56 protein-coding genes and 1 riboswitch (1 of these 57 only partly in view) are annotated in these 56,205 nt (G+C 73.2%); of the genes, 34 read left to right on the top strand and 22 right to left on the bottom strand.

Annotated elements, in window-relative coordinates:
• Positions 1–288: the end of a pentapeptide repeat-containing protein gene (locus tag IE321_RS19110; protein WP_190223819.1), read on the top strand. Its footprint begins 369 nt before the window's first position; the window shows 288 of its 657 coding nt (coding positions 370–657); the start codon falls outside the window, past its left edge; it ends in the stop codon at positions 286–288.
• A gap of 13 nt (positions 289–301) precedes the next feature.
• On the opposite strand, the gene IE321_RS19105 is transcribed toward IE321_RS19110, so the two are convergent.
• From IE321_RS19105 to IE321_RS19090, 4 genes are read right to left on the bottom strand one after another with little or no spacing between them, the layout of a single operon-like run.
• The gene (locus tag IE321_RS19105) at positions 302–802 is read right to left on the bottom strand and encodes a hypothetical protein (protein WP_190223818.1); all 501 of its coding nucleotides are present in this window, start codon (positions 800–802) and stop codon (positions 302–304) included.
• A 28-nt stretch (positions 803–830) separates the two neighbouring features.
• Positions 831–2,045, bottom strand: a complete 1,215-nt coding sequence (locus IE321_RS19100) for an FAD-dependent monooxygenase (protein WP_190223829.1) — start codon at positions 2,043–2,045, stop codon at positions 831–833.
• 58 nt (positions 2,046–2,103) lie between these two features.
• Entirely contained in the window at positions 2,104–2,724 is a 621-nt protein-coding gene (locus IE321_RS19095) for a response regulator (protein WP_190223817.1), read from the bottom strand.
• A complete protein-coding gene (locus tag IE321_RS19090; RefSeq protein ID WP_190223828.1) occupies positions 2,721–3,860 on the bottom strand; it encodes a sensor histidine kinase in 1,140 nt (379 codons plus the stop codon). Before IE321_RS19090 ends, IE321_RS19095 begins: the two co-directional genes overlap by 4 nt.
• Positions 3,861–4,296: 436 nt before the next feature.
• On the opposite strand from IE321_RS19090, the gene IE321_RS19085 reads away from it, so the two are divergent.
• Both IE321_RS19085 and IE321_RS19080 read left to right on the top strand, forming a co-directional pair.
• Positions 4,297–4,839: a GlcG/HbpS family heme-binding protein gene (locus tag IE321_RS19085; protein WP_043226153.1), complete on the top strand. Its 543-nt coding sequence runs from the start codon at positions 4,297–4,299 to the stop codon at positions 4,837–4,839.
• Positions 4,840–5,087: 248 nt separating this feature from the next.
• Complete coding sequence (locus IE321_RS19080; RefSeq protein WP_190223816.1) at positions 5,088–6,506, top strand: M1 family metallopeptidase; 1,419 nt, start codon at positions 5,088–5,090, stop codon at positions 6,504–6,506.
• On the opposite strand, the gene IE321_RS19075 is transcribed toward IE321_RS19080, so the two are convergent.
• On the bottom strand, positions 6,503–7,066 hold the full coding sequence (locus IE321_RS19075) for a GNAT family N-acetyltransferase (RefSeq protein ID WP_190223815.1): 564 nt from the start codon (positions 7,064–7,066) through the stop codon (positions 6,503–6,505). The two genes, IE321_RS19080 and IE321_RS19075, sit on opposite strands and share 4 nt — an antisense overlap.
• Positions 7,067–7,142: 76 nt before the next feature.
• On the bottom strand, positions 7,143–7,718 hold the full coding sequence (locus IE321_RS19070) for a TerD family protein (protein WP_043226150.1): 576 nt from the start codon (positions 7,716–7,718) through the stop codon (positions 7,143–7,145).
• A 124-nt stretch (positions 7,719–7,842) separates the two neighbouring features.
• Here IE321_RS19070 and arfB point away from each other — a divergent pair, with 124 nt between their 5' ends.
• Complete coding sequence (gene arfB, locus IE321_RS19065; protein WP_226652039.1) at positions 7,843–8,271, top strand: alternative ribosome rescue aminoacyl-tRNA hydrolase ArfB; 429 nt, start codon at positions 7,843–7,845, stop codon at positions 8,269–8,271.
• Between the two features lie 13 nt (positions 8,272–8,284).
• On the opposite strand, the gene IE321_RS19060 is transcribed toward arfB, so the two are convergent.
• Positions 8,285–8,848, bottom strand: coding sequence for a flavin reductase family protein (locus IE321_RS19060; protein ID WP_190223813.1), 564 nt, complete (start codon positions 8,846–8,848; stop codon positions 8,285–8,287).
• 333 nt (positions 8,849–9,181) lie between these two features.
• On the opposite strand from IE321_RS19060, the gene cdgB reads away from it, so the two are divergent.
• Both cdgB and IE321_RS19050 read left to right on the top strand, forming a co-directional pair.
• Entirely contained in the window at positions 9,182–10,900 is a 1,719-nt protein-coding gene (gene cdgB, locus IE321_RS19055) for a diguanylate cyclase CdgB (protein WP_190223812.1), read from the top strand.
• Between the two features lie 83 nt (positions 10,901–10,983).
• On the top strand, positions 10,984–11,934 hold the full coding sequence (locus tag IE321_RS19050; protein WP_190223811.1) for a CBM35 domain-containing protein: 951 nt from the start codon (positions 10,984–10,986) through the stop codon (positions 11,932–11,934).
• 21 nt (positions 11,935–11,955) lie between these two features.
• Here the strand turns inward: IE321_RS19050 and IE321_RS19045 are convergent, their stop codons facing one another.
• The 3 genes from IE321_RS19045 to IE321_RS19035 form a co-directional block, all read right to left on the bottom strand.
• Complete coding sequence (locus IE321_RS19045; RefSeq protein WP_043226142.1) at positions 11,956–12,879, bottom strand: 1-phosphofructokinase family hexose kinase; 924 nt, start codon at positions 12,877–12,879, stop codon at positions 11,956–11,958.
• A 150-nt stretch (positions 12,880–13,029) separates the two neighbouring features.
• Positions 13,030–14,199, bottom strand: coding sequence for an N-acetylglucosamine-6-phosphate deacetylase (gene nagA, locus IE321_RS19040; RefSeq protein WP_043226140.1), 1,170 nt, complete (start codon positions 14,197–14,199; stop codon positions 13,030–13,032).
• A complete protein-coding gene (locus IE321_RS19035) occupies positions 14,199–15,149 on the bottom strand; it encodes an ROK family protein (RefSeq protein ID WP_043226139.1) in 951 nt (316 codons plus the stop codon). Before IE321_RS19035 ends, nagA begins: the two co-directional genes overlap by 1 nt.
• Before the next feature lie 241 nt (positions 15,150–15,390).
• Between IE321_RS19035 and IE321_RS19030 the strand changes: the two genes are divergently transcribed.
• From IE321_RS19030 to otsB, 3 genes are all read left to right on the top strand, one after another.
• On the top strand, positions 15,391–16,674 hold the full coding sequence (locus IE321_RS19030) for an extracellular solute-binding protein (protein ID WP_226652066.1): 1,284 nt from the start codon (positions 15,391–15,393) through the stop codon (positions 16,672–16,674).
• 24 nt (positions 16,675–16,698) lie between these two features.
• Positions 16,699–16,956, top strand: a complete 258-nt coding sequence (locus IE321_RS19025) for a DUF3263 domain-containing protein (protein WP_190223809.1) — start codon at positions 16,699–16,701, stop codon at positions 16,954–16,956.
• A gap of 74 nt (positions 16,957–17,030) precedes the next feature.
• Positions 17,031–17,873, top strand: a complete 843-nt coding sequence (gene otsB, locus IE321_RS19020) for a trehalose-phosphatase (protein WP_043226135.1) — start codon at positions 17,031–17,033, stop codon at positions 17,871–17,873.
• 29 nt (positions 17,874–17,902) lie between these two features.
• On the opposite strand, the gene IE321_RS19015 is transcribed toward otsB, so the two are convergent.
• The 3 genes from IE321_RS19015 to IE321_RS19005 form a co-directional block, all read right to left on the bottom strand.
• Positions 17,903–19,351 (bottom strand): alpha,alpha-trehalose-phosphate synthase (UDP-forming), encoded by a 1,449-nt coding sequence (locus tag IE321_RS19015; protein WP_190223808.1) that lies wholly within the window; start codon positions 19,349–19,351, stop codon positions 17,903–17,905.
• Positions 19,352–19,477: 126 nt separating this feature from the next.
• A complete protein-coding gene (locus IE321_RS19010; protein WP_190223807.1) occupies positions 19,478–19,951 on the bottom strand; it encodes a hypothetical protein in 474 nt (157 codons plus the stop codon).
• A 146-nt stretch (positions 19,952–20,097) separates the two neighbouring features.
• Complete coding sequence (locus IE321_RS19005) at positions 20,098–21,039, bottom strand: glucosyl-3-phosphoglycerate synthase (RefSeq protein WP_043226228.1); 942 nt, start codon at positions 21,037–21,039, stop codon at positions 20,098–20,100.
• Positions 21,040–21,160: 121 nt separating this feature from the next.
• Positions 21,161–21,355, top strand: a riboswitch (SAM riboswitch).
• Here IE321_RS19005 and thrC point away from each other — a divergent pair.
• The 4 genes from thrC (at position 21,340) to groL (ending at position 25,634) form a co-directional block, all read left to right on the top strand.
• Positions 21,340–22,683 carry a threonine synthase gene (gene thrC, locus IE321_RS19000; protein WP_190223806.1) on the top strand — a complete coding sequence of 448 codons (1,344 nt, stop codon included), beginning with the start codon at positions 21,340–21,342 and terminating at the stop codon, positions 22,681–22,683. Its footprint overlaps the riboswitch before it by 16 nt.
• Positions 22,684–22,701: 18 nt before the next feature.
• Positions 22,702–22,980 (top strand): MoaD/ThiS family protein, encoded by a 279-nt coding sequence (locus IE321_RS18995; protein ID WP_043226131.1) that lies wholly within the window; start codon positions 22,702–22,704, stop codon positions 22,978–22,980.
• 444 nt (positions 22,981–23,424) lie between these two features.
• Complete coding sequence (locus tag IE321_RS18990; RefSeq protein ID WP_030498267.1) at positions 23,425–23,628, top strand: cold-shock protein; 204 nt, start codon at positions 23,425–23,427, stop codon at positions 23,626–23,628.
• Positions 23,629–24,011: 383 nt separating this feature from the next.
• Complete coding sequence (gene groL, locus IE321_RS18985) at positions 24,012–25,634, top strand: chaperonin GroEL (protein ID WP_043226129.1); 1,623 nt, start codon at positions 24,012–24,014, stop codon at positions 25,632–25,634.
• A 138-nt stretch (positions 25,635–25,772) separates the two neighbouring features.
• Here groL and IE321_RS18980 read toward each other — a convergent pair whose 3' ends face one another.
• Positions 25,773–26,105, bottom strand: coding sequence for a deoxyxylulose-5-phosphate synthase (locus IE321_RS18980; RefSeq protein ID WP_190223805.1), 333 nt, complete (start codon positions 26,103–26,105; stop codon positions 25,773–25,775).
• Between the two features lie 260 nt (positions 26,106–26,365).
• Here IE321_RS18980 and IE321_RS18975 point away from each other — a divergent pair, with 260 nt between their 5' ends.
• Complete coding sequence (locus IE321_RS18975; protein ID WP_226652036.1) at positions 26,366–29,455, top strand: FG-GAP-like repeat-containing protein; 3,090 nt, start codon at positions 26,366–26,368, stop codon at positions 29,453–29,455.
• A gap of 56 nt (positions 29,456–29,511) precedes the next feature.
• Here the strand turns inward: IE321_RS18975 and IE321_RS18970 are convergent, their stop codons facing one another.
• The gene (locus IE321_RS18970) at positions 29,512–30,258 is read right to left on the bottom strand and encodes a class I SAM-dependent methyltransferase (RefSeq protein WP_190223804.1); all 747 of its coding nucleotides are present in this window, start codon (positions 30,256–30,258) and stop codon (positions 29,512–29,514) included.
• Between the two features lie 392 nt (positions 30,259–30,650).
• Here IE321_RS18970 and IE321_RS18965 point away from each other — a divergent pair, with 392 nt between their 5' ends.
• Entirely contained in the window at positions 30,651–31,643 is a 993-nt protein-coding gene (locus IE321_RS18965) for a Rossmann-fold NAD(P)-binding domain-containing protein (protein ID WP_190223803.1), read from the top strand.
• Positions 31,644–31,712: 69 nt separating this feature from the next.
• Here the strand turns inward: IE321_RS18965 and IE321_RS18960 are convergent, their stop codons facing one another.
• Together IE321_RS18960 and IE321_RS18955 are read right to left on the bottom strand one after the other, a co-directional pair.
• On the bottom strand, positions 31,713–32,438 hold the full coding sequence (locus IE321_RS18960) for a transporter substrate-binding domain-containing protein (protein ID WP_190223802.1): 726 nt from the start codon (positions 32,436–32,438) through the stop codon (positions 31,713–31,715).
• Between the two features lie 21 nt (positions 32,439–32,459).
• On the bottom strand, positions 32,460–32,852 hold the full coding sequence (locus IE321_RS18955) for a hypothetical protein (RefSeq protein ID WP_190223801.1): 393 nt from the start codon (positions 32,850–32,852) through the stop codon (positions 32,460–32,462).
• A gap of 409 nt (positions 32,853–33,261) precedes the next feature.
• Between IE321_RS18955 and IE321_RS18950 the strand changes: the two genes are divergently transcribed.
• From IE321_RS18950 to IE321_RS18930, 5 genes are all read left to right on the top strand, one after another.
• On the top strand, positions 33,262–33,441 hold the full coding sequence (locus tag IE321_RS18950) for a hypothetical protein (protein ID WP_079022482.1): 180 nt from the start codon (positions 33,262–33,264) through the stop codon (positions 33,439–33,441).
• A gap of 110 nt (positions 33,442–33,551) precedes the next feature.
• Positions 33,552–34,115 (top strand): MauE/DoxX family redox-associated membrane protein, encoded by a 564-nt coding sequence (locus IE321_RS18945; protein ID WP_043231184.1) that lies wholly within the window; start codon positions 33,552–33,554, stop codon positions 34,113–34,115.
• 42 nt (positions 34,116–34,157) lie between these two features.
• Positions 34,158–34,703 (top strand): TlpA family protein disulfide reductase, encoded by a 546-nt coding sequence (locus tag IE321_RS42040; RefSeq protein ID WP_226652035.1) that lies wholly within the window; start codon positions 34,158–34,160, stop codon positions 34,701–34,703.
• Entirely contained in the window at positions 34,700–36,577 is a 1,878-nt protein-coding gene (locus IE321_RS18935; protein WP_190223800.1) for an ABC transporter ATP-binding protein, read from the top strand. Before IE321_RS42040 ends, IE321_RS18935 begins: the two co-directional genes overlap by 4 nt.
• An 11-nt stretch (positions 36,578–36,588) precedes the next feature.
• Positions 36,589–37,014, top strand: a complete 426-nt coding sequence (locus tag IE321_RS18930; protein ID WP_190223799.1) for a S26 family signal peptidase — start codon at positions 36,589–36,591, stop codon at positions 37,012–37,014.
• 132 nt (positions 37,015–37,146) lie between these two features.
• On the opposite strand, the gene IE321_RS18925 is transcribed toward IE321_RS18930, so the two are convergent.
• From IE321_RS18925 to IE321_RS18915, 3 genes are all read right to left on the bottom strand, one after another.
• Positions 37,147–38,655 (bottom strand): PTS transporter subunit EIIC, encoded by a 1,509-nt coding sequence (locus IE321_RS18925; RefSeq protein WP_190223798.1) that lies wholly within the window; start codon positions 38,653–38,655, stop codon positions 37,147–37,149.
• Between the two features lie 91 nt (positions 38,656–38,746).
• Positions 38,747–39,673, bottom strand: coding sequence for an N-acetylmuramic acid 6-phosphate etherase (gene murQ / locus IE321_RS18920; RefSeq protein ID WP_190223797.1), 927 nt, complete (start codon positions 39,671–39,673; stop codon positions 38,747–38,749).
• Between the two features lie 39 nt (positions 39,674–39,712).
• Complete coding sequence (locus IE321_RS18915; protein WP_043231177.1) at positions 39,713–40,645, bottom strand: MurR/RpiR family transcriptional regulator; 933 nt, start codon at positions 40,643–40,645, stop codon at positions 39,713–39,715.
• Positions 40,646–40,782: 137 nt separating this feature from the next.
• Here IE321_RS18915 and IE321_RS18910 point away from each other — a divergent pair, with 137 nt between their 5' ends.
• The gene (locus tag IE321_RS18910; RefSeq protein ID WP_043231176.1) at positions 40,783–41,139 is read left to right on the top strand and encodes a DUF8819 family protein; all 357 of its coding nucleotides are present in this window, start codon (positions 40,783–40,785) and stop codon (positions 41,137–41,139) included.
• 145 nt (positions 41,140–41,284) lie between these two features.
• On the top strand, positions 41,285–41,557 hold the full coding sequence (locus tag IE321_RS18905; protein ID WP_190223796.1) for a DUF4031 domain-containing protein: 273 nt from the start codon (positions 41,285–41,287) through the stop codon (positions 41,555–41,557).
• Positions 41,558–41,627: 70 nt separating this feature from the next.
• Here IE321_RS18905 and IE321_RS18900 read toward each other — a convergent pair whose 3' ends face one another.
• Both IE321_RS18900 and IE321_RS18895 read right to left on the bottom strand, forming a co-directional pair.
• On the bottom strand, positions 41,628–42,839 hold the full coding sequence (locus IE321_RS18900) for a Cmx/CmrA family chloramphenicol efflux MFS transporter (protein WP_190223826.1): 1,212 nt from the start codon (positions 42,837–42,839) through the stop codon (positions 41,628–41,630).
• 277 nt (positions 42,840–43,116) lie between these two features.
• Positions 43,117–43,797: an HD domain-containing protein gene (locus tag IE321_RS18895; protein WP_190223795.1), complete on the bottom strand. Its 681-nt coding sequence runs from the start codon at positions 43,795–43,797 to the stop codon at positions 43,117–43,119.
• Between the two features lie 164 nt (positions 43,798–43,961).
• Here IE321_RS18895 and IE321_RS18890 point away from each other — a divergent pair, with 164 nt between their 5' ends.
• From IE321_RS18890 to IE321_RS18835, 12 genes are all read left to right on the top strand, one after another.
• On the top strand, positions 43,962–45,398 hold the full coding sequence (locus IE321_RS18890; protein ID WP_190223794.1) for an MFS transporter: 1,437 nt from the start codon (positions 43,962–43,964) through the stop codon (positions 45,396–45,398).
• A gap of 99 nt (positions 45,399–45,497) precedes the next feature.
• A complete protein-coding gene (locus IE321_RS18885) occupies positions 45,498–46,667 on the top strand; it encodes a trans-sulfuration enzyme family protein (protein WP_190223793.1) in 1,170 nt (389 codons plus the stop codon).
• Positions 46,668–46,767: 100 nt separating this feature from the next.
• Entirely contained in the window at positions 46,768–47,310 is a 543-nt protein-coding gene (locus IE321_RS18880) for a MaoC family dehydratase (RefSeq protein WP_190223792.1), read from the top strand.
• Between the two features lie 121 nt (positions 47,311–47,431).
• The gene (locus IE321_RS18875; protein WP_190223791.1) at positions 47,432–48,283 is read left to right on the top strand and encodes a class I SAM-dependent methyltransferase; all 852 of its coding nucleotides are present in this window, start codon (positions 47,432–47,434) and stop codon (positions 48,281–48,283) included.
• Positions 48,280–49,323, top strand: a complete 1,044-nt coding sequence (locus tag IE321_RS18870; protein ID WP_043231164.1) for a class I SAM-dependent methyltransferase — start codon at positions 48,280–48,282, stop codon at positions 49,321–49,323. The genes IE321_RS18875 and IE321_RS18870 overlap by 4 nt, the downstream gene beginning before the upstream one ends.
• A 25-nt stretch (positions 49,324–49,348) precedes the next feature.
• Positions 49,349–50,242 carry a diiron oxygenase gene (locus IE321_RS18865; protein WP_043231162.1) on the top strand — a complete coding sequence of 298 codons (894 nt, stop codon included), beginning with the start codon at positions 49,349–49,351 and terminating at the stop codon, positions 50,240–50,242.
• Between the two features lie 37 nt (positions 50,243–50,279).
• The gene (locus IE321_RS18860; protein ID WP_190223790.1) at positions 50,280–51,134 is read left to right on the top strand and encodes a class-II aminoacyl-tRNA synthetase family protein; all 855 of its coding nucleotides are present in this window, start codon (positions 50,280–50,282) and stop codon (positions 51,132–51,134) included.
• Between the two features lies 1 nt (position 51,135).
• Positions 51,136–51,579, top strand: coding sequence for a holo-ACP synthase (gene acpS, locus IE321_RS18855; protein WP_051842807.1), 444 nt, complete (start codon positions 51,136–51,138; stop codon positions 51,577–51,579).
• Positions 51,580–51,590: 11 nt separating this feature from the next.
• Positions 51,591–51,848, top strand: a complete 258-nt coding sequence (locus IE321_RS18850) for an acyl carrier protein (protein ID WP_190223789.1) — start codon at positions 51,591–51,593, stop codon at positions 51,846–51,848.
• Entirely contained in the window at positions 51,845–53,065 is a 1,221-nt protein-coding gene (metK, locus tag IE321_RS18845; protein ID WP_190223788.1) for a methionine adenosyltransferase, read from the top strand. The genes IE321_RS18850 and metK overlap by 4 nt, the downstream gene beginning before the upstream one ends.
• 5 nt (positions 53,066–53,070) lie before the next feature.
• Complete coding sequence (locus IE321_RS18840; protein ID WP_190223787.1) at positions 53,071–54,054, top strand: carbohydrate kinase family protein; 984 nt, start codon at positions 53,071–53,073, stop codon at positions 54,052–54,054.
• An 89-nt stretch (positions 54,055–54,143) separates the two neighbouring features.
• A partial coding sequence (locus IE321_RS18835; protein ID WP_229916450.1) for a homocysteine S-methyltransferase family protein occupies positions 54,144–56,205 on the top strand: 2,062 nt, incomplete at its 3' end.

Raw genomic sequence — 56,205 nt, 5'->3', positions numbered from 1 at the left:
CCGAACCTGCGCTCCGCCACCCTGCGGGACGTGACCTTCGAGGGCTGCGTCCTGGTGGAGCCGGACTTCGGCGGGGCGAAGCTGGAGCGGGTCGCCTTCGTGGACTGCGAGCTGATCGGGGCGGACTTCTCCGGGGCGAAGCTGACCGACGCGGACCTGCGGGGGGTGCGCCGGCTGGAGATCGCCCGCGGGGTGGAGTCCCTGGCGGGCGCGGTGATCTCCTCCGCGCAGCTGCTCGACCTGGCTCCGGTCCTCGCGGCCCGGCTGGGGGTGCGGGTGGAGGACTGAGCGCCTCCCGGCGCTACCTGACGCGGGGGAAGCGGGCCTGGAGGTCCCAGACGGCCGGGTTGTCGGCCAGGCCCTCGTGCATGTCCGTGAGGTCGGCGATCAGATCGTGCAGGAAGTCGCGGGCCTCGCGGCGCAGTTCGGCGTGCGAGAAGGTGAGCGGCGCCTCGTCGCCGGGCATCCAGTCGGACTCGACGTCGACCCAGCCGAAGCGGCGCTCGAAGAGCATCCGGTCCGAGGACTCGGTGAAGTCCAGCTCGGCGTGCTGGGGGCGGGAGGCCCGGCTGCCCCGCGGGTCCCGGTCGAGCTGCTCGACGATGTCGCAGAGCGCCCACGCGAAGTCGAGGACGGGCACCCATCCCCAGGCTGTGGACACCTCGCGGTCCTGCTTGGTGTCCGCGAGGTAGACGTCGCCGCAGAACAGGTCGTGGCGCAGGGCGTGGACGTCCGCCCGCCGGTAGTCGGTCTGCGGGGGGTCGGGGAAGCGCCGGGAGAGGGAGTAGCCGATGTCGAGCACGCCCCGATGGTGTCACGCCCCGCCGCGGTCAGGCGCGGTGGACCGCCCGGGCGACCCGCGGGCCCAGCCAGCGCTTGAGGCGGCGCAGCGACTCCAGACGGCCGACGGCGCGGTCGACGCGGTAGTAGAGCTGCGGCGGCACGTACGGCAGCAGCGGGGAGTGGCGCTGGCCGAGGAGCGCGAACATCCGGTCCGGCGCCAGGGCCATGTAGCGGGGCAGGTTCTCGTACCAGCGCGCGCTGAGCCGGGCCGCGCTCTGCGCCGAGACGAGGGCGGCGCGGCGCCGCCTGCCGTACGCGGCGAGGGCGGCGTCGAGGGAGGCGGGGTCGCCGGGGCGGTCGCGCAGGGCCTCGGCGAGCGCGAGGGCGTCCTCCAGGGCGAGGGTGGTGCCGGCGCCGATCGAGTAGTGCGTGGTGTGGGCGGCGTCGCCGAGCAGCACGGTCCTGCCGCGGTGCCAGACCCGGGTGGTGAGGGTGCGGAAGCGCAGCCACTGGGCGGGTTCGGCGCCCCGGTCGCGGCCGATCAGCTCGTGCCCGTCGAGGAGGTCGTGGAAGAGCTTCTCCAGGAGCGCCAGGCAGTCGGCCTCCGCCATGGTGTCCAGGCCGAGGCCGGTCCAGGTGGCGGGGGCGCACTCGACGACGCAGGTGGAGCGCTCGCCGCTGAAGCCGTAGGCGTAGCACCAGATCCAGCCGTGCGCGGTCTCTTTGAAGGCGAAGCTGAAGGAGTCGAAGACCTTGGTGGTGCCGAGCCAGATGTAGGGGTTGCCGCCGGTGGCGAAGGCGCTGCCGTAGTGGTCGGGGTGCGCCTCGCGCAGGGCGCTGTGGACGCCGTCGGCGGCGACGACCAGGTTCGCGTCGGCCAGCTCGGGGGCGTCCGGGCCGTCGACCGGGTGCTCGTACACGACCTCGACGCCCAGTTCCCCGGCCCGGTCGGCGAGCAGGCCGAGCATCCGGCGGCGGCCGATGCCGAAGCCGGCGTCGCCGCGGTGCACGGTCCGCTCGTCGCGGACGATCGCCAGCCCGTCGGTCCAGGTCACCGAGGCGTCGGCGACGGCGGCGGCGGACTCCGGGTCACCGGCCCGCAGCTTGTCGAGGAGCCCCGCCCAGTAGGTGACGCCCCAGCCGTACGTGGAGCCGGCCGCGTTCCGCTCGTACACGACGATCTCGTGGGAGGGGTCCTGCCGCTTGAGCAGGATCGAGAGGTAGAGGCCGGCGGGCCCGCCACCGACGACGGCGATCTTCACGTGCGCTCCCACGGAGACATGACACTGTGCGCTGGAACAGTGGCGCACAGTAGCAGTCTCAGGGGAGCAGTCGCCGTTCCTTCGCGACCGCCACGGCACCGGCCCGCGTGTCGACGCCGAGCTTGGCGTAGATCCGGCCGAGGTGGGTCTTGACGGTGGCCTCGCTGATGAAGAGCGCCCGGGCGATCTCCTTGTTGCCGAGGCCGTGCGCCAGCTGGCCGAGGATGTCCCGCTCCCGGTCGGTGAGGGACGGGCCGGCGGCGCCGCGCATCCGGTCCATGACCCGGCTCGCGACCGGCGGGGAGAGCGCGGTGCGGCCCTGGGCGGCGGAGTGGATCGCGGCGAACAGCTCCTCCGGCCGCTCGGCCTTCAGGAGGTAGCCGGTCGCGCCCGCCTCGATGGCCCGGGTGATGTCGGCGTCCGTGTCGTAGGTGGTGAGGACGAGGACGTGCACGCCGGTCGGCGCGATCCGGCGGGTCGCCTCCACGCCGTCGATCCCGGCGCCGAGCTGGAGGTCCATCAGGACCACGTCCGGCTTCAGCTTCGCGGCCATCGCGACGGCCTCCTCACCGCTGCCGGCCTCCCCGACGACCTCGATGTCGGGGGTGCTGCCCAGCAGGGCGAGCAGTCCGGCGCGGACGACGACGTGGTCGTCGCAGAGCAGGATGCGTACGGTCACGGGCCGGCCTCCGTCGGGGGTGCGAGGGGGGTGAGCGGGATGGCGGCGGAGAGCACGGTGCCCTCGCCGGGGGACGACTCCACCGTAAGCGTGCCGCCCAGCTGACGGGCCCGCACCCGCATCGCGGGCAGGCCGTGTCCCCGGACGCCCCCGTCGGCGCGGGACGCGGCCGGGTCGAAGCCGCTGCCGTCGTCGGCGACGTCCAGGACCACCTGGTCGTCGAGGTAGGTGAGGGTGATCGCGGCGGAGGTGGCGGCGGCGTGCTCCCGGATGTTGGCGAGCGCGCCCTGCGCGATCCGCAGCAGCGCCGACTGCGCCCGGTCCGGCAGCGGCACCGGCGTGCCGTCCACCCGGAAGTCCGCCGACTCGCGCTCGGCGAGCCCGCGCAGCGCCTGCTCCAGGCCGCCGCCCTCGGCGAGGTCGGCGGGGGCCAGGTCGTGCACGAAGCGGCGGGCCTCGGCGAGGTTCCGCTCGGCGATCGACTCGGCGGTCCGCACGTGCCGGCGGGCCGCGCCCGGGTCGCTCTCCCAGGTCAGGTCGGCGGCCTGGAGCAGCATCTGCTGGCTCGACAGGCCCTGCGCGAGGGTGTCGTGGATCTCCATGGAGAGCCGCTGCCGCTCGGCGAGGGTGCCCTCGCGGCGCTCGATCGCGGCCAGTTCGCGGCGGGTGCGGATCAGGTCGTCGATGAGGGCGCGCTGCCGGGCGGCCTGCCGGTCCGCGTGCACGAAGACGCCGGTGGCGAGGGCGGCGACGGCCGGCGGGGCCACGATCAGGTTGGGGTCCCAGCCGCCGTGCGAGAGCTGGACCTGGGCGAAGACCACGAAGGCGGTCAGCAGGGCGACCAGACCGAGGGCGGCCTTGTGCGGCAGGGTCCGCAGGCCGGTGTAGAAGAGCGGGACCGCGCACCAGGCGAAGCTGGGCGCGAGGACCACGAGCACCACCCAGACGGCGACGACCGTGCACAGCCAGGCGATCCGGCGCGGCGTCGCCCGGGTGCCGAGGACCGGCCCCAGCAGGTAGAGGGCGGCGAGCGCGCCGGTGAGCGCGATGATCCAGGGGCTGCGGTCCTCCCACTCGTGGCGCAGCAGGAAGCGCGCCAGGGAGGCGCCGAGCAGCAGGAAGAACGCCACGTGCATGACGCGCGCCAGCCAGCCGGCGTCCGGGTCGTGACCGGACGGGGTGCCGGGCGCCCGCCCCCGCGACCCGGGCGGGTGCGGGGCCCGCGGGGTGTGCCGTGCGTGCCGGCCGGTCGGGTCCACCGTCTCGCCTCCTTCACGGGCAGGGCGCCCGGTGCCGCGCGGCCCTCCGGCCGCGCCGACCCGGGACGTCCGGGGCGGGCCGCTGCCGTCCGCCCGCGCTGACCTGGGTGTACGTATCCATGCTGACCCGCGGGGACCACGCGGGCATCAGCCGATCGGCTGACCCCGGCATCGTCCGGTGCGCGCCGCGAGGCCAGCCGGACCGTCGACCGTACGGGGGCGGGGGCGGACCCAGGATGGAGGCAGGGCGAAGGAACAGCCCTCCTCCACCCGGACCGGTCAGGTCCGCCCACGACCTCCTCGGGAGCCCACCATGAAGAAGAAGCTCGTTCTCGGCACCACCGTCGCCGCCGTCCTCGCCGCCGGCACCTTCGGCGCCGTCTCGGCGAACGCCTCCGCCCCGGCCGCCGCTCCCGCCGCCGTCGCCAAGGCGGACGCGGGCAACGACAACCTGCGCCAGACGACCCACCTGACGATCGAGGCCGCCACCGACGCCGCCGAGGCCGTCCTGGACGCCGCCGAGAAGGAGAACCAGCGCGTCTCCGTGGCCGTCGTGGACCGCAACGGCAACACCATCGTCACCCTGCGCGGCGACGGCGCCGGCCCGCAGTCCTACGAGTCGGCCGTGAAGAAGGCGTACACCGCCGTCTCCTGGAACGCCACGACCTCCGAGCTGGCCAAGCGCCTGGAGCAGGCCCCGAACCTGAAGGACATCCCGGGCACCCTCTTCCTCGGCGGCGGCGCCCCGGTGGCCGCCAACGGCGGCCCGATCGCGGGCATCGGCGTCGCGGGCGCCCCCTCCGGCGACCTGGACGAGAAGTTCGCCCAGGCCGGCGTCGCCGAGCTGGCGAAGTAAGGACCCGCGCCGGAGCGCACCGCGCCGGAGCGCACTCGCCCGGAGCGCACCGCGCCGGAGCGCACTCGCCCGGAGCGCACCGCCCCGGAGCCCATCAGCCCGGAGCGCACCCGCCCCGGAGCGACACCCCCCGCCGTGCGGCACTTGGTCACCCGTGGCGGGTACCCCGAGAGCCGGTGAGGGCGCCCGATTCCCCCCGACGGGCGCCCTCACCGTCACCTTCTGTCCGACTTGTCTAGGATCCTCATGTGACCCTCAGCAGCCGGACCGGACGGTCCCCGAGGGCCGCCGCCTCCCTGGCGGCGGCCCTCGCCGTGCTCGGACTCCTCGCCGGATGCACCCCGGCGACCAGCGGGGTGAAGGGCACCCCTGGCGCGGCCGGGCTGCGCGACCCGTACTTCCCCAAGCTGGGCAACGGCGGCTACGACGTCTCCCGCTACGCCCTCGACCTCGCCTACGACCCCGGCACCGGACGCCTCGACGGCACCGCGCGGATCACCGCCCGCGCCACCCAGGACCTCTCCGCCCTCAACCTCGACCTGTCCGGCCTCACCGTCGGCGCGGCGAGCGTCGACGGCGCGCCCGCCGCCGTCAGCCGCGCCGGGGACGAGCTGACCGTCCGGCCGCGCGACGAGCTGCCGCTGGGCCGCGAGTTCACCGTCACCGTCGACTACTCCGGGGTGCCCGAGCCGCTCACCGACGCCGACGGGTCGACCGAGGGCTGGCTGAGGAGCGACGACGGCGCCGTCGCGGTCGGCGAACCGGCCGGCTCCATGACCTGGTTCCCCGGCAACCACCACCCGTCCGACAAGGCCGTGTACGAGATCGCGCTGACCGCCCCCGGCGGCCTGACGGCGCTCTCCAACGGCGTCCGCGTCTCCTCCGGGAAGGTGTCCGGCGGCCGCGTCCGCACGGTCTGGCGCCAGTCCGAGCCGATGGCGAGCTACCTGGCCACCGTGATGATCGGCCGGTACGCGACCACCACCGGCACCGCGCTCGGCTCGGTCCCGGTCGTCACCGCCGTCGAGCCCGGGCTGGTCTCCGCCACCGCCGGGCTCCGCGCCGAACTCCCCGGCATCCTCGCCCGCCAGCAGGAACGCTTCGGCCCCTACCCCTTCGGCGCCGCCGGGGCCGTCGTCACCGCCGACGGACTCCTCGGCTACGCCCTGGAGACCCAGACCCGGCCCGTCTTCCCGGCCGGCTCCTTCGACCGCCCGACGCTCGTCCACGAACTGGCCCACCAGTGGTTCGGGAACTCCGTCACCCCCGAGACCTGGCGGGACATCTGGCTCAACGAGGGCTTCGCGACCTACGCCGAATGGCTGTACGCGGAGGAGTACGGCTCCGTGCCCGCCCGGCGGAGCTTCGAGACGGCCTTCGCCGAGGACGCCAACTGGGCCTTCCCGCCCGCCGACCCGCCCGCCGCCGAGAACCTCTTCGACCCGCCCGTCTACCAGCGCGGCGCCATGGTCCTGCACCGGCTGCGCGAGGCCGTCGGCGACGGGGTCTTCGACGAGCTGCTGCGCGGCTGGGCGGCCAAGTACCGGCACGCCAACGCCTCCACGGCGGACTTCACGGCCTACGCGGAGAGCGTCGCGGGCCGCGACCTGGACGACGAGGTGTGGGAGGTCTGGCTGTACGGCGACGGCCGGCCCGAGAAGCCCTAGGGGATGACCGGAGGGCCCGGAGGGTTCCGGGAGGGTTCCTGGAGGGCCTTCCTGAGGACCACGCACGGGCGCCCGTGCGCCAGGTCCGGGCGGCGCGCGGTCTCCTCGTACCCGAGGGCGGTCCAGAAGGCGAGGGCCGCCGGGTTGTTCTCCAGGACGGCGAGCCTGAGGCCCGCGCGGCCCGCGGCGCGGAAGCCGTCCTCGACGTGGCCGGCGAGGCGGCGGCCGAAGCCGGCGCGGCGCTCGTCGGCGTGGACCATCAGCAGGCCCAGCCACGGGTCGGGGTCGGCCGGGTCGGGGTGCAGGGCCAGGGTGACGGCGACGGCCACCAGACGGCCCTCGGAGCGGGCCAGCAGCACCTCGGCGGACGGCTGGGCGAGCTCCTCGGCCAGGGCGGCCGCGACCTGCTCGGGCCGTACGTCGTCCGGGTCCGGGAAGTCGCCGCTGAGCTGGTGGAACGCGTGGTTCGACGCGTACAGCGCGGTGAGTTCGGTGAGCAGCGGCCCGGGCAGCGCGGTGCCGTCCTCCAGGGCCCTGGGCGCGAGGGTCTCGACGATCACGCGGCCAGCGTAGCGACACGGCGGAGCCCCGGCGGGCGGACGCCCGGCCGGGGCTCGACTGCCGGTGCGGGGACCGTCAGAGGTTCACGCCGAAGTCGCGGGCGATGCCCTCCAGGCCGGAGGCGTAGCCCTGGCCGACCGCGCGGAACTTCCACTCGGCGCCGTTGCGGTACAGCTCGCCGAAGACCATGGCGGTCTCGACGGCGGCGTCCTCGGAGAGGTCGTAGCGGGCGATCTCGGCGCCGCCGGCCTGGTTCACGATGCGGATGTACGCGTTGCGGACCTGGCCGAAGTTCTGCGAGCGGGAGACCGCGTCGTAGATGGAGACCGGGAAGACGATCTTGTCGACGGTGGCCGGGAGGCCCGCCAGGTTGACGTTGATCTGCTCGTCGTCGCCGCCGCCCTCGCCGGTGCGGTTGTCACCCGTGTGGACGATGGTCTGGTCCGGGGTCGACTTGTTGTTGAAGAAGACGAAGTGGGCGTCGGAGGCCACCTTGCCCGCGGCGTCGACGCCGATGGCGGAGGCGTCCAGGTCGAAGTCGGTGCCGGTCGTCGTGCGGACGTCCCAGCCGAGGCCCACGGTGACGGCGGTCAGGCCCGGCGCCTCCTTGGTCAGGGAGACGTTGCCGCCCTTGGAGAGGCTCACTGCCATGGGAAGTCCCTTTCATCGTGGTTCACACGCTGTCTTCGCCCGGAGAAACGCGGAACGGCGTCCCACGGTTCCCGACCGCGAAAACAGGATGACGGTCCGTGCCCGGCGCGGGGAACATGGAGGCATGTCAGGTCCGTATCAGATCCGCGGCTCCGTCTCGCTCCCCGAGGCCGAGCTCCAGTGGCGATTCTCGCGCTCCTCGGGTCCCGGCGGCCAGCACGTGAACACCTCCGACTCGCGTGTCGAGCTGCTCTTCGACCTCGCCGCGACCGAGGCGCTGCCCGAGGTGTGGAAGGCCCGCGCCCTGGAGCGGCTCGGCTCCCGGCTGGTCGACGGCGTGCTGACCGTGCGGTCCTCGGAGCACCGCTCCCAGTGGCGCAACCGCGAGACGGCCGCCGTCCGCCTCGCCGCGCTCCTCGCCGAGGCGACGGCCCCGCCGCCGAAGCCCCGCAAGGCCACCCGCATCCCCCGCGGCATCAACGAACGCCGGCTGCGCGAGAAGAAGCAGCGCTCCGACACCAAGCGCGGCCGCCAGGGCCGCGACTGGGGCTGAGCCGCCCGGTCCGTCAGCCCAGGCGGCGGTAGCGGCCGCGGAAGTACGTGAGGGGCTCGGCGTCCGGGGAGGGCAGGCCGACCGTCAGGACGCGGCCGACGACCAGGGTGTGGTCGCCCGCGACGACCCGGCTCTCCGTGCGGCACTCCAGGGTGGCGAGCGTGCCGTCGAGGAGGAGGGCTCCGCTCTCCTCGCCGCGGGTGGACGGCAGGTCGGCGAAGAGGAGGCGGTCGGAGACGCGGCCCTTCATGGCGAAGCGGCCGGCGACCTGCCGCTGGTTCTCGGCCAGCACCGACACCGCCCAGACCGGGACCTCCTCCAGGAGGTCGTCCATGCGCGAGCCGTTGCGCAGGCTCACCAGCACCAGCGGCGGGTCCAGCGAGACCGAGAGGAACGCGGTGGCCGTCATGCCGACGTCCTCGCCGCGCGGGCCGTCGTCGGGATCGTGCGCGGTCACCAGGACCACGCCGGCCGCGAGGCGGGACATGGCCGCCCGGAACTCGTCGTCGCTCACCCCCTCAGCATGAGGGATGGCGAGGTCCGTGACGGGCGGCGAGGGCGGGGTCTTCTGCAGCACACCGGCACGCTAGCCCCGGGCCGGGGAGGGCCGCATCGGGCCCGGGGACCAGTCCGGCGCCCGGCGCGGGTCCTAGGACCCCCGCCCCCGGAGCCGCGCTCCGGGCGCCTCCCCGTCGTACCCCCGGCGGGTACGGGGCCCGCCGTCGGGTCGCCGTCACCGCCGACCCGCCGGATCCCGCCACGAACTGCTGTGACTTGAGTCACAGAGGCCAGTATTTGCTGACCCTGTGTACCGGGTGCGCAGCTCGCTGTGATTCAGTGGCGGGGACAGTGCGGTACGAAGCCGATGAGAATCCTGGAGTTGCTGTCGAGGTCTCGGGGAGAGCGAGCGATGGAGACCGAGTCGGAGCCCTACGTCCGTCTCTCGACCCTGCGGCAGCTGCATCAGGTCGTGGCGGACCTCAACACCGCCCGCAGCCTCGCGGACACCCTGCAGACCGTCGCCGACGGCGTCGTCGCCGGCCTCAACTACCAGCTGGCCTGCGTGAACCTGGTCCGGCCCGACGGTGACCTGGTCGTCGCCGCCTTCGCCGGAGACCCCGCCGCCGAAGCCCTCATCACCGGCCGTGTCGGCTCCCGCGACGCCTGGGAGCGCCGCCTCACCATGGCCGTCCCCTGGGGCGACCTGCGGTTCATACCGCACACCGAGGGCTGGGTCCTGATGGACGACGACGTCCCCCAGTGGCACACCGACGGCCCCGCCCCCCGCTTCGAGGACGAGTGGCACCCCCACGACCGCCTCTACGCCCCCATGTACGCCTCCGGCACCGGCCGGGAACTCCTCGGCGTCATATCCGTCGACCGCCCGCGCAACGGCCGACACCCGGGACCCTGGGGGCAGGAAGCCCTCCAGATGTACGCCTCGCAGTCCGCCATCGCGATCAGCAACGCCCGGCTCCGCTCCAACATGCAGCGCGCCCTCGTCCGCCTGGAGCGCGAGCAGCAGGCCCTGCGCGCCAGCGAGGAATCCTTCCGGCAGGCCTTCGAGTACGCCCCCTCCGGCATGGCCATCGCCGAGCTCGGCGGCGACCAGCACGGCCGGCTCCTCCGCACCAACGACGCCCTCTGCCGGCTCCTCGGCCGCCCCGCCTCCGTGATGCGCCGCTACTCCTTCGCCGACCTCGTCCACCCCGAGGACATCGGCACCCTGCTCCGCACCTCCGCCGAGGGCGGCCGCGCCGAGCTGCGGCTCGGCCGCCGCGACGGCACCTACGTCTGGGTCTCGCTGCGGAACTCGGTGGTCGCCGACACCGCCGACGGACCCCGCTTCCTCCTCACCCACGTCGAGGACATCGAGGAGCGCAAGCGGCACGAGCTCCAGCTCGCCCACCGCGCCTCCCACGACGCCCTCACCGGCCTGCCCAACAGCGCCGAACTGCGCTCCCGGCTCTCCGCCCGGCTCTGCGAGCGCCCCGCGCACATCGGCGCCTACCAGGGCCCCGGCCCCGACGCCGGCTTCGCCCACGGCCCCGAGCCGCTGCCCGCGGGGAGCGCCTCCGGGCGGACGGAGCCGGGGTACGGGGAGTACGAGGGGGGCTACGAGTACGGCCACGAGCACGAGCACGGCTTCGGCTTCGAGCCGGCCGGCGGCGGGGCGTACGACCACCACGTGCACACGGTCGCGCCGACCGGCGGCGACACCGACGACGGCACCAAGGGGCTCGCCGTCCTCTTCTGCGACCTCGACGGCTTCAAGTCGATCAACGACCGTTTCGGGCACCACACCGGCGACGCCGTCCTCATCGAGGTGGCCCGCCGGCTCACCACCGGCGTCCGGGACGGCGACACCGTCGCCCGTCTGGGCGGTGACGAGTTCGTCGTCCTCGCCGACGGACTGGGCGCCGCCGACGCCGCCGACCTCGCCGTCCGGCTGCGGAACGCCATCATCCCGCCCATCCGGGTGGACGGCCGGGCGGTCCGTGTCGGGGCCAGTTTCGGCATCGGCTGGGCCGAATGCGGGATGTCCGTCGAAGAGGTCCTCAACTCCGCCGACCAGCGGATGTACGTGGAGAAACGCTCCCGTGCCAAGGTGCACCGCCGGGCCGGATGATCGTTCCCGGCACGGGGGCTTCATTCGTTCGGGGTAGGCTCGCCGGGTCGGCGACGGCTGGCGAGCATGGAGAGGTGACCCGGATGGCTGCCGGTAACGACGGCGCGAACAAGCCCGAGGACGACGATCCGTTCGGCTATCTGTACGCCGACGGACAGGCAGGCCGTGCCCCGCAGGGCGGCGGCTACGGCTACCCGGGCCCCGCGCCCGCGCAGCCGGGCGTGCCACGCACCTCGTACAACCAGGTCAGGACGGTCGGCGAGCGCCAGTACGGCCAGCCGCCGGCCCAGCCCTACGTGCCGCCGCAGCAGCAGGCGCCGTACGGCCAGCCGCACCCGCAGTACGCGGCCCCGGAGACGTACCCCGGCAACGAGCGGACCCGCCAGGCCCCGATGCCGCCGCAGCGCGGTCGCGGCCCCAACACCAAGGGCCTGCTGATCGGCGCGGTCGCGGTCGTCGCGGTCGTCGTCGCGGGCATCACCGCGGCGATCATCGGCAACCAGGGCGAGAAGAACGACCCGAACGCGGGCGGCACCACGTCCTCCTCGGCCCCGGCCACCCCGAGCCAGGAGCCCTCCGGCTCCGCCGAGCCGTCCACCGAGCCCACCAAGGCGGAGCTGCCCAAGCAGGACGCGGCGACGCTCCAGCTCGGCGGCAGCGCCACGCTCGCCAAGGACGTCAAGGGCGCCGAGGGCGCGGACGGCGCCTATGTGGCGGGCTTCAACGCCCAGGGCTCCTCCGTGACGTGGAAGGCGAAGATGCCCGAGGGCGGTACGTACGCCCTCCAGGTCCGGTACGCGATCCCCGCGGTCGACGCCTTCGCCACGCTGACGATCAACGGCAAGCCGAACACGCTGCCGATCGGGCTGAAGAACTTCATCAAGTCCTCGGACCCGAACCTGGAGAAGAACTGGCAGACCACCTGGGCGCAGGTGGAGCTCCAGAAGGGCGAGAACGAGATCAAGATCTCCTGCGAGGCCGGCAACCAGTGCGACGTGCTGCTGGACTGGCTGGAGGTCACCCCGCCGAAGTAGCGGCGGCGCGGTTCCCCGCCGTCAGGGCGTCTCCTGGGTGACGCGCACCTTCGGCAGCAGGTCCGCGAGGACCGCCGGGTCGTACTCGCCGGCCACCGGGGAGGCGACCGTGGCGGCCGAGAGGGCCACGGCGTGGGCCAGCCGGTCCGGCCAGGGGGCGTCGGCGACCAGGCCCGCGAGGAGGGCGGCGACCGCGGAGTCGCCGGCTCCGGTCGGGTTGCCGTGGACGGGACCGGGCGGCGCGGCCCGCCAGAGGCCGTCCGGGGTGGCGGCCAGCAGGCCGTCCGGGCCCAGGGACGTGACGACCGCGTGGGCGCCCCTGCGGCGGGCGTCCTGGGTCGCGCGGCGCGGGTCGCGGGAGCCGGTCAGGCCCGCCAGCTCGTCCGCGTTGGGCTTCACCAGGTCGGGGCGGGCGGCGATGCCCCGGCGCAGCGGTTCGCCGCTGGTGTCGAGGAGGACCGGGACGCCGGCGGCCCGGGCCGTACGGACCAGGTCCGCGTAGGCGCCGACGTGGACGCCCGGCGGGAGGCTGCCGCACAGGGCGACGGCCGCGGCCCCGGTCAGCAGCTCCGCGTACCGGGCGCGGAAGGCCGTCCACTCGTCCGGGGCGACGGTGGCGCCCGTCTCGTTGAGCTGGGTGGTGTCGCCGGCGCCGGTGTCGACGACGGCGAGCGTGCGGCGGGTGGCCGCCTCGGTGCGGACGAGCGCGTCGGTCAGCCGGGGGAGCGGGGCGAGGAGCTCGCGGAGCCGGTCCCCGGTGGGGCCGCCGGCGAAGCCCGTGACGACCGTCTCGTGGCCGAGGGCGGCGAGCACCCGGGCGACGTTGACGCCCTTGCCGCCGGGGCGTTCGGCGCTGCGCGCGACCCGGTGGCTGGTGTGCGGCACGAGGGCGGGGACCTCGTAGGTGAGGTCCAGCGCCGTGTTGAGGGTGACCGTGAGAATCACCTGTCCACCCCCGTACCTCCGGTAAGACCTGTGGGACAGGCGCGATCATGCCAAAGGAACGGCGATCGGCCCAGACCCCGGGCGGTTCGCCGTCCCCTTTCGGCCCTGATCGGACGGTCTGTCGGGTGCCCGGCCGACCGTCCGGCCCGGTCAGGCGTTCTGCGGCACCCGGGTGGGGACGCCCTGCGGGGCGACGATCCACTCGCCCTTGCGCATGACGCCCTTCACGTCGAACGCGGCGTCGAGGACGACCATGTCGGCGTCCTTGCCGGGCTCCAGGGAGCCGACCCGGTCGTAGACGCCGAGGAGGCGGGCCGGGTTGGCGGAGATGGCCTGGACGACGGACTCGACGGGGAGGCCGTCGACCGTGGCGGCGCGCTTGAAGGCGCGGTCCAGGGTGAGGGTGGAGCCGGCGATGGAGCCGCCCTCGACGAGGCGGGCCACGCTGTCCTTCACCTCGACCTCCAGCGGGCCGAGCATGTAGCGGCCGTCGCCGAAGCCGGCCGCGTCCATGGCGTCGGTGATGAGGGCGACCCGCTCGGGGCCGGCGTGGTGGAAGGCGAGCTCCAGGGCGGCCGGGTGGAGGTGGGTGCCGTCGTTGATCAGCTCGACGGTGATCCGCTCGTCCTCCAGGAGGGCGGCGATCGGGCCGGGCGCGCGGTGGCCGAGGCCGGGCATCGCGTTGTAGAGGTGGGTGGCGACGGTGGCGCCGGCGTCGATGGCCTCGACGGTCTGCTCGTAGCTGGCGTCGGTGTGGCCGATGGCGGCGATGACGCCGTGCTCGGCGAGGAGGCGGACGGAGTCGAGGCCGCCGGGCAGCTCGGTGGCGAGGGTCACCATCTTGGCCTGCCCGCGGGCGGCGTCGATCAGCTTGAGGACCTCGGCCGGGTGCGGGTCGCGCAGCAGGGTCTCGTCGTGGGCGCCCTTGCGGCAGGGGGAGATGAACGGGCCCTCGAAGTGGAGGCCGGCGATCTCGCCCTGCTCGGCGAGCTCGGAGAGCAGGCCCGCCCGCGCGGTGAGGAAGTCCATCTCGCCGGTGACGAAGGAGGCGACGACGGTGGTGGTGCCGTGCAGCCGGTGGGTGTGGACGCCCTTGAGGACGTCCTCGACGGTGCCGGAGGTGAAGGAGGCGCCGCCGCCGCCGTGGTTGTGCATGTCGACGAAGCCGGGCACCAGCCAGTGGCCGGTGAGGTCGAGCACGGGGGCGTCCTCGGGGGCGCTGCCCGCGATGCGGGCGCCGTCGACGATCACGCGTCCGTTCTCGATGATCCCGGTGGGCAGCACGACGCGTGCGCCGGCGAGAACCTTGTGATCGGACATCAGGCGGAAACCTCCGGGTCGGTGGGGCGCTGGGCGGCGAGCAGGTCCCAGGCGAGGAGGCCCGCGCCCAGGCATCCGGCGGTGTCCCCGAGGGCCGCCGGCACGATGACGGGCAGCTTCTGGAAGGTCACGCGTGCCTCCACCGCGGCCCGAAGGGGTGTGAACAAGGTTTCCCCGGCCTCGGCCAGACCGCCACCGATGATGAGCGTGCGGGGGTCCAGCAGGGTGAGGGCGGTGACCAGTCCGTCGGCGAGGGCGTCGACCGCCTCCTGCCAGACGCGGACGGCGACCGGGTCGCCGGACTCGACGGCCTTGGCGCAGTCGGCGGCGTCCGCCTCGGGGTCGCCGGACGCGTCCGCCCAGGCGTGGGAGACGGCGGAGGCGGAGGCGTACCGCTCCAGGCAGCCGCGCTGGCCGCAGCCGCAGTCGGTGCCGCCGGGGCGGACCACGATGTGACCGATCTCGCCGGCGTAGCCGTGGGCACCGGCCTCGATGCGGTCGCCGATGCCGATGGCGCCGGCGATGCCGGTGCCGAGGGGCACGAAGAGGAAGCGGTCGGCGCCGTGGCCCGCGCCGATGCGGCCCTCGGCGAGGCCGCCGGTGCGCACGTCGTGGCCGAGGGCGACGGGGATGCCGTCGAGCCGGTGGCTGAGGAGTTCGCGCAGGGGAACGTCGCGCCAGCCGAGGTTGGCGGCGTAGACGGCGATGCCGTTCTCCGCGTCGACGATGCCGGGGACGGCCACTCCGGCGGCCGCGGCGGGCTCGCCGAACCGCTCCTGGCCGAGCGCGCGGAGCTCCTGGGCGAAGTCGAGGATGGTCTCCACCACGGCCTCGGGGCCGCGGCGGCGCCCGGTGGCGCGGCGGGCCTCGTGGAGCAGGGTGCCGTCCGCCCCGACGAGGGCGGCCTTCATGCCGGTGCCGCCCACATCCAGGGCGATGACGTGTCTCACGGAGGACAGTCTCGCGCGAGACCGCCCTAAAGGTCTAGTCCACTGCCGAGGATTGTTGCGCTCGGATACAAATTCGGGCCCCCCGGTGTGGGGGGTTTGTGGCGAAGGGCCCCCCGGAGTTGCGGAAGTGATACCTGAGTGGTGTAGACCTCTTGCCCGGGGGTGGGGGAGACTTTCGGCCCCTGCCCGGATGTACCCCGGATGTATGTGCAGCTCACTGCTGCTCAATGACGAGCAAAAGGTGGATGAAGCCGTGGAGCGGCGACGATTCCTTGGACTGACCGCGGCCGCCGCCGCCCTGGGCCTGACCGCCACGGTCGCCGGCTGCGGCACCCTCGGCGGTGACGGCGGCGACGTGACCCTGCGCCTGGTCGCCGCCGACTACGACCTCACCGGCGGCAACACCACCAAGAAGTACTGGGACGAACTCGTCGCCGCCTTCCAGGCCGGCCACCCGGGCATCAAGGTGCAGGTCCAGGTCGAGTCCTGGGACGACGTCGACCGCAAGGTCGCCGAGATGGTGAAGGCCGGCCAGGCCCCCGACGTCGCCCAGATCGGCGCCTACGCCGACTACGCCGCCGCCGGACAGCTCTACTCGGCCGACGACCTGCTCTCCATCCCTGTGCAGGCCAACTTCCTCCCGGCGCTCGCCGAGGCCGGCGAGAACGACCGCACCCAGTACGGCCTGCCCTTCGTCGCCTCCACCCGACCGCTCTTCTACAACGCCGACCTCTTCGACAAGGCCGGGCTCAAGCCCCCCACCACCTGGGACGAGCTGGCCGAGGCCGCGAAGAAGCTCAAGGAGGAGGGCGTCCGCACCCCCTTCGCCCTCCCCCTCGGCCCGGAGGAGGCGCAGGCCGAGTCCCTGATGTGGCTGCTCGCCGGCGGGGGCGGCTGGACCGACGACTCCGACCGGTACGCCATCGCCTCCGAGGCCAACACCGAGACCTTCACCTGGCTCAAGGACGAGCTGGTCGGCCAGGGCCTCACCGGCCCCATCGCCCCCGGCAAGCTCAACCGCAAGGCCGCCTTCGCCGCCTTCGCGCGCGGCGAGGTCGGCATGCTCAACGGCCACCCCTCCCTCGTCCAGGAGGCCGCCAAGCAGGGCGTCAAGGTCGGCCAGGCCCCGCTCCCCGGCATCGACGGCCCCGCCCGGGCCACCATGGGCGTCGCCGACTGGATCATGGGCTTCAAGCAGAACGGCCACCGCAAGGAGATCGGCACCTTCCTCGACTTCGTCTTCAGCGACGAGAACGTGCTCAAGTTCGCCGGCGACAACGACCTGCTGCCCGTCACCGTCAGCGCCTCCTCCCGCATGGAGACCGCGACCGAGCACGCCGGTCTGCGCGAGTTCCTCAAGGCGCTGCCCACCGCCCAGCTCCCGCCGGTCGGCAAGACGTCCTGGGCCAAGGTCAGCGAGACCATCAAGCAGGACATCGGCAAGGCCGTCACCCCCGCCGGCCGCCCCGCCGACGTGCTCGGCGCCATCGCCCGCACGGCCACGACGGCGGAGGCGGCGGAGTAGACCGCCGGGTAATAGGTTGGTCGTATGACCGAAGAGCACGCGCCCGGGACCGACCCCTCCGAACTGGGGGAGCGGGAGCGGGCCGTGCTCGCCGTCGAGCGCCGCTCCTGGCCCGGCCCCGGTGCCAAGGAGCGGGCCGTCCGCGAGGGCCTCGGCCTCTCGCCGACCCGCTACTACCAGCTCCTCAACGCGCTCCTCGACGACCCCCGCGCCCTCGCCCACGACCCCGTCACGGTCAACCGCCTGCGCCGGGTCCGGGAGGAGAGGGAACGCCGGAGGTAAACCCCCCGCGGGCCGCCGCCCGGGTGAGTCCGGCCACGCTGACGCGGCGCGCTCACGTCGGTAGGGTCGGTCCCATGGTCAGCAGCCTTCCGCACCCGGCCACACCCGCCGGCCGCGACGGTCTGGACGCGCTCCTCGCGCGTCCTTCCGAGGCCGTCGTCGCCCTCGACTTCGACGGGACGCTCGCCGAGATCGTCCCCGACCCCGAGCGGGCCCGCGCCCACCCCGGCGCCGTCCCCGCCCTCGCCGCCCTCGCGCCACGCCTGGCCGCCGTCGTCATCGTGACCGGCCGGCCCGCCGGGGTCGCCGTCCGCCACGGCGGACTCGCCGGAGTGCCCGGCCTGGACCACCTCACCGTCCTCGGCCACTACGGCGCCGAACGCTGGGACGCCGTCACCGGCACCGTCACGGCCGCCGCCCCGCACCCGGGCGTCGCCTCCGTCCGCGCCGAACTCCCCGGCTTCCTCGACCGGCACGGCGCCTGGCCCGGCGTCTGGATCGAGGAGAAGGGCCGCGCGGTCGCCGTCCACACCCGCCGCGCCCAGGACCCCGAAGGCGCCTTCGACGCGCTCAAGGGGCCCCTCGGCGACCTGGCCGCCGCGCACGGCCTGGTCCTGGAGCCGGGCCGGCTCGTCCTGGAGCTCCGGCCCCCGGGCATGGACAAGGGCGTGGCGCTGGCGGAGTTCGTACGGGAGAAGGGCGCGGGGTCCGTGCTGTACGCGGGCGACGACCTGGGCGACCTGCCGGCCTTCGCGGCCGTCGAGAAGCTGCGCGGCGACGGCCTCCCGGGCCTCCTGGTCTGCTCCGGCTCCGCCGAGGTCCCGGAGCTGGCGGAGCGCGCGGACCTCTCCGTGGACGGGCCGTCGGGCGTCGTCGCGTTCCTCGGGGAACTGGCGAGGGCGGTGCGGCGGGACTGAGCGCCCCGCCGCACCGCCCTCGGGGGACGTCAGTCGGACGGGTCCCGCAGTGCTTCGAGCTGGTCCAGGAACCAGCGCTGCGGGGGGAGGGCGGTGGCGGCCTCGGCCAGCCGCTCGGTGCGCTCGGCGCGCTCGGCGTCCGGCATGGTGAGGGCCGCGTGCAGGGCCTCGGCGGTGCCCGTGACGTCGAAGGGGTCGACGGTCAGCGCGTCCTTCCCCAGCTCGCGGTGGGCGCCCGCGCCGGTCGAAAGCACCAGGGCGCAGCCCGCGTCGGAGACCACGGGTATCTCCTTCGCCACCAGGTTCATGCCGTCGCGGACCGGGTTCACCAGGGCCACGTCGGCCAGGCGGTAGGCGGCGAGGGAGCGGGTGAAGTCGTCCTCGACGGAGACCAGGACCGGCTGCCAGTCGGCCGTGCCGAACTCGGCGTTGATCTCCTCGGCCAGCTCGACCACCGAAGCCGTGTACGCGCGGTAGGACTCCAGGTCCTGCCGGGACGGGTAGGCGGAGGCCAGGTGGACGACCCGGTCGTGCCACTCGGGGTGCTCCGTGAGCAGCTCCCGGTAGGCGAGGAGGCCGCGGAGGATGTTCTTCGACAGCTCGGTGCGGTCGACGCGGACGATGGTCTTGCGGTCGCCGACCTCCTCGCGGAGCCGGGCCAGCCGGTCGTCCACCTGGGGGCGGTGGGCGAGGGCCCGCAGGTCGTCGCCGTCGACGCCGAGCGCGTACACCCGGACCCGGGTGCGGCCCTTCCCGGTGTCGTGGCGGCGCCACTCCACCCCGTACCAGGGGTCGCCGCTCGGCCAGAGGCCCTGCGCCGTGCCGGTGGAGTCCTCGCGCTGCTGGAAGCAGCTGATGAAGCAGGACGCCCATCCCCAGGTGTGGAAGCCCAGCTCGTCCGCGCCGAGCATGCCCCAGAGCAGCTCCTCGACGATGTCGTCCGGCACCATCCGCAGGTACGCCGACGACACCCACGGCGTGTGCGTGAAGTGTCCGATCCTGAGGTCGGGGCGCAGCTCGCGGAGCATCCCGGGGACCAGGGCCAGGTGGTAGTCCTGCACCAGGACTGACGCGCCCTCGGCGGCCTCGGCGGCCAGGGCCTCGGCGAAGGCGCGGTTGTAGGCGCGGTAGGCGGCCCAGCGGCGGCGGAAGGCCGCGTCGAAGACGGGCTCGCGCGGGATGTCGTACAGCTGGTGGTGGAGGAACCACAGCACCGAGTTCGCGATGCCGTTGTACGCGTCGGCGTACACCTCCGGGTCGATGTCGAGCATCCGCACGCCGGGCTCGGCGACCCCGCGCCGGACGGCCTCCCGGTCGCCGTCGTCGAGCGCCGCGCACACCCAGAGGCTGTCCTGCGAGTCCACGGCGCTCAGGCCGGAGACGAGGCCGCCGCCGCCCCTGCGGGAGGAGAGCGTGCCGTCGTCACCGAGCGTGTACGAGACGGGCCCTCGGTTCGATGCCACGAGTACGGAAGCCATGTGGCGAACCTAGCCCGTCCCGTAAACGCTCAAACGTACGTATACGAGACGGGTGCTTCCGGCCACGCTGCGTCGCCGCAGGTCAGCCGCGTCCGCCGCGTCGGCCGCGGGGCCCGGGCGCCTCCGTCAGCCGCGGTGGCCGCGCATCGCCGCCCTCGCGACCAGGCCCGTCGCCCCGAGGACGACGGCGAGCGCGCCGAGCAGCGCCCGCCGCTCGCCGCCGGCGCCGGTCCCGGCCATCGAGCCGCCGCCGCCCGTGCCGCCGTGGACGGGGCCGGGACCGGGGGCCGGGGGCGCGGGGGTGGTCACGGAGGGCGAGGGGGCCGGGTCGGTGGGCCCGGGGGCCGGCTCCGCGGCCGGGCCGCCGGACTCCGGGGCCGTCGGGTCCGGGTCCGTCTTCGCGTCGCCCGCGTAGTCGGCGTCGTCGAGGGTCTCGGTGAGGTCGTCGGTGAAGGAGGCGTTCGGGTGGGCGAGCCCGCTGACGTTCGGTTCGACGACATCGGCGGCGGCCGGTCCGGCCGCCGCCGTCAGCGAGAGCGTGCCCGCGGCGAGCAGGCCCGCCGCGAGCAGGCGGGCGGGGTGAGATCGTACGAAGCGCATAAAAGGGCAATGTAGGCAAAGCGCATCATCTGCGGGCGTTGCGCCACGCGGCGGTGCGCGTGCTCCCCGCCGTCCTACGCCACGCGGCGGTGCGCGTGTTCCCCGCCGTCCCCCGCCGCGCGGCGGTGCGCGTGTTCCCCGCCGTCCTACGCCACGCGGCGGTGCGCGTACTCCGTGATCTCGGCCATCGGGGGGCGCTCCTCCGTGTCCACCGCGTACGTGCGGGGCTCGAAGCCGGCCTCGCCGCGCTCGAACTGGGTCAGGCGGGGGCGGACCAGATGGCCCCGGGAGAGCCGCAGCTGCGCCGTCCGGTAGATCGCCGCCGCCATCCGGCCCAGCGCCTGCCCGTCCTGGTGCCGGTGCTTGCGCACCCCGACGTCCACCTGCGCCAGCGCGTCCAGGCCCACCGTGTGCAGCGCGTCGACGAGCAGGCCCAGCTCCACTCCGTAACCGACCGGGAAGGGGAGCCGTTCGAGCAGCGAGCGCCGCGCCGCGTACTCCCCGCCCAGCGGCTGGACGAAGCCGGCCAGCCGCGGCCAGTGCAGGTTGAGCAGCGGGCGGGCCACCAGTTCCGTCACGCGACCACCCTGACCTGGGGTGTCGCCGAAGGGGCGGTCGTACATCGCCTTGACGAACTCCACGTCCGGGTCGGTCAGCAGCGGGCCCACGATGCCCGTCACGAAGTCCGCGGAGAAGTCCCGCAGGTCCGCGTCCACGAAGCAGACCACGTCCCCACTGGTCACCATGAGTGACCGCCACAGGACCTCGCCCTTGCCGGGCACCGCCGGGATCCGGGGGAGTATGCCGTCGCGGGAGACCACGCGCGCCCCGGCCGCCGCGGCGACCTCGGCCGTGCGGTCCGTGGAGCCCGAGTCGATCACCACCAGCTCGTCCACCAGCGGCACCTCCTCGGTCATCAGCTCGCGCCGGATCGCCCGGACGATGTCCCCGACGGTCGCCTCCTCGTTCAGCGCGGGCAGCACCACGCTGACCGTCGTCCCCCGCTTGGCGGCGAGCACCCGCTCCAGGGGCCGGTCGGACACGGACCAGGACCGCCGGGACAGCCAGCGCTCCACTTCTTCCAGCAACGTGATCTCCATCTCGCGGATCGGACGACCGTCTCCACCTTCGAAGCCTTCGGTTACAGTCTTGAACAACGCGGATGCCCGATGCATGTCGGGGTGCCACCCGCGTCTCACAATCGAATACCGCTCATCCAGAGGGGCAGAGGGATACGGCCCGTTGAAGCCCCGGCAACCCTCCAGTCGGTTCTCGCCCACCCGTCTCCCGGCCACCACCCCAGGTGGAGCCCTGACGGGCGCAGCTTGTTTGCGCGAGGCCACCGGCTAGGGAAGGTGCCAAATCCGTCTCATGGCGAAAAATTCGTCATGGGAAAGATGAGGAGAAAGGGCCTCGCCTCCATGGCTGTAAACACCGTCGCACCCGCAACCGCCGCTGCTGACGCCACTGCCCCCACCATCGATCTCGGCCCCGCGTCCGGCCTTTCCTGTCGCGAATGCGGCCAGGTCTTCGCCCTCGGCCCGATCTTCGCCTGCGAACTCTGCTTCGGCCCCCTCGAAGTCGCCTACGAGCTGCCGCTCGGCGACCCCGAGGCGCTGCGCAAGCAGATCGAGGCCGGCCCCGCGAACATCTGGCGGTACGCGCCCCTGCTGCCCGTCCCCGCCGACGTCGCCGAGAAGCCGAACCTGAACCCCGGCTGGACCCCGCTCGTCAAGGCCGACAACCTCGCCCGCGAGATCGGCGTCGCCCCCGGCAAGCTCTTCGTCAAGGACGACTCGGGCAACCCGACCCACTCCTTCAAGGACCGGGTCGTCGCCCAGGCCATCGAGGCCGCCCGCGCCTTCGGCTTCACCACCCTCTCCTGCTCCTCCACCGGCAACCTGGCCGGCGCCGTCGGCGCCGCCGCCGCCCGCGCCGGCTTCCGCTCCTGCGTGTTCATCCCGCACGACCTGGAGCAGGGCAAGGTCGTCATGGCCGGTGTCTACGGCGGCGACCTCGTCGCCATCGAGGGCAACTACGACGACGTCAACCGCTTCTGCTCGGAGCTCATCGGCGACCCGCTCGGCGAGGGCTGGGGCTTCGTGAACGTCAACCTCCGCCCGTACTACGGCGAGGGCTCCAAGACGCTCGCGTACGAGATCTGCGAGCAGCTCGGCTGGGTCATCCCCGACCAGCTCGTCATCCCGATCGCCTCCGGCTCCCAGCTCACCAAGATCGACAAGGGTCTGCAGGAGCTCATCAAGCTCGGTCTCGTCGAGGACAAGCCGTACAAGATCTTCGGCGCCCAGGCCGAGGGCTGCTCCCCGGTCTCCACCGCCTTCAAGGCCGGCCACGACGTGGTCCGCCCGCAGAAGCCGAACACCATCGCCAAGTCCCTCGCGATCGGCAACCCGGCCGACGGCCCCTACGTCCTCGACATCGCCCGCCGCACCGGCGGCGCCGTGGAGGACGTGAACGACGAGCAGGTCGTCGACGCGATCAAGCTGCTCGCCCGGACCGAGGGCATCTTCGCCGAGACCGCGGGCGGCGTGACCGTCGGCGTGACCCGCAAGCTCGTCGAGGCCGGTCTCATCGACCCGGAGCTCACCACCGTCGTCCTCAACACCGGCGACGGGCTCAAGACCCTGGACGCCGTGGCCGACAGTTCTCAGGCGACCGCCACCATCCGCCCGAGCCTGGACGCGTTCCGCGACGCGGGCCTGGCCCACTGAAAGGTCTGTGAAGCCACCATGGCCGTGAACGTCCGCATCCCCACCATCCTCCGCACCTACACCGGCGGCCAGGCCGAGGTCCCCGCCGAGGGCGGCACCCTCGCCGAGGTCATCGCCGACCTGGAGAAGAACCACACCGGCATCGCCGCCCGCGTCCTGGACGACCAGGGCAAGCTGCGCCGCTTCGTGAACGTCTACGTCAACGACGACGACGTCCGCTTCGAGCAGGGCCTGGAGACCGCGACGCCGGACGGCGCGGGAGTCTCCATCATCCCGGCGGTCGCCGGCGGCTGCTGATCCCCACGGGTCGGCCCCTTACCGGCTGGTCCCTTACCAGTTGGTAGCCTTCGTTCCAGAATTGCCCCTTCCGCGAGAGAAAGCGGAGGGGGCAATTCTGCATGGTTGAGCGCGGTAGAGTTGGGGAAGTCCCCTCGGCCGCTCATGCCAAACGCATATGAGCGCGGGTCCGGACCTGACGAGAATGCGACAACCGGCGGCCGGAAAGCGCGCACACTCTGCCCCTTATGCGCCTTTCGCCCGGCCCGAGTTGCCCCGCAATTCAGGGATTTCTTCCCGCTTCCCCTTTCCGTGCCGCCCAGAATTCCCAGCGGATTGCCCTGTTGCAGAGGGCAGTTGGACAGATACATTCAGCGGCGGTCGACGCGTTCCGGCGCAGGTTCTGACCCGGGTCCGTGAAGTGCGGATCCGCGCAAGGGCCAGTAAGTAATAGGGGAGTTAGGCATGGCTCAGGGCACCGTCAAGTGGTTCAACGCGGAGAAGGGCTACGGCTTCATCGCGGTCGACGGTGGTGCGGATGTTTTCGTCCACTACAGCGCCATCCAGATGGATGGGTACCGCAGCCTCGAAGAGGGCCAGCGAGTCGAGTTCGAGATCTCGCAGGGTCAGAAGGGTCCGCAGGCGGACATGGTCAAGGTGACCGCCTGAGCGCGACGCGATCGGCCACCGACGCCAACGCCGTCGAGGGGCCCGCATCCTCAGGGATGCGGGCCCCTCGACGCGTTCCGGGGCGGACGGGGGCGCGGGGTGCCGGCCACGGGGCGCGGGTACGGCCCCCGGATGCGCCTCGGATGCCCCCCGGAGGGGCGGCGCGGAGGTGCCCGATCCACGAGAGTCGCTTGCACTCGCATGGGTCGAGTGCTAATCATTGGCGTTAGCACTCGGAAGGTGAGAGTGCTACGAGGATCGGTCAGACGAGGCCGCCGACCCGGGTGGGGCAAGGAACCACACGGAGCGCGGAGGCCGTCCGTCGCGGGCGTCGGCGCGGTCCTGGAGCGTTATCCACCCCATGTCCGGGAGGACCACTTCACATGGCCAAGATCATCGCGTTCGACGAGGAGGCCCGGCGCGGTCTCGAGCGCGGCATGAACCAGCTCGCTGACGCCGTCAAGGTCACCCTCGGCCCCAAGGGCCGTAACGTCGTCCTCGAGAAGAAGTGGGGCGCCCCCACGATCACCAACGATGGTGTCTCCATCGCCAAGGAGATCGAGCTCGAGGACCCGTACGAGAAGATCGGCGCCGAGCTGGTCAAGGAAGTCGCCAAGAAGACGGACGACGTCGCCGGCGACGGTACGACCACCGCCACCGTCCTCGCCCAGGCGCTCGTCCGCGAGGGCCTCCGCAACGTCGCCGCCGGTGCCAACCCGATGGCCCTCAAGCGCGGCATCGAGAAGGCCGTCGAGGCCGTCTCCGGCGCCCTGCTCGACCAGGCGAAGGAGGTCGAGACGAAGGAGCAGATCGCCTCCACCGCCTCCATCTCCGCCGCCGACACCCAGATCGGCGAGCTCATCGCCGAGGCGATGGACAAGGTCGGCAAGGAAGGCGTCATCACGGTCGAGGAGTCCCAGACCTTCGGCCTGGAGCTCGAGCTCACCGAGGGCATGCGCTTCGACAAGGGCTACATCTCGGCGTACTTCGCCACCGACATGGAGCGCATGGAGGCCTCGCTCGAGGACCCCTACCTCCTCATCGTCAACTCCAAGATCTCCTCGGTGAAGGACCTGCTCCCGCTCCTGGAGAAGGTCATGCAGTCGGGCAAGCCCCTGCTGATCATCGCCGAGGACGTCGAGGGCGAGGCCCTGTCGACCCTGGTCGTCAACAAGATCCGCGGCACCTTCCGCTCCGTCGCGGTCAAGGCCCCGGGCTTCGGCGACCGCCGCAAGGCCATGCTCCAGGACATCGCCATCCTCACCGGCGGCACGGTCATCTCCGAGGAGGTCGGCCTCAAGCTGGAGTCGGCCGGTCTCGACCTGCTGGGCCGCGCCCGCAAGGTCGTCATCACCAAGGACGAGACCACCATCGTCGACGGTGCCGGTGACAGCGAGCAGGTCGCGGGCCGCGTGAACCAGATCCGCGCCGAGATCGAGAACAGCGACTCCGACTACGACCGCGAGAAGCTCCAGGAGCGCCTCGCGAAGCTCGCCGGCGGCGTGGCGGTCATCAAGGCCGGTGCCGCGACCGAGGTCGAGCTCAAGGAGCGCAAGCACCGCATCGAGGACGCCGTGCGCAACGCCAAGGCGGCCGTCGAGGAGGGCATCGTCGCCGGTGGCGGCGTGGCCCTGCTCCAGGCCTCCAGCGTCTTCGAGAAGCTGGAGCTGGACGGCGACGAGGCCACCGGTGCCGCGATCGTCAAGCTCGCCCTGGAGGCCCCGATCAAGCAGATCGCGGTCAACGCCGGCCTCGAGGGCGGCGTCGTCGTGGAGAAGGTGCGCAACCTGACCCCCGGCCACGGCCTCAACGCCGCGACCGGCGAGTACGTCGACCTGGTCGCCGAGGGCATCATCGACCCGGCCAAGGTGACGCGCTCCGCGCTGCAGAACGCCGCGTCGATCGCCGCGCTGTTCCTCACCACCGAGGCCGTCATCGCCGACAAGCCGGAGAAGGCCGCGGCCCCGGCCGGCGGCGGCATGCCGGGCGGTGACATGGACTTCTGATCCTCCGGGATCGGCGGTTCATCGCTCGACGCGAGCTGAACGCGAACGCCGAGGGCGGCACTCCCCATGCGGGGGGTGCCGCCCTCGGCGCGTTTCCCGGACGGGCCGGGAGCGGACGGGTCGGGACCGGGCCCGGACTCAGACCACCGGCCGGACGAGTGCCTTCGCGAGCGGCTCCCCGGTCCGGCGCGCGTACGCCACCCGCGCCTTCACCTCGGCGAGGGTGCGGGGGCGGTAGCCGGACCCTTCCCCGCAGCAGCCCCGCGTGTGGAAGCGGACCCCCGCGTGGAGCAGGACCGACAGCACCCGCCACGCCTCGTCGTCCCGCCGCCGGGGCGGCTGGAACGCGGAGCCGACGCCGATCATGGGCGCCCCGCACCGAGGACACTTCCGCTCGGGCCCGTGGTCGTACCCCTGCTTGTACGAGCCCCGGCACGGCAGGCAGACGTACGGGGTCCTCTTGGTTCCCATGGCGGCAGCGTAGGGGCCGTCCCCGGCCGGCACCTCCCGTTTACACCCCGGAGCGGACCGGCCGTACGGACGGGGCCCCTCCACTTCCGCGCGCGTTTCGGTCGGCTGTACGATCGCGCCAGCCGGCAGGTGGGGGCATCGGGCCGGCGCCCACGCGCACCACCGTGGCCTTCCTGTGCCACGCCGCCGTGCCGCGTACCCCTCCGCAGCCTGGCGTCACCGAAAGCCGTCTCTCTGTTCGCCTGAGGGGAACCCCTTTCTTGTCCGTACGAAGAACCCTCGCGCTCGCCCTGAGCGCGACCCTGGCCCTCACCGGCCTCACGACCGCCGTCTCCCCGGCCGCGGCGGCGGCCGACACGGCGCCGTACGAGGTGACGATCGCTCCGCTGACGATGCCGAAGTTCCCGCCGAACGCCTCCATCGCGGCGGTCGGGACCGGCGTGCAGCTGGACAGTGGCGAACAGACACGCTGGCAGAGCCTCGCTGGGGACGGCCGGGTCGACTACGGCCCGCTCTGTGGAGGTGGTGGCGGCCAGTTCGGGTACGGCGACCTCGTCGTCTGTCCCGACGGCGACTATGGCGCGTTCACCGTCCACGACTTCGCGGCGGACCGCACCTACTCCGGCAGCGAGGAGTATGGGACGTGGCTGCCGATCATCGCCGGTCGAGACCTGGTGCAGGGCCGGAGGGTGAACGACGAAGGCATCACCCTGCGGTTCTTCGGATACGGAGAGGACGCTTCCGTCGGACGCGAGGTCTTCCTGCCTGGCGCCGCCGACATGCCACGGGTGTTCGCCCAGGACGGGGCAGGCGCACTGCTCGGCTACTACGTGGCCGGGAAGTACACCGTCGCCCTCCTCGACTATGCCGCCGGCACCGTCACGCCGTTGCCGCAGCCGGCATCTTTCGGGGTGGCCCAGTACGGCGCCCTCGCAGAAGACCGCATCGTCCTCGGTGGATGGCGCGGCATCCATGTGCTCTCCCGCGCCGAACCGAACACCCTGGGGCACGACGTCACCCTGCCCGAGGAAGCCGTGATCGGCATCGGGGAATCCGGCCTGGTGGGCGACTGGTTCATCACGCGGATCGAGGAGCCCGGCACCTACATGGGCCGCTTGTGGGCCTATCCGCTCACCGCTGGGGCGCCTCGCGAGTTGGGGGTGTACGTCCGCAGCGGTTCACGGAGCGTCGCCGGACCCGGCGCTTCGCTCCACATGGTGGGTATGACGGACTCCGGCGTGACCGGCGTCCACAGGGTCACAACGGGCACAAACGGGGTGCCGAGGGTGGAGCTGTCCCTGGCGCTCGGCGAAGCGTATACGCGAGAGAGCATGACGTTCTCCCATGGCCGCCTGGTGGCGCAGACGAGCGACGAGGGCACGGACCGGAGGCTCCAGGGGTACGATCTCGCCCTCACCGGCACGCACACGGCGACCGGACGGTGGAGCTGCGACTCGCTCCTCTCGGCAGCGAATTGCCCGCAGCTCCTTACAAGCGCTACCTACCCGCGCTGGTGGACGGACACCGGTGACGGGCGCCTGGTCACCCTGGAGAACGTGAACCGGGCGGGCTGCACCGACTGCGCCGTCTCCGTGCGTGTCACGGCTCCAGGAGCCGGAGGCTCCACGCGCAGCGTCTTGGTGTCGTACGCCACCGCGCTCACAGCACGCACCCTGGTGCGGGCCTCAGGACGTTACGTGCACTTCCACGCCCGCTCCGGGGACGTTCTGCGTTCGATCGTCGCCGACATCGAGACGGGAGCCGTGCTCCAGGACTCCGCCAACCTGGACCAGTCTCTCTGGGGTGGGCAGCTGTGGACCGGCACCACCGCGAACGGCAAGGTCTCCGCGGTAGACGTGCGTACGGGCAAGGCGGCCGCGACGGTCGACCTCGGCACGGGGTGCGGAGCCTTCACAGAGCTGGCCGTCACCGGGAAGTGGATCTTCCGGCGGTGTGCTTCCGACCGTGGTGCCGTGGTCGTGCACGACCGTGAGCGGAGCCTTTCGGTATGGACTCGTGTGCCGCGTGACGCCAAGCCGCTGCTCGGAGACGGCTTCCTGACCTATGCGGAATCCTACGGCAGTTGGCTCTACGTGGAGGATGTGCGCTCCGGCGAGGCGATGGACCGGCCGGTCGGACAGATGGTCGGCCACGCGGACCAGTACGTGGGCCAGTCATGGACGGTCGACCGCTTCGGCGGCGGTGTCGCCTTCATCGACCCCTGGCAATCGGTCCGCGTCACCGGTCTCGGCGGTGTCACCAGTCGTCTCACCGCCATCGACGCCGACACTCCCGCCGCGAACATCAAGTCCGGTGTGTGGAAGCCGCGTTGGTGGCTTTCGAAGCCGGGGGCCTCGTGGACGCTGACGCTCCGGCACAAGGTGAGCGGGAAGACCGTGCGGACGCTGACCGGTGGCGAGGCGCGGGGGATCGTGGCGCCCTCGTGGGACGGGAAGGACGCGGCCGGGAAGTACGTGGCGAACGGCGCCTACACCTGGTCGCTGACCGTGAAGCCCGCCGACGGGCAGGGGGCCGATCTGACGGCCTCCGGGAACGTGGCCGTGTCCGGCGCCGGTGCGGTGTGGCGGGACATGGCCGGGGACGACGGTTTCGGTGACGTCCTGGCGATGGACACGGCCGGGGCGGTGTCGCTGTACCGGGGTACCGGGACGGGCGGGGTCTCGTCGCGGATCGCCGGTTCGGGCAACAAGTTCGCGACCGGTTCGTTGTTCGTGCCGGTCGGGGACCTGAACGGCGACCGGTGCGCGGACGTGTACGTGCGGGTCGGGAGTGAGCTGCGGGCGTACCGGCCGGGCTGCGGGAAGGCCGTGACGGCCTCGTCGCCGTACACGCTCGTCGGGAGTGGCTGGAGCGGGTACGACGTCCTGACGTCTCCGGGGGATGTGAACGGGGACGGGTACGCCGATCTCATCGCCCGGCAGGCGTCTACCGGTGACATGTACTTCTACGGCGGGACGGCCTCGCACGTGCTGAAGGCGCGGGTGAAGATCGCGGCCGACTGGAGGCTGTACAAGCGGATCGTCGGTGCCGGGGACCTCAACGGCGACGGGCGCGGGGATCTGCTCGGTGTGGACGCGGCCGGCGTGCTGTGGCGGTACTTCGGGACCTCGACCGGCGGGGTCGCGCCGCGGGTGAAGGTCGGCGGGGGCTGGGGCGTGTACTCGGCGCTCGTCGGGGTCGGCGACCTGTCCGGGGACGGGCGGGCCGATCTGCTCGCGCGGACCGCGGACGGGAAGCTGTACCGGTACTCCTCGACCGGCACGGGTGCGTACGGTGGCCGGGTGCTGATCGGGACCGGTGGCTGGAACGGGTTCAAGGGCCTGTTCTAGCGGTGTCGTGCGGGAGGGGGAGGTCCGGTGGTCCCGGGCCTCCCCCTCACGTGGTTCTACGGGCGGCGGCGGAAGAGGGCCGTCCAGAGGAAGCCCTCGCCGAAGTGCGGGGAGTCCGGGGGCTGGGGGCTCATGCGGCGGAGCTCGACCGGGTCGTACGGCGCGAAGATCGCGCGGAGGGACGTGTCGGTGTAGGCGAGGCCGCCCTCCAGGGCTCCCTCGCGGTAGAAGTCGGCGTCGGGGCGCTCCGAGCCCATGCCGCCCTCGCCGGCCGCGAAGGCGGTGAGGGCGAAGGCGCCGCCGGGGGCGAGGACGCGGTCCAGGAGGGCGAGGTAGGTGACGCGGCGGTGCGGGGGGAGGTGGTGGAAGCAGCCGGAGTCGTACACGAGGTCGTAGGGGCCCTCGACCGTGCCGGGGGCGAAGGCGTCGCCGCAGCGGAAGCGGACGCCCTCCTCGCCGCGCTCACCGGCCCGTTCCTCCGCCCAGCGGATCGCGGTCGCGGAGAGGTCGACGGCGTCCACCCGGTAGCCGCGCGCGGCGAGGTGGAGGGAGTTGCGGCCGGGGCCGCAGCCGAGGTCCAGCGCCCGGCCGCCGGCCGTGAGCACGCCCCGGTCCAGGTACGACACCAGGTTCTCGTCCGGCTTCGGGACGAAGAACGGCACCGGCCGGTCCCGGTCCGCGTAGAAGCCGTCCCACCAGTCCGCCCCGCCCTCCGTCCACCGGTCGGCGCCGGGCGCGAACAGCCCGTCCAGCAGCGCCATGACGTCCTCGACCGTGCGGATCCCGCGGTCCGTCCCTGCCATGTGGATCTCCCCTCGACGTGACCTCCAGGATAGGTGGGGGGAGGGTAAATGCCCAGGTCAGGTGGGGTGTTGGGGGTGTGGGGGGAGGGCTTGTGCGGGGTGTGGGGGCGTGGGTGGGAGCGGGGGCGACCGGGGTGCCGGGGGGAGGGGGGAAGGGGGCTTCACGGGGGTGCCTCGGGCCGGGGAGGGGGCTTCTCGTGGCGCGCCGGGGTGGGTTTCCCGCGGGCCGCGCGAGCGGGTGAGGGGGGTGGGGGAGGGGGTGGGGGGTGAGGGGCCGGCCCGGGCCCGTTCCCGGCGGTGCTTCCCCGCCTTTCGTTCGCCGTCGGCGCACTCGGTGCGCCGACGGCGAACTTCTGTCTCCGCGCCGGGGGTTCGGTGGTCGACTGGGAGGCATGGAGATTCTGGTGCTCGGTGGGACCGCATGGGTGGGCCGCGAGGTGTCGCGGCGGGCGTTGGAGCGGGGGCACGCGGTGACGTGTCTCGCGCGGGGGGAGAGCGGGGGTGTGGCGGAGGGGGCCGTGCTGGTGACGGCCGACCGGCGGGAGCCGGGGGCGTACGACGCGCTGGCCGGGCGGGACTGGGACGCGGTGGTGGAGGTGTCCTGGCAGCCGGGGTTCGTGAAGGGGGCGCTGGCGGCGCTCGGCGGGCGGGCCCGGCACTGGACGTACGTGTCGTCCGGGAACGTGTACGCCTCGCAGGCCGAGATCGGGGCCGACGAGTCCGCGGCGCTCATGGAGCCGACCGAACTCGACGAGGTGGACCGGGCGTTGTACGGCGAGGCCAAGGCCGCGTGCGAGCTGGCGTCCGTCGCCGCCGTCGGGGACCGGCTGCTCGTCGCGCGGGCGGGGCTCATCGGCGGGCCCGGGGACGTCAGCGGCCGGACCGGCTACTGGGCCGCGCGGGCCGCGCGCGAGCCGGAGGCGCCGATGCTGGTGCCGGACGAGCCGGAGCTGCCGACGCGGGTCATCGACGTCCGCGACCTCGTCGACTGGATCCTCGACTCGGCGGAGAAGGGGGAGACGGGGACGTACGACACCGTGGGGCCGAACGTGCCGCTCGGCGAGTGGATCGAGCTGTCCCGCGCCGCCGCCGGGCACAACGGGCCGCTGGTCAAGGCGGGTTCGGCGTGGCTGCTGGAGCAGGGCGTCGAGGAGTTCATGGGCGCCGAGTCGCTGCCGCTGTGGATCGTGGCCGAGGACTGGGGCGGCTTCCAGGCGCGTTCGGGCGCCGCCGCGGCCGCCGCCGGACTGCGCCAGCGGCCCCGCGCCGAGGTCATCGCCGACACCCTGGCCTGGGAGCGCGCACAGGGCCTCGATCGCGAACGCCGCGCCGGTCTCAGCCCGGAGCGGGAGGCGGGGCTGCTGGCGCTGCTGTCGGGCGCGTAGGCACGGCGGGGTTCACAGGCCGGGAGGGCCGGGCCCCCGTTCCGCCCGGTCGCGGGCGGGGGCCGGGCCTCAGGGCGCCACCAGGGCCGGGTCCTGGTGGGAGTGGTGGAGGGCGTCGGTGATGAAGCCGTTCTTCTTCAGGTCGGTCACGAGGGCGTTGAGGTAGGCGAGGGTTTTCGGGGACCTGGTGGTCGGGGTGCCGACGGCCTGGCGGATCTCCATGAAGCGGCCGTCGATCAGGCGGACTTCGGGGTGCGCGGCGACGTAGGCGGCCATCGGCTGGCGGATGCCGGCGCCGGCTTCCAGGTCCAGGGTGCGGAAGACCTCGACGCCCTCCGCGCCGCGCACCACGGTGGCGTGGGCGAGGGTGCGGCTGAGGTGGAGGTCGTACGCCGAGCCCTGCTTGACGCCGATGCGGACGCCGGGGGCGTCCACGTCCTCGACGGTGACGAGCGGCGAGTCGCGGGGGACCGTGTAGACGCCCTCGATGACGACGTACGGGGACGTGAACGCGACCTCCTTCTCACGGGCCGGGTCGATGGCGAGGAAGCAGAGGTCGGCGCGGCCGTCGGCCATCGCCTCGAACGACTTGCGGGCCGCGTCGAAGCAGAGCGTCTCGACGGGCAGTCCGAGCCGGCGGCCGATCTCCCGGGACAGGGCGACCGTGACGCCGGCGGGCTCCTCCGGGGTGCCCTGGGCGAGCACCGGGTTCCCGAGGTTGATGGACGCGCGCAGGACCCCGGTGGGGGCGAGGTCGGCGGCGATCGCGGCGATGTCGTGGTGCGTGGTCGTCATGTCCCCGGAGTCTAGGCACCGTCAGGCGAGCCAGAGGACGCCGCGTCGGTGGCGGGCGGGCGGGATGTCGACGGTGTCGGCGGCGGCGAGGTCCAGGGCGCCGGGCTGGGGGCCGGGGGCGTCGGCGAGGCGGCGGGCGGCGGTGAGGCGGATGCGGAGGGCCTGGCGGGCGCGGCGTTCCAGGAGGTTCGCCGCGCAGGACAGGTCGCCGTGTTCGTAGCGGGGCAGCGCGTACACGCGGACGGCGCGGCGGATCCGCCGCGGGCGGGGGCGGCGGCCGGCTCCGGTGGCTTCGGCGAGGACGCGGGAGCCGTAGCGGAGGTCGTACAGGACGACGGCACGCCAAGGTCCCCCTCCGGGGGTGTCCCACGTGTCGTGGCGGTCGCCGGAGAGGTGGTGGGCGGTGCGGGTCACGGAGGGCTCCGTTCGTCGTCCACCGCCGGGGAGGTCCCGGCGGGGCTAACGGAAGCCGTGCGGTCCGTGGGCGGCGCGCTCGCGCGCCGGTTCCAGAGGCATGCGGGGGAGTGTACGCGGGGGAATCGCCGGGTGTGGCCGAATTTCATAGGCCCTTGAGAGGCTGTTTTCGGCCAGGTGCACGTGCTTTTGGAATTCCTCCCTCCAAGTGGCGGAGATCATTCCGTGTGGTCGTTCCAGCCGGGTTGAGCTGGGGTTTCTCACATACAGGACGCGAAGATCGAATCTGGTCTAGACATTTATTCCGAGGGGCGGGTAGGTTGCGGAACGCGAGTTCTCGTGAACGTTTGCACGACCCGAAATCCGTCTTCACTTTGTGAGGGATCCTATGGTCAAGGCAATTGTCGGCATGGCGGACCGCGTGCTCGGTCGCGTTCTCCGCGAGGAGAGCGCCGAGGCGTACTGCGCCTGCCCCGCGGGCGGCACCAGCTGGTGCTCCGGCTCCACGCTCTACGTCAAGGTCTGCTGTTCCTGGAACTGCGCGGTGGCGCCGTCCTGCGTCACCAAGTCGTACCCGGGCGACTGCTGACCGCACCTCCCGCGCCCGGTGGTGAACCCGCCGGGCGACACCCCTCCCCGGTTCGCCCCGCACGGCGGACCGGGGAGGGTCCCGGCCCGCCGTCCGACGGAGGAACGCCCGTGACCGACCCCCTGATCCTCGCCGTCCGGTGCCTCGTGACCGTCGTCTTCGCCGTCTCCGCGCTGGGGAAGGCGCGCGCTCCCGGGGAGTTCCGGGCGAGCGTCCGGGAGATGCGGATCGTGCCGCTGCGGGCGCTCGGCCCGGTCGCCGCGGCGGTGCCCGTCCTGGAGGCGCTGCTCGTCGTCGCCGTCTGGGTGCCGGCCCTCACCAGCTGGGCCTTCCTCCTCTCCTTCGGCCTGATCGCGGTCTTCACCGCGGCCCTGGCCTCGGTCCTCCACCGGAGGATCGACACCTCCTGCTCCTGCTTCGGCGCCTCCCGGACCCGGGTCGGGCCCGCGCACCTGGTCCGCAACGCCGTCCTCCTGGCGGCGACCGCCGCCGGCTTCGCCGCCGCGCTCGCCGCGGGCGGGCCGGGCTCCGTCCCGGTGGCCGGCTCCCTCGACCCCGCCGGGGTGTCCGTCGCCCTGCTCGGCGCGGTCTGCGTGAGCGCGCTCGTCCTCTCCACCGACCTGCTCGCCGACGTCTTCGCGGGAACCGGCGGAGCCGGCCGACGGACCTCCTGACCCCCTCCCGCATCCGCCGCGAACCCAAGCGAGGCCCTTCCCATGCTCGTCGCCGCCGTCGTGCTGATCGGCTGTCTCTCCGTCTTCAACCTGTTCCTGCTGCTCGCCCTCGCGCGCCGCGTCTCCGGTTCCGCCGGGAATTCCGGAAACTCCGGAGAATACGTCTCCGACGCTCCGGAGAACACTCTTCCCGACGGTTCCCCCGTTCCCGAATTCCAGACCGTCACGCATTCCGGTGAGGAGATCGACCGGAATTCCGTCGCGGCCGGATCCGTCATCGGATTCCTCTCCACGACCTGCGGTCCCTGCATCGACCAGGCGCCGGAATTCGCCCGCATGGCGAAGGACTTTCCGGGTGGCCGGGATCATGTGCTGGTCTTCCTCAAGGGCGGCGGCCCCGAGCGGCAGCGGATGATCGACCTGCTCGATCCGGTCGCCCGGGTGGTCACCGAGACCGCCGGCTCCGCGGGCGCCTCCGCCTCCTTCGGGATCGTGCGCTGGCCCAGCTACCTGGACGTCGACGCCGAGGGCAGGATCAGCGACCGCGGGCAGGTCGACGCCGCCCCGACGGCCTCCGCCTCCCGGTGAGGCGGTCCGAGCGGGCCAGGGCCGAGGTCCTCGCGGCCGGCCGGACCGCCGCCGGGCTCGCCTGGCGGGCCGGGCGGCTCGCGCTCCTGCTCCACCTGGCGGGCAGCGTCGTCGCCGGGCTGCTGCCCGCCGCCGCCGCGCTCCTCGTCCGCGAGCTCTTCGACGCGATCACCCAGCACCGGCCCACCGACGCGCTCGTCCGCGTCGCGGTCCTCCTGGTGGCCGTCAGCCTCGGCATCGCGCTCGTCCCCGCCGTCACCGACTTCCTCCGCGAGCAGCACGCCCGCCGGGTCCAGCTCCGGGTCCAGGACGAGCTGTTCGAGAGCGTCAACCGGCTGCCCGGACTGCGGCACTTCGAGAACCCGGCCTTCCAGGACGAGCTGCGGCTCGCCCAGGAGGCCGGCTCCTCCGCGCCCGGCATGCTCATCGGCTCGGTCGTCGGCGGCGTGCAGGCGCTGGTGACCTTCCTCGGCTTCCTCGTCACCGTCTGCGTGCTCAACCCGCTGCTCGGCGCGCTCACCGTCGTCATGGCGCTGCCGACCTTCCGGACCCAGCTGACCGCAGGCCGCCGCCGGGCCGCCGTCATCCGGGACATCGTGGCGCGCAGCCGCCGCCAGATGTTCTACGCGAGCCTGCTGACCGACACCGACGCGGTGAAGGAGATCCGGCTCTTCGGCCTCCAGGACCACTTCAAGGACCGGGCCCGCGCCGAGCTGGCCGCCGCCTCCGAGGCCGAGCGCCGCACCGAACTCCGCAACCTCCTCAGGGGATTCGCCCCGTCGGTGCTCGGCGTCGCGGTCTACGGCGCGGGGCTCGTCTGGGTCGTCCGGGCGGTCGGCCAGGGGGCCCTGTCGGTCGGCGACGTCTCCGTCTTCCTCGCCGCGACCGCCGCCATCCAGACCGGCGTCGGCCAGCTCGCCAGTACCGGCAGCAACGCCTACCAGGCCCTCCTCACCTTCGTCTCCTACCGGTCCCTGCGCGACCTGGCCCCGGACCTCAAGCAGCTGGAGGGGCCCGCGCGGGAGCCCGAGCCGCTGCGGTCCACGATCACCTTCGAGGACGTCTGGTTCCGCTACGACGACACCTCGCCGTGGGTGCTGCGCGGGGTCGACCTGACGCTCACCGCGGGCGCGACCACCGCGCTCGTCGGGCTGAACGGCGCGGGCAAGAGCACCCTCGTGAAGCTGCTGTGCCGGCTCTACGACCCGACCAGGGGACGCGTCCTGTGGGACGGCACCGACATCCGCCGCTTCACCCCGGACGAGTACCGCCGGCGGATCGGCGTCGTCTTCCAGGACTACTGCCGCTACGACCTCACCGCCGCCGAGAACGTCGGCCTCGGGCGGCTCGACCGGGCCGGCGACACCGACGCCGTGACCGGCGCGGCGAAGGCGGCCGGCATCCACGACCGGCTCACCCGGCTGCCCGCCGGCTACTCCACGCTCCTCAGCCGGATCTTCCTCCCGGACGGCGAGGAGGGGGCGGACCTCGGCTTCGCCGGGCAGGCGCTCTCCGGCGGCGAGTGGCAGCGGGTCGCCGTGGCCCGGGCGTTCATGCGCGCCGACGCCGACCTGCTGATCCTCGACGAGCCCAGCGCCGGCCTGGACGCGGAGGCCGAGAAGGAGATCCACGACAGCCTGCGCACCCTGCGGCGCGGCGCGACCGGCGTGGTGATCTCGCACCGGCTCAGCGCCGTCCGCGACGCCGCCGCCATCGTCGTCCTCGCCGACGGCCGGGTGATCGAGCGGGGCACCCACGAGGCGCTGATGGGGCGGGGCGGCCGCTACGCGGAGCTGTTCACCCTCCAGGCGGACGGCTACCGTACGGACGCGCCGGCCCCGGTCCCCGGCCCGGTTCCCGACCCCGTGCCGTGAGGAGTGGTGACGTGTACGTGTTCCTGGGCGTGGTCGCGGGCCTCGTGCTGGTCCTGGCGCTGCTGCGCCGCTTCCTCTCCCGGCTGCGGATCAACGGGCCGAGCATGATGCCGGCGCTGCGGGACGGCCAGCGGGTCCTCTTCGTCCGGAGCGGCCCGGCCCGGCTGCGTACCGGCCGGATCGTCGTCGTCGCCCCGCCCGAGGGGCTCGTGCGCCCCCGGCCGGGCGCCCGGGCGCCGCTGGTGGTGAAGCGGGTCGCCGCGCTCGCCGGGGAGCCGGTCCCGCCCGAGGTGTGCGGGGCGGCCGGGCTCGCGGAGGGCTCGCTCGTCCCGCCGGGCCGGGTCGCGCTGCTCGGCGACAACCCGGCCTTCAGCACGGACTCCCGCTTCTGGGGCCTGCTGCCGGTGTCCAGCGTGGTCGGCGTCGTCCTCGACTGACCCACCACCGGAAGGGCCCCGCCCCCGCGCCGGGTGCGCGGGGACGGGGCCTCGTCCTTCGGGGGGCGTACGGGAGGGTCGTACGGGCGGGTCGTCCGGAGGTGCCGTACGACCCGGGCCGTACCGCTCGGGTCAGACCTTCACCGGCTCCGGCTCCGGGGTGGGTCCGCTCGCCGGGGCGGCGGCGGGGGTCGTGGCGGAGGCGGTGGCCGTCTCGGTGTCCACGTCGAACTCCTCGATCATCTCGCGGCTGAAGCCCCAGAAGTAGGTGGCGACGAAGCCGACGAGGTAGCCGACGAGGAGCCCGCCCGCGTAGATCGCGATGGTCGAGCCGAGGCCCTTGTTGCCGTCGAGGAGCGGGAAGAGCGCCCAGCCGGACGGGCCGATCGCGGTCGAGCCGACCTTGTCGCCCAGCATCGAGAAGAGGCCGATGAAGCCGCCGCCGAAGGCGCCGCCGACGCAGGCCGTGATGAAGGGGCGGCCCAGCGGGAGGGAGACGCCGTAGATCAGCGGCTCGCCGACGCCGAGGAAGCCGGCCGGGAGGGCGGACTTGATGGTGCGGCGGATGGAGCCGTTGCGCGGGAGCCTGAGGTAGACGGCCATGGCCGCGCCGACCTGGCCCGCGCCCGCCATCGCCAGGATGGGGAGCAGCGCGGTGTAGCCCTGCTGCTCGATGAGCGTGGTGTGGATCGGGATGAGGGCCTGGTGCAGGCCCAGCATCACCAGCGGCAGGAAGAGGCCGCCGAGGAGGAAGCCGGCGCCGGCGCCCGCGTTCTCCAGGAGCCAGTTGGCGGCGTCGCCGATGGCCTGCGAGACCTCGCCGGCGACGAACATCAGGCCGAAGACGGTGACGAGGCCGGAGACGAGCACGGTGAGGGTGGGGGTGACGAGGACGTCGAGGGACTCGGGCACCCACCTGCGGCACCACTTCTCCACGTACACGGCGAGGACGGCCGCGCCGAGCGCGCCCAGGACACCGCCCTGGCCGGGGGAGAGGGTCTGGCCGAAGACCTCGATCTTGGCGACGCCGGCGTAGACGATGATGGCGGCGACCGCGCCGCCGAGGATCGCCGTGCCGCCGAACTCCTTGGCCGTGTTGTAGCCGACGAAGACCGCGATGAGGGCCATGAAGCCGCTCGCGATGGCGGCGAGCGCGGGGGTGACGCCGGGCAGCCAGCCGAGGTTGATGAGCAGGCCGTTGAGGCCGGCGATGATGCCGCAGCCGATGAGGGCGGGGATCAGCGGGACGAAGATGTTCGCGATCTTCCGGAGGAAGAGCTTGAACGGGGTGGCGTTCTTCTGCTTCTGGGCCGCCTTGAGGGCGGCGCCCTTGTCGGCGAGCTCCTCGGCGGTCGGCGTGTGGTGCGGCCGCGCGGCGGCCTCCTCGGCCACCAGGGCCTCGAACTCGGGGGTCACGCGGGCGACCGTGCCGGGGCCCAGGACGATCTGGTACGTGTCGTCCTCCACCACGCCCATCACGAACGGCAGGGCCTTCAGGGCCTCGTCCTGGACGAGCGAGCGGTCCCGCAGGCCCAGCCGGAGGCGGGTCATGCAGTGGGCCACGGAGCTGATGTTCCCGGCGCCGCCGACGAGGGGGAGGATCGCGGCGGCGATGGCGCGGTTCTTGTCGTCTGTGCTCATGGTGCGGTGGTGCCTTCGGTGCGGGGGTGGGGGAGGAGCGGTGGCCCGGGCGGGCCGCCGCCCCGGCCCGCCGGGGCGGGCTCGGGCCGGTTCAGGCGGTGGCGTGCAGTGCTGCGCGCAGGTGGCCGTGGGAGTCCCGCAGGCGCTGGGCGGCGGTGGCGGCGTCGACGTCGGCGAGGATGATCAGGATGGCGTTCTTCACCTCCCCCTCGGCGGCGGTGAGGGCGGCCTCGATCTGCTCGTCGGGGGCGCCGGTCGCGAGCGCGACGATGCGGCGCGAGCGGGCCCGGAGCTTCTCGTTGGAGGCGCGGACGTCGACCATGAGGTTCCCGTAGGTCTTGCCGAGCCGGATCATGGTGATCGTCGAGATCATGTTGAGGACGAGCTTCTGGGCCGTGCCGGCCTTCAACCGGGTGGAACCGGTGAGGAGTTCGGGGCCGGGGACGACCTCGATGCCGTGCTCGGCGGCGGCGGCGAGCGCGCTGTCCGTGTTGCAGGACAGGCCGATGGTGAGCGCGCCGAGGGCGCGGGCGTGCTCGACGGCGCCGATGGCGTACGGGGTGCGGCCGGAGGCGGAGATGCCGACGACGGTGTCGTCGGGGCCGACGCCGAGCGCGTCCAGGTCGGCGGCGGCCAGCTCCTTGGAGTCCTCGGCGCCCTCGACGGCCTGGATCATGGCGGAGGGGCCGCCCGCGATCAGGCCGACGACCTGGGAGGGGTCGGTGTTGAAGGTCGGCGGGCACTCGCTGGCGTCGAGCACGCCGAGCCGGCCGGCGGTGCCGGCGCCCAGGTAGAGCAGCCGGCCGCCGCGGGCCATCCGCTCGGCGGTGGCGTCGATGGCGGCGGCGATGGCGGGGAGCTCGCGGGCGACGGCGGCGGGGACGGACTGGTCCTCGCCGTTCATGGTGCGGGCGATCTCCAGGGTGGACAGCCGGTCGATCTCGGCCAGTTCGGGGCGGAACGCCTCGGTGGTGAGGGTGGCCAGCTGGGCGCGGAGTTCGGAGTACGTGGTGGACACGGCGCGACTGCTTTCTTTCCCGGATCGGCGGGGTCGGGGTCAGCGGGTGGTGGTGCGGGGCGAGTGGCGGTGGGCGAGTGCTTCGTACGAGGCCGCGAGGGCAGGGGCCGCGGTCTCGTACGTGCGCTGGGTGACGCAGGTGAACAGGCAGTCCACGACCAGGAGTTGACTGGTGCGGGACGACATGGCGGCCGGTCTCAGCTCGCTCTCGCGGGCGGTGGAGGTGGTCAGCACGTGGTCGGCGTACTGGCTGACCGGCCCGTCCGGGCGGCCGGTGATCGCGACCGTGGTGGCGCCGTGCTCGAAGGCGACCCGGAGCGGTTCTATGACGTCGCCGGTCGAGCCGGAGTGGGTGATCGCGAGGGCGACGTCGCCGGAGCGGAGCTGCACGGCGTTGGTGACGGCGAGGTGCGGGTCGCCGTGCGCGTGGGCGATCAGCCCGATCCGCAGCAGCTTCTGGACGAGGTCCTGGGCGACGAGACCGGAGGCGCCGACGCCGTACACGTCGATCCGGCGGGCGGTCGCGCAGGCGGCGGCGACCGCGCCGAGCTGCACGGTGTCGAGCGCGGCGGCGGTGTCGGCGAGCGTCTGCCGCTCGTCGTGGGCGAGCTTGGCGACGACGTCGGCGACCGGGTCGTCGACGGCGATGTCGGCGGTGACGGAAGGGGCCCGGCCCGACTGCTGCTGCGCGGCGAGCCCGGCGAGCGCGAGCCGCAGGTCCCGGTAGCCCGGGTAGCCGAGGATCCGCGCGGTGCGGACGACGGTGGCCTCGCTGGTGCCGGTCAGCTCGGCGAGTCCGGTGACCGTGAGGGCGGCGCATCCGGCGGGGTCCCCGGCGACGGCCTCGGCGACCCGCTGCATGGAACGGGTCATGGAGGGGGAGAGGGTCCGCACCTTGGCGGCGAGGGCGGCGGGTGCGGGGGGCGCGGTGGCCGTCCCGCCGCTGAAAGTTTCCTTCACGTCATTGGTCACGATTGAAAGATACTTTCAGGGGTAGGGGGCGGACAAGACCCCGTACGTCCCGGATGAGGAGGGGACCTTCGTCCCGGGCCCTTCCGGCGGCGGGGAGGGCCTTCGTCGTTCCCGCCCCTCCGGGGGACAATGAGTCCATGGACGACATCGACCCCGTGGAGCAGGCGCTGCACGCCGCTCGCGCACTGGTGCTGGCCGACCTCGCGGCCCGTGACGTGGCCGCCGCCCAGGTCGTGTCGATGGTGGAGGACGCGGTGACGCACCGCCGCTGGTGGGTCGAGCAGTGGCCGGAGGGCGCCGAGTACGTCGCCGGCCTCGTCGCCCAGGACGTCCAGGACGCCCTCCTGGAGGCGTACGGCCGCTGGCCCCTCTGCCCCGTCTGCTCCTCCGGCGACCCCCACGCCCTCGACGTCGAACCCGAACTGGGCCCCGACCCCCACTGGGTCTGCGGCAAGCAGGGCGTGGTGGTGGCACGGGTGGGAGGGCTGACGTGACGGGCGCCGCCGGCCGTACGGGGCGGGGCGGGGCCGGGCGTGCGCGGTACGGCGCTGCGGGGCGGGACGCGGCCGACCGTACGGGGCGCGGCGCCGCGGGGCGGGGTGCGGGTCCGGCGGTCCTCGCGGGCGCGGGGCCCCGTCCGTGACCCTCTACATCGACCCCCCGACCTGGCCCGGCCACGGCCGCATGTGGTCCCACCTGGTCAGCGACGCCTCCTTCGACGAGCTCCACGCCTTCGCCGCCGCCCTCGGAGCCCCCGCCCGCGGCTTCGACCGCGACCACTACGACATCCCCTCCGACTGGTACGACAGGGCGCTGGCGGCCGGCGCCCTCCCGGTCGGCTCGAAGGAACTCCTCCGCCGCCTCACGGCCGCGGGCCTGCGGCGCCCGAAGGGGCGGGCGGCGGAGGGGTAGGGCCGCAAGTGTCCATCGGGGTCGGCACCCGCCGCGGTCGGTGACCGCCGAGGTAGGGCGGGACGGTCGGCTACCTGCCGGCCACGGACTCCGTCTCCGCGGGTGCCCCCTGCGCGCCGATCACCACGCGGGACGCGCGGGGGCGGGTGAGCCCGAGCGAGAGGGCCGCGGCGGCGAGGGCCAGCAGGGTCATGGCGGCGCCGGCCCAGGCGGGGGAGGTGTAGCCGAGGCCCGCGTCGATGACGGTGCCGCCGAGCCAGGGGCCGCCGGTGTTGCCGAGGTTGAAGGCGGCGGTGGTGGTGGCGCCGGCGAGGGTGGGGGCGGCGCCGGCGACGTTGAACATGCGGGCGTTGAGGGCGGGGGCCGTGTAGAACGCCGAGACGCCGAGGAGGAAGGCCAGCAGGATCGTCGCCACGGGGGAGGAGGCGAGGAGGGCCAGGGCCGCGAGGAAGACCGTGGAGGCGGTGATGCCGGTGAGCAGGACGCCGAAGAGGTGGGCGTCGGCCACCCGGCCGCCGATGGTCGTGCCGACGAGGGCGCCGATGCCGAAGAGGGCCAGGACGGCCGAGACCCAGCCCTGGTCCAGGCCCGAGACGTCGGTGAGGAGCGGGGCCAGGTAGGAGAAGGCGCAGAAGACGCCGCCGGCGGCGAGGGCGGTGATCACGATGGAGAGGAGGACCTGGCGGTCCCGGTAGATCGTGAGCTCGCGGCGGAGGCGGGGCTTCTCCTCGGGGACGGGGATGCGGGGGATGCGGGTGGCCACGCCGACGAGGGCGACGGCGGAGGCGGCGCCCACCGCCCAGAACGCGGAGCGCCAGCCGAGGTGCTCGCCGAGGAAGGCGCCGGCGGGGACGCCGAGGACGTTGGCGATGGAGAGGCCGCCGATCATGACGGCCATCGCGCGGGCGCGGGAGCCGACCGGGACCATCGCGATGGCGACCGCCGCGCCGACGGCCCAGAAGCCGGCGCAGGCGAGGGCGCTGATCACGCGGGACGCGAAGAGGATCCCGTAGCTGGGCGCCAGCGCGCCGGCTATCTGGCCGAGGCCGAAGACGGTGATCAGGGCGATCAGGGTGGTCTTGCGGGGGAGGCGCAGGGTGGCCACCGCGAGGAGTGGGGCGCCGACGACCATGCCGATGGCGAAGGCCGAGATGAGGAGGCCGGCCTGCGGGATGGAGACGCCCATGTCCTCCGCGATGGGCGGCAGCAGGCCGGAGAGCATGAACTCGCTCGTGCCGAGGGAAAAGACCGCGATGCCCAGGACGTAGACGGCCAGGGGCATGCGGGGGGACGCGGTGGGGGCGGGCGTGGAGGTGCCGGTCGGGGGCTCGGCTGAGGGAGAGGGCATGACATGGGTCAACGGGTGATTCGTCCCTGTCATTCCGGTGGGACGGTTCGTCTCGCGATGTGAGAGGGGGCTCCCCGGTGTGGGGAGCCGCCGTGTGCCCCGTGGCCGGTCGGGGGCGGTCGAGCTGGTCACGAGCGGCGCCCGACGTCCGGCCGGGGATCCCCCGGCCGGGCGTTCCGCGTCCGCGGGGGCGTGGCGGGAGGTGCCGCGCTCAGACGTCGGCCGTCAGTTCCGCGAGTTCCCGCTCCAGGTTCTCCCGCGCGCTTTCCTCCCAGGCCGCCGCGCCGTAGGGGGTGCGGTAGAGGCGGGGGAGGTCGAGGAGGTGGCGGAGGACGGCGGCGCGGCCTTCGCGGAAGGCGGGGTCGGGGACGAAGGCGTACTCCTCGCGGACCGCTGCCGTATACCCCTGGTAGGTATCGGGTCCGGTGGCGAGGATCGCGAGGTCGGCGTCGCACAGGGTCTCGCCGTTGAGGTCGCCGGGGGCGGGGTCGTGGGTGACGGTGAGGCGGACCAGGCGGGCCACCTCGGTCACCTCGTGGGCCGTCAGTCCGGCCTCGGCCAGGGCGCGTTCGGCGAGGGCGGCGGAGCGCTCCTCGTTCTCCGAGCGGTCGGGGCGGTAGACGGCGTCGTGGAACCAGGCGGCGAGGCGGACCAGTTCGAGTTCCCCGCCCTCGCCGCCCTGGTCGGCGAGCTCGTCGATGCGGTCGAGGACCGCCCGCAGGTGGGCGGTGGTGTGGTAGCGCCGCTGCGGCTCGGCCCAGCGGGCCAGCAGGTTCCGGCCGTACGGGGCGGGGTCGGGGCCCTCGCGGCCGGCGCGGGCGGCGAGCAGGGTGGCGTTCCAGCGCCGGAGGAGGTCGCTGGTCTCGGTCGCGCTGTCCTCGGTTGCGGTCATGGGCGCATTGTGCCCGCCGGGGCGGTCCGGATCTCGGCGGAACGGGGCCCTCATCCCACTCTTACATACCCCCCATGGGTATGCTACGGTGCTCCGCGAAGGTACCCCCTGGGGGTATGTGTTCGGCCCGGGTCACCGGTCGGCCGCGAGTGAAGGGCAGTGCGATGTCAAACGTCAACCCCCGGCGCTGGTGGGCACTTCTCGTGCTCGCCACCGCCCAGTTCATGGTCATCATGGACACCTCGATCATCGGGGTGGCGCTCCCCGAGATGCAGAAGGACCTGGGCTTCTCCCAGGGTGAGCTCCAGTGGGTCTTCAACGCCTATGTGATCGTCTTCGGCGGCCTGCTGCTGCTCGGCGGGCGCCTCTCCGACCTCGTCGGGGCCCGGAAGATCTTCGTCACCGGCTGGGTGGTCATGATCGCCGGATCGGTGCTCGCCGCCGCCGCGCAGACCGCCTGGGTCGAGATCGCCGGCCGGGCCGTGCAGGGCGTCGGCGGCGCGCTGATCGCGCCCTCCGCGATGACCCTGCTGATGATGCTCTTCATGCACGACCCGAAGGAGCTCGGCAAGGCGATGGCGCTGTACGGCGCCGCCGCCCCGGCCGGCGGCACCGCGGGCGTCTTCCTCGGCGGCGTCTTCACCGAGTGGGCCGCCTGGCAGTGGGTCTTCATCATCTACATCCCGATCGGCCTGGCCACCCTCGCCGCCACCAGGCTCCTCCCCGAGGTCGGCTCCCGCCGCGGCTCCGTCGACGTCCTCGGCGCCGCCGCCGTCACCGCCGGCCTCGCGCTCGCCGTCTTCGCCGTGGTCCGCGCCCCCGAGGTCGGCTGGGGCTCCACCGGCACGATCCTCCAGCTGGCCGGCGCCGCCGCCCTGCTGATCCTCTTCTTCGTGATCCAGAAGTCGGTCCGCGAGCCCCTCATGCCGCTCAGCGTCTGGCGGGTCCCGCGCCTCGGCTCGGCCAACCTGGCGATGACGCTGCTCGGCGCCGCCTGGATCCCGATGTGGTACTTCCTCAACCTGTACCTCCAGCAGGTCCTCGGCTACGGGGCCTTCGCCTCCGGCGCCGCGCTGCTCCCGATGACCGTGCTCCTCATGATCTTCATGACGGCCATCACCTCCCGCCTGATGATGAAGGTCGGCGCCAAGCCGCTCATCGGCGGCGGTCTGCTGGTCCTCGCGGCCGGCCTGGTCTGGCTCGCGGCCGTCGAGCCCACCGGCTCCTTCCTCGTCGACGTCCTGCCGGCCTCGCTGGTCGCCGCGCTCGGCATGTCCCTCGCCTACATCCCGGCGATGATCGCCGCGATGTCCGGCGCCCCGCAGGAGCAGGCCGGTCTCGCCTCCGGCATCGTCAACACCACCTACAACGTCGGCTCCGCGCTCGGTCTCGCCGCCCTCACCGCGGTCGCCATGTCGCAGGGCGCCGACCAGCTCGGCAACCTGCCCAAGCTCACCGAGGGCTTCTCGGCCGCCTTCATCGGCGCGGCGGTCGTCGCCGCCGTCGGCGGTGTCGTCACCCTCCTGGTGATGAAGGGCGACAAGGCCGTGGCCGCCGAGGCCGCCGCCCCCGCCGCACAGGGCGAGAAGGTCGCCGCCTGAGCCGCCGGCCCTCCCGCGCCGGCACCGCCCGAAGGGGCCGCCCGATGTCCGTCCCGGACGTCGGGCGGCCCCTTTCCGTCCATCGAGGGGACCTTTCCCGTGGAACTGAACACCCGAGCCGTGCACGTCGTGAACGAGCCCTTCGGCGACGGCAGTTGGCCGCTGTCCGTGCCGCTCGTGCAGTCCTCCGCCTTCGCCTTCGACTCGGCCGCCGAGCTGGCCGACGCGATGGCCGGGCCCGACGGCCGGTACGTCTACGGCCGCCGCGGCAACCCCACGGTCCGCGCCCTGGAGCAGACCCTGGCCGGTCTGGAGGGGGGCGAGGGGGCCCTCGCCTTCGCCTCCGGGATGGGCGCGATCAGCGGCGTGCTGCTCGCGCTGCTGCGGCCCGGCGACCGGGTGGTCGCCCAGCGCTGCCTGTACGGCGGGACGCACGCCGTCCTGGCCGACCTGGCGGCGCGGTACGGGATCGAGGTCGTCCGGATATCCGGCGACGACCCGGCCGAGCTGGAGGCCGCCGCCGTGCACCCCGCCACCCGGCTCCTCGTCCTGGAGACGATCGCCAACCCCACCGGGCAGGTCCCGGACCTGCCCGGACTGCTGGCCGCCGCCCGCGCCCTCGGGGTGACGAGCCTGGTCGACAACTCGCTCGCCTCGCCCGTGCTGTGCCGCCCCCTGGAGCACGGCGCCGACATCGTCGCGCACTCCACCACCAAGTACCTCTCCGGGCACTCCGACGTCCTGGGCGGCGCCGCCGTCTTCGCGGACGACGGGCTGCGCCGCCGGGTCTGGCCCCGCGTCGTCGAACTCGGCGCCTGCGCCGACCCGTTCGCGGCCTGGCTCACCCTGCGGGGGCTGCCCACGCTGCCGCTGCGGATGCGCGAGCACTGCGCCAACGCCGCCGCCCTGGCCGAGCTGCTGGCGTCGCGCGCCGAGGTGGTGGCCGTGCACCACCCGTGGCGCCCGGACCACCCCTCGTACGGCGTCGCGCGCAAGGTCCTGGCCGGTGGGGGCGGGCTGCTCTCCTTCGAGCTCGCCGGGGGGCGGGAGGCCGGCCGCGCCTTCATCGAGCGGGTGCGGCTCGCGAAGCTGGCGCTCTCGCTCGGCGGCGTGGAGACGCTGGTGACCCATCCGGCGTCCACCTCCCACCGCGAGCTGGACGCGGACGCCCTGCGGGCCGCGGGGATCGCTCCCGGTCTGGTCCGGATGTCGGTCGGCATCGAGGACGTCGAGGACCTCTGGGCCGATGTCGAACAGGCCCTCTCCTGACGGCAGTCGACGCTTCTTTTGGGTTGACAAAATAAATGGTCGATTCGTAGATTGGGTGATGCCAGGAAACGTAGAACTCCTAGGTCAAGGGGGGCGTTCGATGCGCTACTTCGAGGACTTCCGGCCCGGCGACGTCCATGAACTGGGCACCGTCACCGTCACCGCGGAGGAGGTGCTGGACTTCGGCAGGCGCTTCGACCCGCAGCCCTTCCACACGGACCCGGAGCGGGCGAAGGACTCGCCGTTCGGCGGCCTGATCGCGAGCGGCTTCCACACCCAGGCGCTCTTCATGCGGCGGTACGTCGACGGGCTGCTCGCCTACAGCGACTGCATGGGCTCGCCCGGCATCGACGAGGTCCGCTACCTGCGCCCGGTCCGCCCCGGCGACGTCCTGACCGCCCGCGTCGAGATCCTCGGCGCCACCCCGTCGCCGTTCAACCCCGCCACCGGCACCGTCAAGCCGCGGTGCACGCTCGTGGCCGCCGACGGGACGGCCGTGTTCAGCATGATCCTGCACAGCATCTTCCGCCGGCGCCCCGCCGACTCCGAGGCCGCGCATCCGTCGTCGATGCCCGCGGCCGAGGACCCCGTCGGCTGCACGGGCGCCCGGGCCAAGGTCTGTGTCCCGGTCATGACCGCCTGACGGGTCCGCGAGCCCGCCCCGACGGGTCCGTATGCCCGTCGGCGGGAGCCGTCCACCCGCCCGGCCCCTGAACACGGCCGTCCGCACCTCTCCTGACCACCGACCCGAAGGGGGACCTCCCGTGGAGGCCGTATCCCGCACCGCCCAGTGGACCGCCGCCGCGCGGGCCCTGGAGACCGAGCGCGAGGACCGGCTGTTCGCCGATCCCTACGCGCGCACCGTCGCCGACGAGATCGGCTTCGAGCTGCTGAAGCGCTACGACGGCGGCGGCATCGTGCCGTTCCTCGCCATCCGCACCACCTACCTCGACCGGGCGATCGTCCGGGCGGTCCAGGAGCGCGGCATCCGCCAGGTGGTCTTCCTCGCCGCCGGCATGGACACCCGCTTCCACCGGCTGCCCTGGCCCGACGGCGTCACCGTCTACGAGCTCGACCGCCCGGCGCTCCTGGAGGTCAAGGCCGGCATGCTCAGGGACGAGCCGCTGCCGGCCGGCCGCACCCGCGTCGCCGTCCCGGTCGACCTCACCCAGGACTGGACCGGCCCGCTCAAGGAGGCCGGCTGGAAGAGCGACGAGCCGGTCCTCTGGGTCGTCGAGGGCCTGCTGTTCTTCCTCCCCGAGCAGGCCGTGCGCACCCTGATCTCGACCCTCTCCGCGCACGCCGCGCCCGGCTCCGTGCTGCTCGGCGACGTCATCTCGCGGGCCGCCCTCACCAACCCGCTCGCCCGCGGCTTCATGAGGGCCCTGGAGGAGGACGGCAACCCCTGGCTCTTCGGCACCGAGGAGCCCGAGGCCCTGCTCGCCGACTGCGGCTGGGCCGTCCGCGAGGTGCGGCAGCCCGGCGAGGCCGGCGCCGACTTCGACCGCTGGCCCTACCCGGTCCCGGCCCGCACCGTTCCCGGCGTGCCGCGGTCCTTCCTGTTCACGTGCGACCTGCCGGGCACCCCCGGACACGACGAGGAGGTGGCCGCGTGAGCGCCCACGAGTTCCACCAGAGGGTCATCACCGACGCCGGAGCGGCCGTCCGCGGCCTGACCGTGGCCCTCGGCGAGCGCCTCGGCCTCTACCGGGCGCTCGCCGCCGGAGGCCCGCTCACCGCCGCCGCGCTCGCGGAGCGGACCGGCACCGACGAGCGGTACGTGGAGGAGTGGCTGCACGCCCAGCTCTCCGCCGGGTACGTCGAGCGGCACCCGAGCTCGCTCACGTACACGCTGCCCGCCGACCACGCGGAGGTGCTGGCCGACCCGAAGGCCGTCACCTACGCGGCCGGCTTCTTCACCGCCCTCAAGGCGCTGTACGCCACCGAGGACCTGCTGGTGGAGGCGTACCGCACCGGCGACGGCGTCGGCTGGGCCGAGCACGACGCGGCCCTCGACACCGGCATGGGCTCCTTCTTCCAGCCGACGTACGAGCACAAGCTCGTCCCCGACTGGCTGCCCGCGCTCCACGAGGTCACGGACAAGCTCGCCGCCGGCGGCACCGTCGCCGACGTCGGCTGCGGCGTCGGGCACACCACCCTCCTCATCGCGCGGGCCTTCCCGAACGCCACCGTGCACGGCTTCGACTACTCCGAGGAGGCCATCGCGATCGCCCGCGAGCTGGCCGAGGAGGCCGGCCTCTCCGGCCGGGTCGTCTTCGAGGTCGCCTCCGCCGACGACTACCCCGGTACCGGCTACGACCTGGTCTGCTTCTTCAACGCCCTGCACGACATGGGCGACCCGGTCGCCGCCGCCCAGCACGTCCACAAGTCCCTCGACGCGGACGGCACCTGGATGCTCGTCGAGTCCAACGTCTCTCCGCGGGACGTCGACACCCAGACGCCCGCCGCCCGCATGTTCATGGCCCTGTCCGCCGTGATGTGCCTGCCGGTGGCGGTCGCCCAGCGCGGCCCGCACGCCCTAGGCAACCACTCCGGCGAGAAGGCGTTCCGGTCCATCGCCGAGGAGGCCGGCTTCACCCGCTGGCGGCGCGCCGCCGAGACCCCGGTCAACGCGGTCTACGAAGTCCGTCCCTGACCCCTCCCGCGAAGGAGCCATCACCATGGGCGTCGCCGCCCCCCTGCCCGTCAGCGACCGGTTCATGGAGGTCCTGAGCCGCCTGAGCGAGCGTTCCGTCGAGGACTACTACAACCCGTACCAGACCTTCCAGTGGCCCGAGACCCTGGAGGAGAACCGTTTCTGGATGACTCCGGAGCTGCTCACCGTCTACGGCACCGAGCACTACGACCGCCTCGGTGAGGAAACGCTTCAGCGCCTCTCCAAGTGGGAGTCGGTCAACTTCTACAGCCTCAACGTGCACGGCATCCGCGAACTCCTCATCGAGGTCGTCGGCCGCATCCACATGCCGGGCTTCGAGGTCCCCTCGGACTTCTTCCACCACTTCATCGGCGAGGAGAACGAACACATGTGGTTCTTCTCCGAGTTCTGCCGGCGCTACGGCCACAAGATCTACGGCTCCACCGCCATGCGCGCCGACGCCGCCTGGGAGCCCGAGGTCGAGAACTTCCTCGTCTTCACCCGGATCCTCTTCTTCGAGGAGCTGGTCGACCACTACAACTCCCGGATGGCGAAGGACGACTCCCTCTGCCACACCATCCGCGAGGTCAACCGCATCCACCACCAGGACGAGTCCCGCCACATCGCCTTCGGCCGCGAGCTGGTCTCCCTGCTGTACCAGCGCATGTGCGAGGCCGTGCCCGCCGCGCGGGTCCGCGAGGTGGAGGCGTACCTCAAGCGGTACGTCGTCTACAGCGTCAACTCCCTCTACAACCCGCACGTGTACAAGGACGCCGGCATCGCCGACCCGCTCGGCCTGCGGAACGCGCTCATCGCCGACCCGGCCCGCCGCGCCCACGAGCGCAAGGCGATCCGCAAGCCGCTCGCCTTCTTCCTGAAGACCGGGATCTTCTCCGACGACACCCTGCCCGTCCTCTGAGAAAGCCCGACAGCCCTCACCGAGAGGTGCACCGACCATGACCGTCACCACCCCCGAGACCGTCGGGGCGACCAGGGGCCTGCCCTCCCTGGGGCCGGAGGCGACCCGCCTGCTGCGGCTCCTCGACGACACCTTCGAGCGCTGGGGCATCGCCGCGGGCGCCCGCCCGATGACCATGCCCCCGCTGCTGCCCGCGGCCGACCTGGCCCGGCTCGACTACTACGACAACTTCCCCCACCAGGCCGTCCTCGCCGCCCCCCTCGACCTGGAGAAGCGGCTCACCACCCCCTTCGACGGCGAGCGCGGCCACTGGCCCGCCGCCTCCCTCGAACCGGCCGGCCTCGGCCTGCCCTCCGCCTCCTGCTACGCCGTCTACCTGGACCACCAGGGCCGGCAGGTCGCCGACGACACCCTCGTCACCGTCTGCTCGTGGTGCTTCCGCAAGGAGACCCACTACGAGGGCATGCGCCGCCAGCTCGGCTTCCGCATGCGGGAGATCGTCGCCATCGGCGCCCGCGAGCACGCCGAGGACCACCTCACCGCCTTCACCGCCCGCGTCGACGCCTTCGCCGAGGCCGTGGGCCTGCCGCTGCGCAGGGAGGCCGCCTGCGACCCCTTCTTCGACAAGGGCGGATCCAAGGCGCTCCTCCAGCGGCTCACCCCGGTGAAGTACGAGTTCCTGTACGAGGACCTGGCGATCGCCTCGGTCAACACCCACCGGAACTTCTTCGGCGAACGCTGCGACATCACGCTCGCCTCGACCGGAGGCCCGGCCTTCACCAGCTGCGTCGCCTTCGGTCTCGAACGCTGGCTGTCCGCGCTGACCCGCCGCCACGGCGGCTGGGAGGCGGCGACCCGGGCGGTCCTGGACGCGGCCGGGCCGGTGACCTGACGTGCCGGCCCGTCCCGTCGCCCCGCCGGCGGGCGGCCTGGGCTGGGCGAACCTCGGCATGGACATCGTGTCCGTCAACCGTGTCCGCCGGCTCCTCGACCAGTACGGGGAGCGCTTCTTCGAGCGGATGCTCACCCCCGGCGAACTCGCCGACTGCCGCACCTCCACCGGGCTCGACGTGCTGAGCCTGTGCGGACGGATCGCGGCCAAGGAAGCGGCCTTCAAGACCTTACGGGTCAGGGGCAGGTTCCTGCCCTGGCCGGAGATCGTGGTGCGGCGCTCCGACGGCGGCTGGCCGCTCGTCGAACTCCACGGCGCCGCCGCCGAGATGGCCGCCGGATCCGGCATCGCCGAGATCACCGTGTCCATCAGCCACGACGTGGACTACGCGGTGGCGGTCGCCGCCCCGATCATCGCCCACACCCCACCCACGCACACGAGTTGAGGAGATCCATCATGGCCGACGGCCTGCAGCAGGTGAAGAACTGGATCCTGGAGCGCCACCCCGAGCGCCAGGACATCGCCCCCGACCTCGACCTCATCGAGAACCGGCTCATCGACTCCCTCTCCTTCGTCGAGTTCGTCTTCCTGCTGGAGCAGGAGAGCGGCGTCTCCATCCAGATGGAGACCCTGGAGGTCGACGCCATCCGCACCCTCGGCGCCATCGAGACGCACTTCTTCGCGAAGACCGGGGCGGAGGCGGTCCAGGCATGAGCGGCCGCCTCTTCACCTCCGAGTCCGTGACCGAGGGACACCCCGACAAGATCGCCGACCGGATCAGCGACACCGTCCTGGACGCGCTCCTCGCCCAGGACCCGCAGGCCCGCGTGGCCGTCGAGACGCTGATCACCACCGGCCAGGTCCACATAGCCGGCGAGGTCACCACCACCGCCTACGCCCCGATCGCCCAGCTGGTCCGCGACGCCATCCTGGACATCGGCTACGACTCCTCCGCCAAGGGCTTCGACGGCGCCTCCTGCGGCGTGTCGGTCTCCATCGGCGCGCAGTCCCCGGACATCGCGCAGGGCGTCGACACCGCGCACGAGGCCCGGGTGGAGGGGGCGGAGGACGCGCTCGCCGCGCAGGGCGCCGGCGACCAGGGCCTGATGTTCGGCTACGCCTGCGACGACACCGCCGAACTGATGCCGCTGCCCATCGCGCTGGCGCACCGGCTCTCCCGCCGCCTCACCGAGGTCCGCAAGGACGGCACCGTGCCGTACCTGCGGCCCGACGGGAAGACGCAGGTCACCATCGAGTACGACAGCGACCGCCCGGTCCGCCTCGACACCGTCGTCGTCTCCTCGCAGCACGCCGCCGACATCTCCGTCGAGGGCCTGCTCACCCCCGACGTCCGCGAGTTCGTCGTCGAGCACGTCCTCAAGGAGCTGGCCGAGGAGGGCGTCGCCCTGGCCTCCGACGGCTACCGGCTGCTGGTCAACCCGACCGGCCGCTTCGAGGTCGGCGGCCCGATGGGCGACGCCGGCCTCACCGGCCGCAAGATCATCATCGACACGTACGGCGGCATGGCCCGCCACGGCGGCGGCGCCTTCTCCGGCAAGGACCCGTCCAAGGTCGACCGCAGCGCCGCCTACGCCATGCGCTGGGTCGCCAAGAACGTCGTCGCCGCCGGACTGGCCCGCCGCTGCGAGGTCCAGGTCGCCTACGCGATCGGCAAGGCCGAGCCCGTCGGCCTCTTCGTCGAGACCTTCGGCACCGAGACCGTCCCCGTGGAGCGCATCCAGGACGCCGTGCGCGAGGTCTTCGACCTGCGGCCGGCCGCGGTCATCCGCGACCTGGACCTCAAGCGGCCGGTGTACGCGGCGACCTCCGCGTACGGCCACTTCGGGCGCGAGCTGCCGGACTTCACCTGGGAGCGGACCGACCGGGTGGACGCCCTCCGGCGGGCCGTCCACCACGACGAAGGGGTCTGAGGGACATGCGAGTCGCTGTCACGGGTTCCATCGCGACCGACCATCTGATGACCTTCCCCGGCTCGTTCGGCGAGCAGCTGCTCGCCGACCGGCTCGACCGGGTCTCCCTGTCGTTCCTCGCCGACGACCTGGAGGTCAGGCGCGGCGGAGTGGCAGCGAACATCGCCTTCGGGCTCGGCGTGCTCGGACTGCGCCCGGTCCTCGTGGGCGCGGTCGGCGCCGACTTCGAGCCGTACCGGATCTGGCTCAAGGACCACGGCGTGGACACCGACGCGGTGCGCGTCAGCGAGTCCCTGCACACCGCCCGCTTCGTCTGTACCACCGACCGGGAGCAGAACCAGATCGCCACCTTCTACGCGGGGGCGATGGCCGAGGCGCGGGAGATCGACCTCCGCGAGGTCCTCCGCCGCACCGGCCGGCTGGACCTCGTCCTGGTCTCCCCGGACGACCCCGAGGCGATGATCCGGCACACCCGGAGCTGTCGCGAGCTCGGGATCCCCTTCGCCGCCGACCCCTCGCAGCAGCTCGCGCGGCTCGACGGGGACGCGGTGCGGGAGCTGGTGGACGGGGCCCGCTTCCTCTTCACCAACGAGTACGAGTCCGCGCTGCTGCTGGAGAAGACCGGCTGGACGGAGGCGGAGGTGCTGCGCCGGGCCGCCACCTGGGTCACCACCCACGGCGGGGCGGGCGTCCGGATCCGGGGCGCGGGCCGCGCCCCGCTGGCGGTGCCCGCCGTCCCGGTGCCCGCCGTGACCGACCCGACCGGCGTCGGCGACGCCTTCCGGGCCGGCTTCCTCGCCGGCACCCTGTGGGGCGTCCCCGAGCGGTGCGCCGCCCAGCTGGGCTGCGCGGTGGCCGCGACCGCCCTCGGGCACGTCGGCACCCAGGAGTACCGGCTCCGCCGGGAGCCGCTGCTCGACCGGATCCGCGCCACCTACGGGGCCGGCTGCACGGCCGCCCTCGTCACCCACCTGAGGGGGCCGGCGTGAGCCCCTCCCCGCAGGACGCCCCGCGGCGCTCCCCGAGGCCGTCGCTGAGGGACGAGTTCGCCCGCCGGGTGGTCGTGGCCGACGGCGCCATGGGCACCATGCTCCAGGCCGCCGACCCGACGCTGGACGACTTCACCGGCCTCGAGGGCTGCAACGAGATCCTGAACCTCACCCGCCCCGACCTCGTCGCCTCCGTCCACGACGCCTACTTCTCGGTGGGGGTCGACTGCGTCGAGACCAACACCTTCGGGGCGAACCTCGCCGCGCTCGCCGAGTACGGCGTCGAGGACCGGGTCTACGAACTGTCCGAGGCCGGCGCCCGGATCGCCCGCGCCGCGGCGGACGCCCACACGGCGGCCGACGGCCGGCCCCGCTGGGTCCTCGGCTCCATGGGCCCCGGCACCAAGCTGCCGACCCTCGGCCACGTCGCCTACGGCCCCCTGCGCGACGCCTTCCAGCAGAACGCCGAGGGCCTGGTGCGGGGCGGCGCGGACGCCCTGCTCGTCGAGACCTCGCAGGACCTGCTCCAGACGAAGGCGGCCGTCGTCGGCGCCCGTCGCGCCCTGGACTGGGTGGGCGTCGACCTGCCGGTCATCGTGCAGGTGACGGTGGAGACGACCGGCACGATGCTGCTCGGCTCCGAGATCGGTGCGGCGCTCACCTCCCTGGAGCCGCTCGGCATCGACATGATCGGCCTCAACTGCGCCACCGGCCCGGCGGAGATGGCCGAGCACCTGCGCCACCTCGCCCGGCACGCGCGCGTCCCGCTGTCGGTGATGCCCAACGCCGGTCTGCCCGTCCTCACCTCCGACGGCGCCCACTACCCGCTGAGCCCGGAGGAACTGGCCGACGCCCAGGAGGAGTTCGTCCGCACCTTCGGTCCCGCGCTGGTCGGCGGCTGCTGCGGGACGACCCCGGAGCACCTGCGGGCCATCGTGGACCGGGTCCGCGGGGCGGCCGTCCCGGACCGCCGCCCCGCACCCGAACCGGGCGCCGCCTCCCTCTACGGCCACGTTCCGTTCCGGCAGGACACCTCGTACCTGGCGATCGGTGAGCGGACGAACGCCAACGGGTCGAAGAAGTTCCGGGAGGCGATGCTGGAGGGTCGCTGGGACGACTGCGTGGAGATGGCGCGGGACCAGATCCGCGAGGGCGCGCACATGCTGGACCTGTGCGTGGACTACGTGGGCCGGGACGGCGTCGCCGACATGGAGGAGCTGGCCGGCCGCTTCGCGACCGCCTCCACCCTGCCGATCGTGCTCGACTCCACCGAGGTGCCCGTCCTGCGGGCCGGCCTGGAGAAGCTCGGCGGCCGGGCGGTCGTCAACTCGGTCAACTACGAGGACGGCGACGGCCCCGGGTCCCGCTTCGCGCAGGTCGCCGCGCTGGCGCGGGAGCACGGCGCCGCGCTGATGGCGCTGACCATCGACGAGGAGGGCCAGGCCCGGACGGCGGAGAAGAAGGTCGCGATCGCGGAGCGCCTGATCGAGGACCTGACCTCGAACCGTGGCATCCGCGAGTGCGACATCCTCATCGACACGCTCACCTTCACCATCTGCACGGGTCAGGAGGAGTCCCGCAAGGACGGGATCGCCACGATCGAGGCGATCCGCGAGCTGAAGCGGCGCCACCCCGACGTCCAGACGACGCTGGGCCTGTCGAACATCTCCTTCGGCCTCAACCCCGCGGCCCGGCTGGTCCTCAACTCGGTCTTCCTCGACGAGTGCGTGAAGGCCGGCCTGGACTCGGCCATCGTCCACGCCTCGAAGATCCTCCCGATCGCCCGGCTCGCCCCCGAGCAGGTCGAGGTGGCACTCGACCTGATCTACGACCGGCGCGCCGAGGGCTACGACCCGCTCCAGCGGCTCCTGGAGCTGTTCGAGGGCGCGACGGCCCAGTCCCTCAAGGCCGGCAAGGCCGAGGAGCTGGCCGCACTGCCGCTGGAGGAGCGCCTCAGGCGCCGGATCGTCGACGGCGAGAAGAACGGCCTGGAGGCCGACCTCGACGAGGCCCTCGGCGGGCGCCCCGCCCTGGAGATCGTCAACGACGTGCTGCTCGACGGCATGAAGACCGTCGGCGAGCTCTTCGGCTCCGGCCAGATGCAGCTGCCGTTCGTGCTCCAGTCGGCCGAGGTCATGAAGACCGCGGTGG

It is taken from the genome of Streptomyces hydrogenans (assembly GCF_014656075.1).
GTDB lineage: Bacteria > Actinomycetota > Actinomycetes > Streptomycetales > Streptomycetaceae > Streptomyces > Streptomyces hydrogenans.
Note: the sequence above shows the minus strand (reverse complement) of the source record. Positions and strands in the feature narration are given on the sequence as shown.

Coding starts and splice junctions, on each gene's coding strand:
- arfB (WP_226652039.1), top strand. CDS start 7,843: ATGTCAGGTCCGTATCAGATCCGCGGCTCCGTCTCGCTCCCCGAGGCC.
- IE321_RS19090 (WP_190223828.1), bottom strand. CDS start 3,860: ATGCACGTGGCGTTCTTCCTGCTGCTCGGCGCCTCCCTGGCGCGCTTC.
- IE321_RS18890 (WP_190223794.1), top strand. CDS start 43,962: ATGTCAAACGTCAACCCCCGGCGCTGGTGGGCACTTCTCGTGCTCGCC.
- IE321_RS18925 (WP_190223798.1), bottom strand. CDS start 38,655: ATGAGCACAGACGACAAGAACCGCGCCATCGCCGCCGCGATCCTCCCC.
- cdgB (WP_190223812.1), top strand. CDS start 9,182: ATGGAGACCGAGTCGGAGCCCTACGTCCGTCTCTCGACCCTGCGGCAG.
- IE321_RS18850 (WP_190223789.1), top strand. CDS start 51,591: ATGGCCGACGGCCTGCAGCAGGTGAAGAACTGGATCCTGGAGCGCCAC.
- IE321_RS19025 (WP_190223809.1), top strand. CDS start 16,699: ATGACCGAAGAGCACGCGCCCGGGACCGACCCCTCCGAACTGGGGGAG.
- IE321_RS18995 (WP_043226131.1), top strand. CDS start 22,702: ATGGCCGTGAACGTCCGCATCCCCACCATCCTCCGCACCTACACCGGC.
- thrC (WP_190223806.1), top strand. CDS start 21,340: ATGGGAAAGATGAGGAGAAAGGGCCTCGCCTCCATGGCTGTAAACACC.
- IE321_RS18910 (WP_043231176.1), top strand. CDS start 40,783: ATGGACGACATCGACCCCGTGGAGCAGGCGCTGCACGCCGCTCGCGCA.
- metK (WP_190223788.1), top strand. CDS start 51,845: ATGAGCGGCCGCCTCTTCACCTCCGAGTCCGTGACCGAGGGACACCCC.
- IE321_RS18895 (WP_190223795.1), bottom strand. CDS start 43,797: ATGACCGCAACCGAGGACAGCGCGACCGAGACCAGCGACCTCCTCCGG.
- IE321_RS18865 (WP_043231162.1), top strand. CDS start 49,349: ATGGGCGTCGCCGCCCCCCTGCCCGTCAGCGACCGGTTCATGGAGGTC.
- IE321_RS42040 (WP_226652035.1), top strand. CDS start 34,158: ATGCTCGTCGCCGCCGTCGTGCTGATCGGCTGTCTCTCCGTCTTCAAC.
- nagA (WP_043226140.1), bottom strand. CDS start 14,199: ATGTCCGATCACAAGGTTCTCGCCGGCGCACGCGTCGTGCTGCCCACC.
- IE321_RS18900 (WP_190223826.1), bottom strand. CDS start 42,839: ATGCCCCTGGCCGTCTACGTCCTGGGCATCGCGGTCTTTTCCCTCGGC.
- IE321_RS18965 (WP_190223803.1), top strand. CDS start 30,651: ATGGAGATTCTGGTGCTCGGTGGGACCGCATGGGTGGGCCGCGAGGTG.
- IE321_RS18960 (WP_190223802.1), bottom strand. CDS start 32,438: ATGACGACCACGCACCACGACATCGCCGCGATCGCCGCCGACCTCGCC.
- IE321_RS18980 (WP_190223805.1), bottom strand. CDS start 26,105: ATGGGAACCAAGAGGACCCCGTACGTCTGCCTGCCGTGCCGGGGCTCG.
- IE321_RS19070 (WP_043226150.1), bottom strand. CDS start 7,718: ATGGCAGTGAGCCTCTCCAAGGGCGGCAACGTCTCCCTGACCAAGGAG.
- IE321_RS18840 (WP_190223787.1), top strand. CDS start 53,071: ATGCGAGTCGCTGTCACGGGTTCCATCGCGACCGACCATCTGATGACC.
- IE321_RS19010 (WP_190223807.1), bottom strand. CDS start 19,951: ATGCGCTTCGTACGATCTCACCCCGCCCGCCTGCTCGCGGCGGGCCTG.
- IE321_RS19050 (WP_190223811.1), top strand. CDS start 10,984: ATGGCTGCCGGTAACGACGGCGCGAACAAGCCCGAGGACGACGATCCG.
- IE321_RS18950 (WP_079022482.1), top strand. CDS start 33,262: ATGGCGGACCGCGTGCTCGGTCGCGTTCTCCGCGAGGAGAGCGCCGAG.
- groL (WP_043226129.1), top strand. CDS start 24,012: ATGGCCAAGATCATCGCGTTCGACGAGGAGGCCCGGCGCGGTCTCGAG.
- IE321_RS18990 (WP_030498267.1), top strand. CDS start 23,425: ATGGCTCAGGGCACCGTCAAGTGGTTCAACGCGGAGAAGGGCTACGGC.
- IE321_RS18880 (WP_190223792.1), top strand. CDS start 46,768: ATGCGCTACTTCGAGGACTTCCGGCCCGGCGACGTCCATGAACTGGGC.
- IE321_RS18970 (WP_190223804.1), bottom strand. CDS start 30,258: ATGGCAGGGACGGACCGCGGGATCCGCACGGTCGAGGACGTCATGGCG.
- IE321_RS18860 (WP_190223790.1), top strand. CDS start 50,280: ATGACCGTCACCACCCCCGAGACCGTCGGGGCGACCAGGGGCCTGCCC.
- IE321_RS19085 (WP_043226153.1), top strand. CDS start 4,297: ATGAAGAAGAAGCTCGTTCTCGGCACCACCGTCGCCGCCGTCCTCGCC.
- IE321_RS19015 (WP_190223808.1), bottom strand. CDS start 19,351: ATGGCTTCCGTACTCGTGGCATCGAACCGAGGGCCCGTCTCGTACACG.
- otsB (WP_043226135.1), top strand. CDS start 17,031: ATGGTCAGCAGCCTTCCGCACCCGGCCACACCCGCCGGCCGCGACGGT.